Source organism: Mycobacterium gallinarum (genome assembly GCF_010726765.1).
Classification (GTDB): Bacteria; Actinomycetota; Actinomycetes; order Mycobacteriales; family Mycobacteriaceae; genus Mycobacterium; species Mycobacterium gallinarum.
In genome coordinates this window covers 3,138,844-3,195,697 of sequence record NZ_AP022601.1, presented here as the reverse complement: position 1 = coordinate 3,195,697, position 56,854 = coordinate 3,138,844, and the positions used below count along the sequence as shown (strand labels likewise).

The 56,854-nt window shown below is 65.0% G+C and carries 59 protein-coding genes (2 of these 59 running past the window's edge); 40 read left to right on the top strand and 19 right to left on the bottom strand.

Going from position 1 to position 56,854, the window contains the following annotated elements; genetic code table 11:
* Positions 1–36: the beginning of a lipid droplet-associated protein gene (locus G6N42_RS15505; RefSeq protein ID WP_163730378.1), read on the bottom strand. 528 nt of this gene lie to the left of the window's left edge; the window shows 36 of its 564 coding nt (coding positions 1–36); the start codon lies at positions 34–36; the stop codon falls past the left edge of the window.
* A 54-nt stretch (positions 37–90) separates the two neighbouring features.
* Between G6N42_RS15505 and G6N42_RS15500 the strand changes: the two genes are divergently transcribed.
* Positions 91–1,092 (top strand): 4-hydroxy-3-methylbut-2-enyl diphosphate reductase, encoded by a 1,002-nt coding sequence (locus tag G6N42_RS15500; RefSeq protein WP_163730377.1) that lies wholly within the window; start codon positions 91–93, stop codon positions 1,090–1,092.
* A gap of 3 nt (positions 1,093–1,095) precedes the next feature.
* Here G6N42_RS15500 and G6N42_RS15495 read toward each other — a convergent pair whose 3' ends face one another.
* Positions 1,096–2,118, bottom strand: coding sequence for a DUF6542 domain-containing protein (locus tag G6N42_RS15495; RefSeq protein ID WP_163730376.1), 1,023 nt, complete (start codon positions 2,116–2,118; stop codon positions 1,096–1,098).
* 84 nt (positions 2,119–2,202) lie between these two features.
* Here G6N42_RS15495 and ychF point away from each other — a divergent pair, with 84 nt between their 5' ends.
* Complete coding sequence (ychF, locus tag G6N42_RS15490) at positions 2,203–3,276, top strand: redox-regulated ATPase YchF (RefSeq protein ID WP_163730375.1); 1,074 nt, start codon at positions 2,203–2,205, stop codon at positions 3,274–3,276.
* Between the two features lie 311 nt (positions 3,277–3,587).
* The gene (locus G6N42_RS15485; RefSeq protein WP_232076154.1) at positions 3,588–4,337 is read left to right on the top strand and encodes a bestrophin-like domain; all 750 of its coding nucleotides are present in this window, start codon (positions 3,588–3,590) and stop codon (positions 4,335–4,337) included.
* Positions 4,338–4,433: 96 nt separating this feature from the next.
* Here the strand turns inward: G6N42_RS15485 and arr are convergent, their stop codons facing one another.
* The gene (gene arr, locus G6N42_RS15480; protein WP_163730373.1) at positions 4,434–4,862 is read right to left on the bottom strand and encodes an NAD(+)--rifampin ADP-ribosyltransferase; all 429 of its coding nucleotides are present in this window, start codon (positions 4,860–4,862) and stop codon (positions 4,434–4,436) included.
* Between the two features lie 191 nt (positions 4,863–5,053).
* Between arr and G6N42_RS15475 the strand changes: the two genes are divergently transcribed.
* Both G6N42_RS15475 and G6N42_RS15470 read left to right on the top strand, forming a co-directional pair.
* Positions 5,054–5,593, top strand: coding sequence for a putative immunity protein (locus G6N42_RS15475; RefSeq protein WP_163730372.1), 540 nt, complete (start codon positions 5,054–5,056; stop codon positions 5,591–5,593).
* Complete coding sequence (locus tag G6N42_RS15470) at positions 5,590–6,336, top strand: alpha/beta fold hydrolase (protein WP_163730371.1); 747 nt, start codon at positions 5,590–5,592, stop codon at positions 6,334–6,336. The genes G6N42_RS15475 and G6N42_RS15470 overlap by 4 nt, the downstream gene beginning before the upstream one ends.
* On the opposite strand, the gene G6N42_RS15465 is transcribed toward G6N42_RS15470, so the two are convergent.
* Together G6N42_RS15465 and G6N42_RS15460 are read right to left on the bottom strand one after the other, a co-directional pair.
* Positions 6,337–6,630 carry a hypothetical protein gene (locus G6N42_RS15465; protein ID WP_174262090.1) on the bottom strand — a complete coding sequence of 98 codons (294 nt, stop codon included), beginning with the start codon at positions 6,628–6,630 and terminating at the stop codon, positions 6,337–6,339.
* 31 nt (positions 6,631–6,661) lie between these two features.
* The gene (locus tag G6N42_RS15460; RefSeq protein ID WP_163730370.1) at positions 6,662–7,837 is read right to left on the bottom strand and encodes an acyltransferase family protein; all 1,176 of its coding nucleotides are present in this window, start codon (positions 7,835–7,837) and stop codon (positions 6,662–6,664) included.
* A gap of 88 nt (positions 7,838–7,925) precedes the next feature.
* Here G6N42_RS15460 and G6N42_RS15455 point away from each other — a divergent pair, with 88 nt between their 5' ends.
* Together G6N42_RS15455 and G6N42_RS15450 are read left to right on the top strand one after the other, a co-directional pair.
* On the top strand, positions 7,926–9,239 hold the full coding sequence (locus G6N42_RS15455) for a S1C family serine protease (RefSeq protein ID WP_163730369.1): 1,314 nt from the start codon (positions 7,926–7,928) through the stop codon (positions 9,237–9,239).
* A 51-nt stretch (positions 9,240–9,290) separates the two neighbouring features.
* The gene (locus G6N42_RS15450) at positions 9,291–10,286 is read left to right on the top strand and encodes an LmeA family phospholipid-binding protein (RefSeq protein WP_232076153.1); all 996 of its coding nucleotides are present in this window, start codon (positions 9,291–9,293) and stop codon (positions 10,284–10,286) included.
* Here the strand turns inward: G6N42_RS15450 and G6N42_RS15445 are convergent.
* Positions 10,283–10,975 (bottom strand): guanylate cyclase, encoded by a 693-nt coding sequence (locus tag G6N42_RS15445; RefSeq protein ID WP_163737625.1) that lies wholly within the window; start codon positions 10,973–10,975, stop codon positions 10,283–10,285. The two genes, G6N42_RS15450 and G6N42_RS15445, sit on opposite strands and share 4 nt — an antisense overlap.
* Positions 10,976–11,016: 41 nt before the next feature.
* Here G6N42_RS15445 and G6N42_RS30960 point away from each other — a divergent pair, with 41 nt between their 5' ends.
* Entirely contained in the window at positions 11,017–11,181 is a 165-nt protein-coding gene (locus tag G6N42_RS30960; protein ID WP_174262089.1) for a hypothetical protein, read from the top strand.
* On the opposite strand, the gene G6N42_RS15440 is transcribed toward G6N42_RS30960, so the two are convergent.
* Positions 11,178–11,954, bottom strand: a complete 777-nt coding sequence (locus G6N42_RS15440) for an adenylate/guanylate cyclase domain-containing protein (protein ID WP_163737623.1) — start codon at positions 11,952–11,954, stop codon at positions 11,178–11,180. The two genes, G6N42_RS30960 and G6N42_RS15440, sit on opposite strands and share 4 nt — an antisense overlap.
* Positions 11,955–11,985: 31 nt before the next feature.
* Here G6N42_RS15440 and G6N42_RS15435 point away from each other — a divergent pair, with 31 nt between their 5' ends.
* Positions 11,986–12,984 (top strand): hypothetical protein, encoded by a 999-nt coding sequence (locus G6N42_RS15435; protein ID WP_163730368.1) that lies wholly within the window; start codon positions 11,986–11,988, stop codon positions 12,982–12,984.
* A 118-nt stretch (positions 12,985–13,102) separates the two neighbouring features.
* Positions 13,103–13,960 (top strand): type IV toxin-antitoxin system AbiEi family antitoxin, encoded by an 858-nt coding sequence (locus G6N42_RS15430; RefSeq protein WP_163730367.1) that lies wholly within the window; start codon positions 13,103–13,105, stop codon positions 13,958–13,960.
* On the opposite strand, the gene G6N42_RS15425 is transcribed toward G6N42_RS15430, so the two are convergent.
* Together G6N42_RS15425 and G6N42_RS15420 are read right to left on the bottom strand one after the other, a co-directional pair.
* Positions 13,957–16,866 carry an aminotransferase gene (locus tag G6N42_RS15425; RefSeq protein WP_163730366.1) on the bottom strand — a complete coding sequence of 970 codons (2,910 nt, stop codon included), beginning with the start codon at positions 16,864–16,866 and terminating at the stop codon, positions 13,957–13,959. The genes G6N42_RS15430 and G6N42_RS15425 overlap by 4 nt on opposite strands.
* On the bottom strand, positions 16,863–17,735 hold the full coding sequence (locus G6N42_RS15420; protein WP_163730365.1) for an alpha/beta fold hydrolase: 873 nt from the start codon (positions 17,733–17,735) through the stop codon (positions 16,863–16,865). The genes G6N42_RS15425 and G6N42_RS15420 overlap by 4 nt, the downstream gene beginning before the upstream one ends.
* Before the next feature lie 99 nt (positions 17,736–17,834).
* Between G6N42_RS15420 and G6N42_RS15415 the strand changes: the two genes are divergently transcribed.
* The 10 genes from G6N42_RS15415 to G6N42_RS15370 all read left to right on the top strand — a co-directional run bounded on the left by G6N42_RS15415 (position 17,835) and on the right by G6N42_RS15370 (position 28,567).
* Positions 17,835–18,437: a TetR/AcrR family transcriptional regulator gene (locus tag G6N42_RS15415; RefSeq protein WP_232076152.1), complete on the top strand. Its 603-nt coding sequence runs from the start codon at positions 17,835–17,837 to the stop codon at positions 18,435–18,437.
* A 30-nt stretch (positions 18,438–18,467) separates the two neighbouring features.
* Positions 18,468–18,938, top strand: a complete 471-nt coding sequence (locus G6N42_RS15410) for a VOC family protein (RefSeq protein WP_163730363.1) — start codon at positions 18,468–18,470, stop codon at positions 18,936–18,938.
* A gap of 192 nt (positions 18,939–19,130) precedes the next feature.
* Positions 19,131–19,898 carry an MlaE family ABC transporter permease gene (locus G6N42_RS15405; RefSeq protein WP_163730362.1) on the top strand — a complete coding sequence of 256 codons (768 nt, stop codon included), beginning with the start codon at positions 19,131–19,133 and terminating at the stop codon, positions 19,896–19,898.
* A 101-nt stretch (positions 19,899–19,999) separates the two neighbouring features.
* Positions 20,000–20,770: an ABC transporter permease gene (locus G6N42_RS15400; protein WP_410506664.1), complete on the top strand. Its 771-nt coding sequence runs from the start codon at positions 20,000–20,002 to the stop codon at positions 20,768–20,770.
* Between the two features lie 4 nt (positions 20,771–20,774).
* The gene (locus G6N42_RS15395) at positions 20,775–22,232 is read left to right on the top strand and encodes an MCE family protein (protein ID WP_163730361.1); all 1,458 of its coding nucleotides are present in this window, start codon (positions 20,775–20,777) and stop codon (positions 22,230–22,232) included.
* Between the two features lie 34 nt (positions 22,233–22,266).
* Positions 22,267–23,298 (top strand): virulence factor Mce family protein, encoded by a 1,032-nt coding sequence (locus tag G6N42_RS15390; protein ID WP_163730360.1) that lies wholly within the window; start codon positions 22,267–22,269, stop codon positions 23,296–23,298.
* Positions 23,295–24,647: an MCE family protein gene (locus G6N42_RS15385; protein ID WP_163730359.1), complete on the top strand. Its 1,353-nt coding sequence runs from the start codon at positions 23,295–23,297 to the stop codon at positions 24,645–24,647. The genes G6N42_RS15390 and G6N42_RS15385 overlap by 4 nt, the downstream gene beginning before the upstream one ends.
* Positions 24,644–25,969 (top strand): virulence factor Mce family protein, encoded by a 1,326-nt coding sequence (locus G6N42_RS15380; protein WP_163730358.1) that lies wholly within the window; start codon positions 24,644–24,646, stop codon positions 25,967–25,969. The genes G6N42_RS15385 and G6N42_RS15380 overlap by 4 nt, the downstream gene beginning before the upstream one ends.
* Positions 25,966–27,123 carry a virulence factor Mce family protein gene (locus G6N42_RS15375; protein ID WP_163730357.1) on the top strand — a complete coding sequence of 386 codons (1,158 nt, stop codon included), beginning with the start codon at positions 25,966–25,968 and terminating at the stop codon, positions 27,121–27,123. The genes G6N42_RS15380 and G6N42_RS15375 overlap by 4 nt, the downstream gene beginning before the upstream one ends.
* Position 27,124: 1 nt before the next feature.
* Positions 27,125–28,567, top strand: a complete 1,443-nt coding sequence (locus tag G6N42_RS15370; protein ID WP_163730356.1) for an MCE family protein — start codon at positions 27,125–27,127, stop codon at positions 28,565–28,567.
* 13 nt (positions 28,568–28,580) lie between these two features.
* On the opposite strand, the gene G6N42_RS15365 is transcribed toward G6N42_RS15370, so the two are convergent.
* Both G6N42_RS15365 and G6N42_RS15360 read right to left on the bottom strand, forming a co-directional pair.
* A complete protein-coding gene (locus G6N42_RS15365; protein WP_163724409.1) occupies positions 28,581–28,763 on the bottom strand; it encodes a DUF7156 family protein in 183 nt (60 codons plus the stop codon).
* A 21-nt stretch (positions 28,764–28,784) separates the two neighbouring features.
* Positions 28,785–29,705 (bottom strand): spirocyclase AveC family protein, encoded by a 921-nt coding sequence (locus G6N42_RS15360; RefSeq protein WP_163730355.1) that lies wholly within the window; start codon positions 29,703–29,705, stop codon positions 28,785–28,787.
* 56 nt (positions 29,706–29,761) lie between these two features.
* On the opposite strand from G6N42_RS15360, the gene G6N42_RS15355 reads away from it, so the two are divergent.
* The 8 genes from G6N42_RS15355 to G6N42_RS15320 all read left to right on the top strand — a co-directional run bounded on the left by G6N42_RS15355 (position 29,762) and on the right by G6N42_RS15320 (position 36,345).
* A complete protein-coding gene (locus tag G6N42_RS15355; RefSeq protein WP_232076151.1) occupies positions 29,762–30,232 on the top strand; it encodes a MarR family winged helix-turn-helix transcriptional regulator in 471 nt (156 codons plus the stop codon).
* Positions 30,233–30,297: 65 nt separating this feature from the next.
* Positions 30,298–30,897 carry a TetR/AcrR family transcriptional regulator gene (locus tag G6N42_RS15350; protein WP_163730354.1) on the top strand — a complete coding sequence of 200 codons (600 nt, stop codon included), beginning with the start codon at positions 30,298–30,300 and terminating at the stop codon, positions 30,895–30,897.
* A 120-nt stretch (positions 30,898–31,017) separates the two neighbouring features.
* Positions 31,018–31,266, top strand: coding sequence for a hypothetical protein (locus tag G6N42_RS15345; protein ID WP_163730353.1), 249 nt, complete (start codon positions 31,018–31,020; stop codon positions 31,264–31,266).
* The gene (locus G6N42_RS15340; protein ID WP_163730352.1) at positions 31,257–31,937 is read left to right on the top strand and encodes a hypothetical protein; all 681 of its coding nucleotides are present in this window, start codon (positions 31,257–31,259) and stop codon (positions 31,935–31,937) included. Before G6N42_RS15345 ends, G6N42_RS15340 begins: the two co-directional genes overlap by 10 nt.
* Positions 31,928–32,962, top strand: coding sequence for a Rieske 2Fe-2S domain-containing protein (locus G6N42_RS15335; protein ID WP_232076150.1), 1,035 nt, complete (start codon positions 31,928–31,930; stop codon positions 32,960–32,962). The genes G6N42_RS15340 and G6N42_RS15335 overlap by 10 nt, the downstream gene beginning before the upstream one ends.
* Positions 32,959–33,936: an LLM class flavin-dependent oxidoreductase gene (locus G6N42_RS15330; protein WP_163730351.1), complete on the top strand. Its 978-nt coding sequence runs from the start codon at positions 32,959–32,961 to the stop codon at positions 33,934–33,936. Before G6N42_RS15335 ends, G6N42_RS15330 begins: the two co-directional genes overlap by 4 nt.
* Entirely contained in the window at positions 33,933–34,775 is an 843-nt protein-coding gene (locus G6N42_RS15325) for a hypothetical protein (RefSeq protein ID WP_163730350.1), read from the top strand. The genes G6N42_RS15330 and G6N42_RS15325 overlap by 4 nt, the downstream gene beginning before the upstream one ends.
* Positions 34,776–35,148: 373 nt before the next feature.
* Positions 35,149–36,345: a cytochrome P450 gene (locus G6N42_RS15320; RefSeq protein WP_163730349.1), complete on the top strand. Its 1,197-nt coding sequence runs from the start codon at positions 35,149–35,151 to the stop codon at positions 36,343–36,345.
* A 451-nt stretch (positions 36,346–36,796) separates the two neighbouring features.
* Here the strand turns inward: G6N42_RS15320 and G6N42_RS31215 are convergent, their stop codons facing one another.
* Positions 36,797–37,387, bottom strand: a complete 591-nt coding sequence (locus G6N42_RS31215) for a TetR/AcrR family transcriptional regulator C-terminal domain-containing protein (RefSeq protein ID WP_286201664.1) — start codon at positions 37,385–37,387, stop codon at positions 36,797–36,799.
* A gap of 151 nt (positions 37,388–37,538) precedes the next feature.
* Complete coding sequence (locus tag G6N42_RS31210; protein ID WP_163730348.1) at positions 37,539–38,843, bottom strand: acyl-CoA dehydrogenase family protein; 1,305 nt, start codon at positions 38,841–38,843, stop codon at positions 37,539–37,541.
* Positions 38,844–38,951: 108 nt separating this feature from the next.
* Between G6N42_RS31210 and G6N42_RS15305 the strand changes: the two genes are divergently transcribed.
* Genes G6N42_RS15305 through G6N42_RS15290 form a run of 4 tightly spaced genes read left to right on the top strand, consistent with a single transcriptional unit; the run spans position 38,952 to position 43,785 of the window.
* Positions 38,952–40,070 carry an amidohydrolase family protein gene (locus G6N42_RS15305; protein WP_163730347.1) on the top strand — a complete coding sequence of 373 codons (1,119 nt, stop codon included), beginning with the start codon at positions 38,952–38,954 and terminating at the stop codon, positions 40,068–40,070.
* Positions 40,067–40,909, top strand: coding sequence for a hypothetical protein (locus tag G6N42_RS15300; protein ID WP_163730346.1), 843 nt, complete (start codon positions 40,067–40,069; stop codon positions 40,907–40,909). The genes G6N42_RS15305 and G6N42_RS15300 overlap by 4 nt, the downstream gene beginning before the upstream one ends.
* A gap of 13 nt (positions 40,910–40,922) precedes the next feature.
* Positions 40,923–43,295: a CaiB/BaiF CoA transferase family protein gene (locus G6N42_RS15295; protein ID WP_163730345.1), complete on the top strand. Its 2,373-nt coding sequence runs from the start codon at positions 40,923–40,925 to the stop codon at positions 43,293–43,295.
* 10 nt (positions 43,296–43,305) lie between these two features.
* Positions 43,306–43,785 carry a nuclear transport factor 2 family protein gene (locus tag G6N42_RS15290; RefSeq protein ID WP_163730344.1) on the top strand — a complete coding sequence of 160 codons (480 nt, stop codon included), beginning with the start codon at positions 43,306–43,308 and terminating at the stop codon, positions 43,783–43,785.
* A 71-nt stretch (positions 43,786–43,856) separates the two neighbouring features.
* On the opposite strand, the gene G6N42_RS15285 is transcribed toward G6N42_RS15290, so the two are convergent.
* The 3 genes from G6N42_RS15285 to G6N42_RS15275 are packed head-to-tail and all read right to left on the bottom strand — an operon-like array spanning position 43,857 to position 47,390.
* Positions 43,857–45,461, bottom strand: a complete 1,605-nt coding sequence (locus tag G6N42_RS15285; protein WP_163730343.1) for a GMC family oxidoreductase — start codon at positions 45,459–45,461, stop codon at positions 43,857–43,859.
* A gap of 5 nt (positions 45,462–45,466) precedes the next feature.
* Complete coding sequence (locus G6N42_RS15280) at positions 45,467–45,907, bottom strand: acyl-CoA thioesterase (RefSeq protein ID WP_174262088.1); 441 nt, start codon at positions 45,905–45,907, stop codon at positions 45,467–45,469.
* Between the two features lie 10 nt (positions 45,908–45,917).
* Positions 45,918–47,390: an aldehyde dehydrogenase family protein gene (locus G6N42_RS15275; RefSeq protein WP_163730342.1), complete on the bottom strand. Its 1,473-nt coding sequence runs from the start codon at positions 47,388–47,390 to the stop codon at positions 45,918–45,920.
* Between the two features lie 105 nt (positions 47,391–47,495).
* On the opposite strand from G6N42_RS15275, the gene G6N42_RS15270 reads away from it, so the two are divergent.
* From G6N42_RS15270 to G6N42_RS15255, 4 genes are read left to right on the top strand one after another with little or no spacing between them, the layout of a single operon-like run.
* Positions 47,496–48,032, top strand: coding sequence for a PaaI family thioesterase (locus G6N42_RS15270; RefSeq protein ID WP_163730341.1), 537 nt, complete (start codon positions 47,496–47,498; stop codon positions 48,030–48,032).
* Positions 48,029–48,847 carry a mycofactocin-coupled SDR family oxidoreductase gene (locus G6N42_RS15265; protein WP_163730340.1) on the top strand — a complete coding sequence of 273 codons (819 nt, stop codon included), beginning with the start codon at positions 48,029–48,031 and terminating at the stop codon, positions 48,845–48,847. The genes G6N42_RS15270 and G6N42_RS15265 overlap by 4 nt, the downstream gene beginning before the upstream one ends.
* A gap of 23 nt (positions 48,848–48,870) precedes the next feature.
* Positions 48,871–49,599 carry a FadR/GntR family transcriptional regulator gene (locus G6N42_RS15260; protein ID WP_163730339.1) on the top strand — a complete coding sequence of 243 codons (729 nt, stop codon included), beginning with the start codon at positions 48,871–48,873 and terminating at the stop codon, positions 49,597–49,599.
* 26 nt (positions 49,600–49,625) lie between these two features.
* A complete protein-coding gene (locus G6N42_RS15255; protein ID WP_174262087.1) occupies positions 49,626–50,375 on the top strand; it encodes a FadR/GntR family transcriptional regulator in 750 nt (249 codons plus the stop codon).
* On the opposite strand, the gene G6N42_RS15250 is transcribed toward G6N42_RS15255, so the two are convergent.
* From G6N42_RS15250 to G6N42_RS15240, 3 genes are read right to left on the bottom strand one after another with little or no spacing between them, the layout of a single operon-like run.
* The gene (locus tag G6N42_RS15250; RefSeq protein ID WP_232076148.1) at positions 50,372–51,412 is read right to left on the bottom strand and encodes a hypothetical protein; all 1,041 of its coding nucleotides are present in this window, start codon (positions 51,410–51,412) and stop codon (positions 50,372–50,374) included. The two genes, G6N42_RS15255 and G6N42_RS15250, sit on opposite strands and share 4 nt — an antisense overlap.
* A 26-nt stretch (positions 51,413–51,438) precedes the next feature.
* Positions 51,439–52,644 carry a CaiB/BaiF CoA transferase family protein gene (locus G6N42_RS15245; protein ID WP_163730337.1) on the bottom strand — a complete coding sequence of 402 codons (1,206 nt, stop codon included), beginning with the start codon at positions 52,642–52,644 and terminating at the stop codon, positions 51,439–51,441.
* Positions 52,641–53,864 (bottom strand): acyl-CoA dehydrogenase family protein, encoded by a 1,224-nt coding sequence (locus tag G6N42_RS15240; protein ID WP_163730336.1) that lies wholly within the window; start codon positions 53,862–53,864, stop codon positions 52,641–52,643. The genes G6N42_RS15245 and G6N42_RS15240 overlap by 4 nt, the downstream gene beginning before the upstream one ends.
* A gap of 45 nt (positions 53,865–53,909) precedes the next feature.
* Between G6N42_RS15240 and G6N42_RS15235 the strand changes: the two genes are divergently transcribed.
* The 4 genes in view from G6N42_RS15235 to G6N42_RS15220 are tightly spaced (at most 20 nt apart) and all read left to right on the top strand, a layout consistent with a single transcriptional unit that may run on beyond the window.
* On the top strand, positions 53,910–54,701 hold the full coding sequence (locus G6N42_RS15235) for an enoyl-CoA hydratase/isomerase family protein (RefSeq protein WP_174262086.1): 792 nt from the start codon (positions 53,910–53,912) through the stop codon (positions 54,699–54,701).
* An 8-nt stretch (positions 54,702–54,709) separates the two neighbouring features.
* Positions 54,710–55,582 carry an amidohydrolase family protein gene (locus G6N42_RS15230; protein WP_163730335.1) on the top strand — a complete coding sequence of 291 codons (873 nt, stop codon included), beginning with the start codon at positions 54,710–54,712 and terminating at the stop codon, positions 55,580–55,582.
* A 20-nt stretch (positions 55,583–55,602) separates the two neighbouring features.
* A complete protein-coding gene (locus G6N42_RS15225) occupies positions 55,603–56,496 on the top strand; it encodes an SDR family oxidoreductase (protein ID WP_163730334.1) in 894 nt (297 codons plus the stop codon).
* Positions 56,489–56,854 carry the 5' portion of an enoyl-CoA hydratase-related protein gene (locus G6N42_RS15220; protein ID WP_163730333.1) on the top strand. 471 nt of this gene lie beyond the right edge of the window, so 366 of the gene's 837 nt are visible here — the first part of the coding sequence; the start codon lies at positions 56,489–56,491; the stop codon falls past the right edge of the window. Before G6N42_RS15225 ends, G6N42_RS15220 begins: the two co-directional genes overlap by 8 nt.

Sequence of the window (56,854 nt, the reverse complement as noted above, 5' to 3'; positions counted from 1 at the left end):
GACCAGCAGACGGACCCCATACGGTGCGGTTGCCATGTGCTCCACCCTACGGTTGGCCAGTTGAGCCCGCGGGTCAGTACCCTTGGAAACATGCCACCGACTATCAATATGGGGATCCCGGGCGCTTCGAGCTCGGTCACCGGTGGCGTCGCGGGCAAACGGGTGCTGCTGGCCGAGCCGCGCGGCTACTGCGCTGGGGTCGACCGCGCCGTCGAGACCGTGGAGCGCGCACTGGAGAAGCACGGCGCGCCGGTGTACGTGCGCCACGAGATCGTCCACAACGTGCACGTCGTGGAGACGCTGGCCAAGGCGGGCGCGATCTTCGTCGACGAGACCGACGAGGTGCCCGAGGGGGCCATCGTGGTGTTCTCTGCCCACGGCGTGGCCCCGACGGTGCATCAGAACGCCGCCGAGCGCAATCTGAAGGTCATCGACGCCACCTGCCCGCTGGTGACCAAGGTGCACAACGAGGCCAAGCGTTTCGCCCGGGACGATTACGACATTCTGCTGATCGGCCACGAGGGCCACGAGGAGGTGGTCGGCACCGCCGGTGAGGCGCCCGACCACGTGCAGCTGGTCGACGGTCCCGATTCCGTGGACAACGTCACGATCCGCGACGAGAACAAGATCATCTGGCTGTCGCAGACCACGCTGAGCGTGGACGAGACGATGGAGACCGTGCGCCGGCTGCGCGAACGCTTCCCGACGCTGCAGGATCCGCCCAGCGACGACATCTGCTACGCCACCCAGAACCGCCAGGTCGCGGTCAAGGCCATGGCGCCGGAATGCCAGCTGGTGATCGTTGTGGGGTCACGCAACTCGTCGAACTCCGTGCGGTTGGTGGAGGTCGCGCTCAACGCGGGTTCCGATGCCGCCTATCTGGTCGACTACGCCGAGGACATCGACCCGGCGTGGCTCGAAGGGGTGACGACCGTCGGCGTCACATCGGGTGCGTCGGTGCCGGAATTGCTGGTGCGCGGTGTGCTCGAGCGTCTCGCCGAGTACGGCTACGACACGGTGCAGCCGGTCACCACAGCCAACGAGACGCTGGTCTTCGCCCTGCCCAGAGAGATCCGGCCGGCCCGCGTCTAGCGGTCAGATGTCGTACTCCCAGCTTTCGACGGCGCGGTCGCGCGCTGACCGCGGCGGCCGCCGATACTGCGCGTAGTCTCCGGCATCTCCGCCGTCTTCCGATCCTCGGTAGCGCACCCGCGAGACCGGGTGATGCGTGCCGCTGACGTTGCTGCCGTGCAGGGGCGGGTCGTCGTCGTAGCGGCGTCGACGCTCGGGACGCTCGTATCCGCTGCGTCGTTCCGGCGGCGGCGTGGCCCTGCGCTGGCTCGACCCCGGCCGGGGCTTGCGGCGCGGCGGCTCCATGGGCGGCTCGGCCTGTCGGCTGGGGCGCGGCCGCCGTGGCCGGTCGCCGGGTTCGTAGTCCGATTCGGGGGGGCGGGCGTGCCGGGAACGCGGTGGGGCGGTGCGGCTTGCGGGTCTGCCGGAGCGACCCGACGCTCGGCTGGGGCGCTCCGCGCTGGTGCGGCGGCGCGGCTTTTCGTCGGCATCCTCGACTTTGGTCTTGGAACCAAGGCCGGCCAGCAGCGCGGACACCTTGGCGGTCACCGCGGCTACCAGAGAACCCTCGCTGGTCTCGTCCTTGTCCGTCGCGGCGGGCGTGACGCGGCGTGCGGACATTCCGGAATACCAACGCGCCATGCCTATGAGCAACACCACAGCAGATGTGAAGAACATCAGCGGGAAGCGTTCGATCAGCGGGTAGGCGCAGTTGATCAGTGTGTCTTTGAAATTCGAGAGCGTGCTGTCGGTGAATACGAAGTACGCGCTGGGGACGGCGCCGAACAGCAGCAGCGGCGGCTGTATGACGGCGGTGAAGACGCCGGACTGTCGCACCGCGAGCACCGCGAAGATACAGCCGACCACATAGGTGCCGGCAAACACGGACGTCAGTTCTTTGGCCCCCGAACCGGCGTCGTAGGCGAACCCGACCGCCATCAATGTCGCGGCGATGAGCACCGCACCCCACCAGGGGACACCCGGGATGTTGGGGTGCACGGAACGATGGTCGGCCGCGACGGCCGACCTCGCGCGCTGTGCTGACACACGTAGACCGTACCGGCTATTGCTCAGCGAGGCTGTGAGCGCGCTGCTGGCGAGCGCGTCACAGTCTCCTAGACTGTCGTTCCTGTGAGCCTGAATCTCGGAATCGTAGGACTGCCGAACGTCGGTAAGTCGACGCTGTTCAACGCGTTGACGCGAAACGACGTGCTGGCCGCGAACTACCCGTTCGCGACGATCGAGCCGAACGAGGGTGTCGTCCCGTTGCCCGATCCGAGGCTCACGGAGCTCGCGAAGATGTTCGGCTCGGAAAAGATCGTCCATGCGCCGGTCACGTTCGTCGACATCGCCGGAATAGTCAAAGGCGCGTCCGAGGGCGCGGGTCTGGGAAACAAGTTCCTGGCCAACATTCGCGAGAGCGACGCGATCTGCCAGGTCGTCCGAGTCTTCACCGACGACGATGTGGCGCACGTCGACGGCCGCATCGACCCGAAGTCCGACATCGAGGTGATCGAGACCGAGCTGATCCTCGCCGATATGCAGACGCTGGAGCGCGCGCTGCCGCGCCTGGAGAAGGAAGCGCGGACCCACAAGGACCGCCGTCCGGTGTACGACGCCGCGGTGGCGGCCCAGGAGATTCTCAACGGCGGCACAACGTTGTTCGGCGCAAGTTTTGATTCAGCGCTGTTGCGCGAACTCAACCTCTTGACGACGAAGCCGTTTCTCTACGTGTTCAACGCCGACGAGGGTGTGCTCACCGACGAAGCGCGGGTTGCGGAGTTGCGGGAGATGGTGGCGCCCGCGGATGCGGTGTTCCTCGACGCCAAGATCGAAGCGGAACTGCAGGAGCTCGACGAGGAGTCGGCCGCCGAGTTGTTGGAGTCGATCGGCCAGACCGAACGCGGTCTGGATGCGTTGGCGCGGGCGGGTTTTCACACACTCAAGCTGCAGACATATCTGACGGCAGGCCCGAAAGAGGCGCGCGCGTGGACGATTCACCAGGGTGACACGGCGCCGAAGGCGGCCGGGGTCATTCACACCGATTTCGAGAAGGGCTTCATCAAGGCCGAGATCGTCTCGTATGACGACCTGATCGAAGCCGGATCGATGGCCGCCGCGAAGGCTGCCGGCAAGGTCCGGATGGAGGGCAAGGACTACGTGATGGCCGACGGCGACGTGGTCGAGTTCCGTTTCAACGTGTGACTGTATTCCGATTAAACGATCAGCCTCAGCCGACTGAGCGTGTTGCCGATCGCAATGTCAGGCTGAAAGGTTCACGACGCATATATATCTTTCGCTGGGCTGTCAGATGCACACTGCGTATGGCAATACATGGCAGACGTGCAGGCCGTCGCCAATCCCGCCGGTTCCCGGTGAGGGCTGACCGTCCAGACGATGGAAGGCAACCTTTTCGATCATCCATATGCTCCGGACGCCACGCAGTACGTTGAATGCGGCCGCAAACGATCTTCGAGTTCTCGCGGTGGGGAGCGGGGGGCTAAGTGAAGGACATCTTGATCGGCATCGTTGTCTTCGCGATCATCTTCGGCGGCTCATTGTTGGGGATGTTCCTCGGAAAGATCCTTCCCGACCCGCATATGAGCAGCGAGTCACGAGACACCATCAGGACCATAATGGCCACGCTCGGGACGCTATCGGCGGTGGTGCTCGGGCTCCTCACCGGCTCATCCATCAGCTCGCTCGCCGAGAAAGAGAGTGAATTACGAAGTGCCGGAGTGCAATTCATCATGCTTGATCGGACCCTGGCCGAGTACGGGCCAGAGACCGCCCCAATCCGAGCGTTGGCCAAGGATCTGCTTGCACAACGCATAAGTCAGATTTGGCCGGAGGAAGGCGGTGCGGTGTCGCTCACGCCGCTCGGCAGTGGGCCCGGCATCATTGTGGTTCAGCGGGACCTCTTTGAACTCTCACCGCAGACGGAACGACAGAAGTGGCTGCGCTCCAACGCGCTCGAGAGCACCAACACGATTGCGCAGTCGCGGTGGACGACCTTCGAACAAATCGGAAGCCGATTCCCATGGGCGTTCTTCGTTGTTGTCGTAGGTTGGCTCACGGTGATCTTTGCCAGTTTCGGGCTGTTCGCACCGCGGAATGCAAGCGTAATCGCGGCATTGCTGGTCGCCGCAATTGCACTCGCCGGGCCGATCTTCATGATGCTCGAAATGGATCAGCCTTACGGCGGGCTGGTCAAGATCCCCAGTACTTCCCTGCGCGTCGCCTTGGACGAAATGGGTCGATCGTAAACGCGTGAACGTTGCGCATCCACGAGGGCGGAGGAACCGACTAGTGCCCGCGAGTGGCCGATGGTGACGTCGTCGAGTGCCGGTCTATCTGGAGGATCAGTCGTAGATCACGTCCAGTCCGCGCCGCGCGAGGTCGGCCAATGCGTCACGCATGGCTTGAATCTGTTCCGGGGAGTGACCAACCCAGTCCGCGATCTCGCCGACGATTCTGACGGGCTCCCTGGTGCGATACGAGTGAGTCGGGTTTCCCGGTAGTCGTTTGTCCGTCACATTCGGATCGTCCTCCACGGGACCCGTCGGTTCCACGAGGTATATGCGGCCCCGGCCCTCGCCGACCGCCAGCTCGGCTCCCCAGGTAGCGGCGTCGAGTGTCCGGGTCACATAGACGTGGTTGGCGCTGCGTCCCGCGTCGTAGTTCATCCGATACCCGGGCACCAGCAGATCGCCGACCGCAAGGTCGGCCTTGGTGCCGTGCAGGAACGCGCCCGACTCATGTGGCTCAAAAGGTTTCGGGCTGTTTGTCACGAAGTTCTCCGTCCGTCGGATGGTCTGGTCGGACGAGTGTGAACCACCGAGGGGGTCTTGCCGCAAGCCCCGGGGTCTGTCATATTTTGAAGTGGGAGCCACCGGGTGCCCTTCTCCCGCGGGGGCCGAACGTGGCCACCTGGTACACCGAGGCGCCGAGCGCAATCAGACCGCGGTGCTACCGTCGTTGTGTGGCAGGCGATTTCGAGCTGACCGCCGACGAGTTGCGTGAGGTTGCCCGCTACGTCGCAGAGTCGGCAGAAGACGTGCTGTGCCATTTCGAGCGTGTGATGCCCGACGATGATCGTGCGCGTGCGGCCATCGAGGCGGCTTGGGAGTTCATCAACGGGGCGCCGAGAAGTCGGCTGCAGCGCGTGACCGCCATGAATGCCCACCGCGCCGCACGTGCCGCTCCCACAGAGAGTGCGCGCTTGGCGGCGCAGGCCGCCGGTGACGCGGCCGCCGCCGCCTATCTGCATCCGATTGCGCAGGACCACCAGGTCGGACACATCCTTCGCGCCGCGGCGAACGCTGCCCGCATTGCCGAGATCGAGGCCGGCGACGATCCTGATGTTGGCGCCAGATTCATCGACCAGGCCGGCGACGGGGCGACGCCGACGCTGATCGCCGTTCTGCGCAGGTATCCCGTGGCGCGTACCGGCAAGAGTCGCTCGGCACAGCTCATGTCGGCGTTGGACGCCTCGCTGCGCGTGCGAGGATGCCGCCCATGACGATCGTTCTGGTGCACGGCAATCCTGAGACCGAAGCGCTTTGGGGCCCGCTCGTCTCAGCCCTGGGTCGCGAAGACGTGGTGCGGTTGTCACCGCCGGGGTTCGGCGTCCCGCTGCCCGAGGGATTCTCGGCGACCTACCTCGCGTACCGCGACTGGCTCGAGGAGCAGCTCGAAGGCATCAACGGGCCGATCGACCTCGTCGGCCACGACTTCGGCGGTATCCACGTGGTCAACGCGATGATCCATCGGCCCGAGCTCGTCCGCAGCTGGGTCAGCGACGTCGTCGGGATGTTCGACCCCGACTACGTGTGGCACGACCTGGCACAGGTGTGGCAGACGCCCGGCGAGGGCGAGGAGATGGTCGAGGCCTTCCTCGGCGGCACTGCTGAGGATCGGGCAGCCGCCTACGCCCTGGGCGGTATGCCGATCGAGGTGGGGACTGAGATCGCTGCGGGCCAGGATCCGGACCTGGGCCGGGCCATCCTGCTGGTATACCGCTCGGCGGCGCAGCCGGCATTGGCGCAAGCCGGTCGCGAGCTGGAGAACGCGGCGGCCCGACCGGGCCTATCCATTCTGGCCACCGAGGACACCTACGTCGGCTCCGCCGAAATCCGCCGTCGCGCAGCCGACCGAGCCGGCGCGCGCACCGAGGTCCTCGACGGATTGGGGCACTGGTGGATGGTGGAGGATCCCGCCCACAGCGCGGCGGTACTCAACGAGTTCTGGGGTGGCCTCGACTAGTCAGAACTCGCGCGGTTCCATGAGGGAGATCCCGAGGATCGCGGCGAGCAACCCGAAAATGGTGATCGCGGACAGTAGATCGCCCCACTGGAACGGATAGAGCTCACCGTCGATCGACAGCACCAAGACCGTCTCGATGACGCCGAACAACACGAAGAATGCCACCAGGGTGGTACGGGAAACCTTGCGATGCAACGCCGTACGCCGCAATTCGATGATCAACGTCAGCAGCAGCAACGGCAGGATCTGCGCCAGCGCGGATGCCGTCGGGCCATCCATCACCACGATCGTCACGCGTTCGCCCTGCCCATCGCTTCGGACGCTATCAAGGGACGGCAGCTACACGTGCGATCGACTGCGGTGTGTTCGCGGGAGGGCCAGAGGTAGCCCAGGCGGCCCGCGTCCAGCGATGGAGTAGCCAGGCCGACGGAACCGTCATCGCCACGGTGAGCACCACGACGACGGCCCACGATCCTGTGAAGACCGGCCAGTTCAGTACCGACGCCATCACGATCTCCATCGTGATCACGTGCAGCAGGAAGACCTCGTAGGAGATCTCGCCGAGCCAGACCACGGGAGATGCATTCAGAAGTCGTTCGAACCCGTGGCTCTCCCTGAGCACCAACGCCGAAACCGCGGCGCACGCGATGGCCGCGTACAGCGCGACTTTCACCAGGGTCTGCCACAGCGAGGTCTCCCCGGCGATGACGTCCCCGGCGATCGGCGTGGACACGATCAGATAACCGAGTACCGCGACCGCACCCGCAATGAGCAGCGATACGCGCGCTCCGATGACCTGCAGCACCGCCAGTGCCATTCCGCCCACGAAGTAGAGCAGATGCGCGGGCAGCCACATGCCTGCCGAGGTGGGCAGCCAGTCGGTCCCGTATTGGAGCGACAGCCACGCCGGTGTGATCGCGGCCAGACAACCCAGTCCTGCGAGTATTGGCCGCGGCCGCCAAGCCCCCTTGCAGAGCACCCTCAGCAGCAGCCCCGCCAGCAGCGGCAGCACCGCATAGAAGGCGAATTCGACTGCCAGACTCCAGGTCTGAGTCAAACCCTGATGCATGACGTAGAAGTAGACCGGTTCATAGATCTGGGTCAGGGTGAGGTGCTCCAGTAGACCCTTCCAGGTGTGCCCGGGATTGGGCCCGGCGTCCCGGAAGTGGTACAGCGCATACGCGATGAGGACCACGACGAAATAGGGCGGCACAATGCGACGAATGCGCCGAGATACGTAGCGGCGCAACGACGGTGTCGGTGCTCCGTCGGCAGTCGCCCGCACCCACGGTCGGAACAGCAGGAAGCCCGAAAGCACGAAGAAGATGGGGACGCCGACTTCCAAACGCGCATAAAGTGTCCCGAGATAACTATTCGATAACTGCCCGGTGCCATACGCCGCGTGGGTGCCCACGATGAGCAGCGCCGCGACCGCGCGCAGACCGGTGAGCGACGCCACTCGATCCTCGCTGCGGGACAGGAAAAGTCGTCGACTCTCCATAGGTAACTCTCAGTTCACTCTCAGATGGCGGCGGCATGCTGGTCTAATCAACTGTGCAATACCAAGATTCAGGAGCGACCAAGACGTCATGACCAACACCCCGCCGCGCGCCCCGCGACGTCCCTCCCGTCCGCCGTATGCGGATCATGCTAGGGGACAAGGGCACCCGACTGACGTCACGACAGGATCGAATCGCTCTCCCTATGACTGGCGCTACGCTGGTCAAGCGGTTATCACGCAGCCCTATGATTCGTATCACAGTGCGCGTGAGGAGATTACGGGCCCCATCGCTGTCCAGCGCAAGAGCCGCTCGCATGGTCGGGTCAAGATGATCGGTGGGGCCGTCGCTGTGGCCGTGGTGAGCGGCGGGATCGGTGCGGCGGTAGTAGCGGGTCAGTCGGACCCCGCGCCCGTCGCACAGTCCGCGGTGACTCAAGAGCCGTCCACCAGGCCCGCGGCGAGCGCGCCCGCAGGCTCGGTCGAAGAGGTCGCCGCCAAGGTGATGCCGAGTGTCGTCAAGTTGCAGATCGACACGGGTAACTCGAGTGGTGAAGGTTCGGGCATCGTCCTCACCTCGGACGGGCTGATTCTGACCAACAATCACGTGGTCTCCGAGGCTGCGTCGCGGAACGGCCGCGGCACCCGTGCCACCGTCTCCTTCTCCAACGGTCAGACGGTGCCCTTTGAGGTCGTCGGGACAGATCCGGCAGGCGACATCGCCGTGGTTCGCGCCCAAGGGGTTTCAGGACTCACGCCGATCACGATCGGATCGTCCGCCGATGTCCAGGTCGGCCAGAATGTCGTCGCCATCGGCTCGCCGCTGGGTCTGCAGGGAACAGTGACGACGGGCATCGTGAGCGCGCTGCACCGGCCGGTCTCCGCGGGCGGCGGTGGAGGCGAACAGCCGACGGTGCTCGACGCGATCCAGACCGACGCGGCCATCAACCCGGGCAACTCAGGTGGCGCACTGGTCAACATGCAGGGTGAACTGATCGGGGTCAACTCCGCGATCGCGACGCTCGGCGGCGGCCTGGAGGGGTCCGGCCCGCCGAACGGGTCGATCGGCCTCGGCTTCGCGATCCCCTCGGATCAGGCCAAGCGCATCGCCGAAGAACTGATATCGAACGGTACGGCCAGCCATGGCTCGCTGGGGGTGCAGCTCAGCAGCGACGCCGACGGTCCCGGCGCGGCCATCGCACGGGTCGTCGACGGGGGACCCGCCGCAGAGGCTGGATTGCCCGACGGCGTGGTGGTGACCAAGCTCGACGATCGGGTGATCGACGGCCCAGAGGCCCTGATCGCGGCGGTGCGGGCGAAGGCACCCGGAGACACTGTCACCCTCAGCTACGTCGACAGGTCCGGCGCGGACGGGACCGCCGAGGTCACACTCGGTCAGGCGTAGGTCGCGCGGACACTTCCTCCGAGCCGGCCCGGTTAAGGCACAATCGCGCAAGTGACACCGCCGCAACGTCCCGGTCAGCCCGATTGGCGTGACAGGCGTACGCCGCCGCCTGATCCGGCGACGCGGCGGCTCCCGCGTGCGGAGCCGCCGACCGAAAAGCTGCCGCGTGTGGAGCCGCCGACCGAAAAGCTCCCGAAAGCACGCCGATCCCCGCGCACCGCTCGAATCCGGCGGGCACCGTCGCCTGCCGACGCGAGGCCGACGCAGGTGATTCCACCGGTGGCGGCGTCACCGGCACCGTCTTCCACCGACCGCCCCCGGGGTCCGCGCCGCCGCAACCCTCAGACGGTGATCCTGACCTCCGTCATCGTGCTTGCTCTGATTGCCGGCGGACTCGCGGGTGCGGAGCTCTACGCCCGGCACCGCGCGGACACGATCCTGGTCGAGGTCGCCGAATGCGTCGTCGAGGACGGCGCCAGCGTTTCGTTCGGCGTGAACCCGCCTTTCCTGTGGCAGCACATCACCGGCGACTACACCAACATCTCGGTCACCACCGACGGCAACCGCGTGCAGAGCGCCAAGGGGATGACGGCCGAAGTCACCCTCGCTGACGTGCGGTTGCATGACTCGGGAGATTCCAAGGGAACGATCGGATCGCTCAACGCGACGCTCAGCTGGAGGTCGGCCGGTATCAAAGACACCGTGGCCGAAAACCTGCCTGGCGTAGGCAATCTCGTCACAGGCGTGCGCACCGACGCCGCGGCGGGAACAGTGATCCTGGACGCCGGCGACAACCGCGTCACCGCCAAGCCCGTCGTCACCGACGGTGACTTGAATTTGGAAGTTCTCGAGGTGACAGGCCCGCTGCCGAAGGATGGTGTGCAGGGCGCACTGGACGGATTGACGAAGAAGTTGAACGACAACTACCCGCTGGGAATCCACGCCGACAGCGTCGACGTGACCGACACCGGAGTCGTCGGAAAGTTCTCCAGCCGCAACGCGTCGATCCCCAACGAGGACGCCAACCCCTGCTTCGCGCGCCTCTAGCCCTCGCGCGGAGGATCGACGATGACCGAGATTTCCTTGCCCAGTTGGTAACCCGGCATCAGCGGTAGCTCGTCTCCGCTCCAGAACACCCCGGGGTCGAACCAGTTGTAGCTCTTCTCCGTCGACATCAATCCCATCTCCTCATAGGTGATCGCGACGGTCTCGGCGCAGTATGCAGTCTCCAGACCACCTTGCAGCTTCGCCTGCTTCTTCTTCTGGGTGGCCTCACTGACTTTACGGTGCAGGAACGGAATTCCGCGCGTGAAGTCGGCGGTGTTCACCCGGCCACGAAACCACCGGCCGGTGAGCCTCGCCGTGCTGGGAAAGGGTGTGCCGTCCATGCGGGCAACCACTTTCAGCGCGCGGTCCTCCTGCTCGCGGGTGGCTTCCGGCGTGAGCTGACGAAACCAGCAGCGCTGGTGATAGTTGTGCACCCAACGTTCGACGACCTGGCGTGCATCGTTGAGCTGAACTCCGCGGTGGTTGCCGCCGGACCACATGTCGGTGAGCTTGTCGCCGAGTTCGGCGTGCCAGATCAGCGGTGGCAAATCCTCGATGGCGATCGTCATTCCGACGTGGTTGACCGGGCTGTTGCTCATCGCCTGAATGGCGCGATCGGGTCCCGACGTGCCCCGGAACAGCCAGAGATCGCCGGTCCGGGTCTCTTCGAGCGCCTTGGCCAGCGACACGGAGCTTGGATTCACGAGAGCAGCTTAGGCAGACTCTCGGTATGCGTGGCATTTGGAAGTGGGTCGGACTGGCCGGGGTCGCCGGTGTCGTGGCGGGCGGGGCGCTGGTGGCGCGCGATCAGCGGCGGCGCAATGCGTACACACCCGAGGACATTCGCGATCGATTGCACCAGCGCGTGGCCGAAGCCGAGAGGACCGGAAGCTAGGCCGCCACGGCGTAGAGGCGGAACGTCCCGCTGAACCCCTTGAGGTTCGCGTCGCGGCCACCGTCGAACGCGAACTCGTCGTTGAGCGAGTCGCGTACCTCCTTGCTGACCAGCACCTCACCGCCTTCGGCCTCGCCGGCCACGCGGGCGGCCATCGCGACGTTGCGCCCGAACAGGTCGTCGCCGCGCCGCACGGACTTGCCCACATGAATTCCGATTCGCACCCGAATGTTCTCGGACTCTCTGCGAAGCGAGCGCTGGATATCGAGGCTGCATCGCACCGCCTGATCCGGCTGGGCGAACGCGACCATGAAACCGTCGCCCTGGCTCTTCACCACGTGGCCCGAATGCTTCGTGACGTGCCTGCGCACCATTTTGTCGTGTCTGCCGATCAACCTGACCCACGCGCGATCCCCGATGCGTTCGTTGAGTGCCGTCGACTCTTCGATGTCGGAGAACAGGATCGCGACGCGACCGCTGGGCGCCAGTCGAGCCAGGTCTGGACGTTCGACCTCGGCCCAGTCGGCGAGGTCTTCGATCGAGGACCGCACCGCGGCGCCGAATCCGTCCTTACGCAGGATGTTGGCCGTCTGCCACACCGTCTTGACGGCCTCGCGACCACCGGTGAGCAGCATGTTCCTGGTGTCGACGCGGCTGCGCAGCGCTTCGAGTTCCTCGCGGTCGCGGTTGCGCTGTACGTAGAGCACGACGAGCGCGACGGCCTCTGCCATGGCGATCGCACCGAGCACGTAGGCCGCGATCTGTGCACCCATCACAGCTCAAGTATTGGATGCTGAAGCCGTGATGTCTGGGAAGTCTGGGATGTCGGCGCAAGCCCCCTATTACGAGAGTCGCTATATCCGCGCGAACCACCCTGACCGGCCGCAGGCGCTGTGGTTGCGCGAGACGCTACTGATGCCGACGGCGGGTGATCCCGTCGCGGACGTCTGGGTGATGGTGTTCGACCCCGGCGGGTCGGGTAACCGCGCGCTCAAGGAGCCCTACGCCATCGACGCGGCCTCCTACGAGTACGACGATTGGACCGCGCGGATCGGCGCCGCGACCCTCGATGATCGGTCCGCGCAGGGCGTCGTGACCGGCGGCCCAAGTCTGATTGCCGGCTCAGCCGGCGGTCGATCGGCGCGCTGGGATCTCCGGATCACCCCCGGACTGGACGCACCGGTCAAGCTCCTCACCGAGCGTGCGTACCGGGCGCGGATCCCGACGGCGAAGACCACGGTGCGACATCCGCTTGCGCGGTTCAACGGAGCACTCGAGCTCGACGACGCCCGCGTCGTCGTCGACGACTGGACTGGAAGCGTGAACCACAATTGGGGGACCAAACACACGCCGGCGTATGCCTTCGGCCAGGTGTGCGGGTTCGACAATGCGCCGGACTCAACCCTGGAGATCGTGACGGCGCGAGCGGCGATCGGCCGGTTCCTGACGCCGGCCGCCACGCTGTTCGTATTCCGGCACGAGGGTGAGGAGTTCGCGGTCCGATCGATCCTGAGCAGTTTGCAGACGCACGCGCGTTATCGACCGTTCGCGTGGACCTTCGGTGGCCGGATCGGGGATCACATGATCGAGGGGGAGATCGTCGCCGAGCCCGAAGACGTCATCGGGCTGACGTACACCGACACCGACGGCGGGCAGAAGTACTGCTACAACTCGGCCATCGCGACGTGTCGAATCCAGGTGGCGGGCAGGGCATTTTCACGTGCGGAACTCGTCGCCTCCCAGCGTGCCATGTTCGAGATCCTCACCGACACCCGTCATGACGCGGTGCCATTGCTGGCTTAGGTGAATGCCTTCGTCACCGTCATCCCGCGGATGTGAAGCCACTGCGATTCTTCGGCCGATTTCTCGCAGTGGTTTCACACGCGCGGGGCTTGTCGGGGTGAGTCGGCACACTCACGCCATGGGGGAGTGGCCATTCATCGGCAGCGAGGCGATCGCAGGAGGACGGTTGACGCCTTACGCCCTACGAAGCCGGTTCGCTGCGATGCATCCCGACGTCTACATCGCGAAGGGTGCAGAAGTCACGGCCGTCACCCGCGCCAAAGCGGCGTGGCTGTGGTCTCGGCGTAAGGCAGTGATCGCGGGACAGTCAGCAGCTGCGCTGCACGGGGCGAAGTGGATCGACTGTCGCGGTCCTGCTCAGTTGATTTACGACAATCGACGCCCTCCACGCGGTATCCGCACTTGGGCCGACCGCTTCGACGATGACGAGATCCAACTGCTGAACGGCATGATGGTGACGACGCCTGCACGCACCGCGTTGGACATTGCCTGCCGCTACGACGTGGAGTCCGCGGTCGCCAAGATCGATGCGCTTGCCCGCGCGACGAAACTGAAGGTAGCCGACGTCGAACTGCTCATCGATCGGTATCGCGGTCGGCACGGGATCAAGAATGCGCGTGTCGCATTGGATCTCGTTGACGCGGGAGCCGAATCGCCACGCGAAACGTGGCTGAGATTGCTGCTCATCCGGGCGGGGTTTCCCAGACCCCAGACCCAGGTACCGGTGTACAACGAGTACGGCGTGCTGGTGGCGATTTTGGACTTGGGCTGGGAGGACATCAGGGTAGGTGCCGACTACGAAGGTAAGCACCACTGGAATAGCCGCAGTCAGATCGACCACGACATCAGGCGTTTCGAAGACATCGGCGAATCGGGCTGGATCGACATCCGAGTGACGGCACGGGACACCGAGGCTGGTGTCATCCGTCGTATCGCTGCCGCTCGAGCGCGCGGAGAGTGCAGAACTACCGGCTAGAAGCCTTCGGTCAGCACCCGGTCCAGTGTGTCGACGTAGAAGTCGGCGCCCTCGATGTCAATGCACAACGGCGGCTTGGTCTTCAGGATGTTCAGATGATCGCCCGTCGGCTGGATGATCACGCCGAGTTCGAGCATGCGGTCGCAGATCGCGGCGGTCTCTTCGGTCGCGGGCTCGAGGGTATGCGCATCGCGGACCATCTCGACGCCGAGGTACAGCCCGATCCCGTGCACGGTGCCGATGATGGGATGCCGCTGCTGCAGCGCCTGCAGCCCGGCCTTGAGATGCGCGCCGACGTGAGAGGCGTTCTGCTGCAGCGCCTCTTCCTCCAGTACGTCGAGCACCGTGATGCCAATCGCGCACGACAGGGGGCTACCGCCGGTCGACGAGAAGAAGTAGCCCTGCGACGCGAACCTGTCCGCGACTTCGCGACTGGTGATCACCGCCCCGAGCGGGTAGCCGTTGCCCGTCGACTTGGCGATCGACACGATGTCGGGCACGGCCCCCTGCTGCTGAAAACCCCAAAACCATTCGCCGAGACGGCCATATCCGACCTGCACCTCGTCGGAGATCGCGAGCCCACCGCCCGCCCGCACGGCCGCATACACCTGTTGCAGATAGCCGTCAGGCAGCGCCATTCCGCCCGCATTGCCGTACACGCTTTCGCAGATGAACCCTGCGGGCGCGCGGCCGGCGGCGATCAGTTCGTTGATCTGTCGCACCGCCTCATCGGTGTACCGCACCGCGTCGGCCCCGCGATACTTGCCACGGAAGCTGTTGGGCGATTCGACCGTGTGCACCCACTCCGGCCGGGTCGCGAGCGCGTTCGGGTTGTCGGCGATCGAGGTCGACACCGCGTCGGTGCCGTACGTCCAGCCGTGGTAGGCCTCCCTGACCGCGACCACATCGCGGCGGCCGGTCGCCGCCGTCGCCAGCCTGATCGCCAGATCACTTGCTTCCGAACCGGAGTTGACCAGGAAGACCGTGTCCAGCGGGTCGGGCAGAGTCGCGGCCAGCCGCTCACTGAACTCGACCACCGCCTCGTAGTTGAACCGTGAGTTCGTGTTCAGCTTCCGCAGCTGACGGGCGGCGGTGGCGGCGACGCGGGGGTGTGCGTGGCCGAGCACGGTCACGTTGTTGACCATGTCGAGATAGCAGCGGCCCCGGGTCGACAGCAGGTAGTTGCGCCATCCGCGCTCGATCTGCGGGGGCGTGCGGTAGTAGTGCTCCTGCACCTGCGCGAAACTGGCCTCCCGACGCGTCAGCAGATCCGGCGCCGCCGCCACCTCCGTCGGGCCCAGCCCGAGCAGGGGACGTGGATCCCGGGTCAGCGCAAGCCATCCCGGCGCCAGCTCTGCGGTCGTGAACTGCGGCGCCGCAGGTGCACCTGTCGGCCGCACCGATACCTGCACCCAGCGTTGCGCCGACGCCTCCGCCAGGGTTTCGCCGGCGCGCAGGCTGCCCGACCCCACCGGACGCACCCCGGCGAGCATCAGCTCGTAACCGGAGCCCTGAAAGGTGATGCCATCGGCGGACGCGTCGGCGACGACACCATCCCACGGGGCGCGCAGCGCGATGTCCGATGCCGGCCACATACTGACGCCGGTTGGTACGACGGCCGGGCTGTCCTGGCTCAACTTCGGCGCCCGGTTCAGCCTTGGCTGACCATAAACGGTCACCACCAGGTCGGCGCCGTCCCGAACGGCGGCGCGCGCCTGCGAATCCTCGAGATCTGCTGTGAGCCAGCCGCCGTCGTCGTAGCTGTCAGCCGTCGTGGACAGGTCGAGTGTCACCGCCGCGGCGTCGACGAGCGGCGTCGTCACCTCGATCGCCACAGGTGTCCGGCTCAACCCGAGGTCGGCTTTGACGATCTCGGTCATGACGTCCATCGGCACCGAGACGGCCTGCTCGAACATGCGCCATTCGCCGTCGGACTGCTCGGTCACGTAGTCGTTGTCGGGGTCGAGCGCCGCCTGCTGTGCACCGCTGACGATCAACACAGCGGTGCGCAACACCAACAAGGGCCACAGCGCGTCCGCTTCGATTGCGGTGAGTGGGCGAATGTCGTTGAACGCGCGGATCGCCGGCAGCACCGACGTCGGATCGCTGCCCGCATGCCCCAGCACACACGACGCCGTTATCGCGAGCTCGGCGACCGCCCAGCTGTCGGTCAGGTCGCCGAAGTCGATGACTCCGTCGGCGTGGGCGCCCGACACCACCATGTTGGCATCGGTGAGATCCAGATGGACCGCCTGCCGCGGCAGGTCATCGGCCAGTGGCGCGATGCGCGACCACGCCTGCCGCGCCGCCGTCTCGAGTGCGGTCCGGTGTCCGGTGTCCGATACGTGCGAAATCAGTTCGGCGACAACGTCGGCGCCGTGCCGTAGATCCCATTGCAGGATTCGGTCCAGGCCGGGATGGGTGAAACCGGCGAGCGCACGGCTCACCCGGCCCGCCACCTCGCCGAGGCCGGCGACCGCTGTCGGCGACAGGTAGCCCGACTGCAGCAGGGTGCCGCCGGGAAGGTACTGCAGCAGCCGGACGTAGGCAGGTCCGTCGACCAAACCCATGATGGTCGTACACTTCTCGCCGGCGATGTTCGGCAGTGGGACCGCGACGCGTAAACCGGGTTCGCTCGAGGCGATCAGATCGGCCGCGAGGTCCTGAGCCTGCAGCTCGGTGGCGTTGAAGGCGGGGTTGGCGACCTTCAGCACACCGGCGATCGTCCCGTCTTCAGAAATGACGGTGAAGTTCCGGTCTTGCTGGCTGCCAAGGGATTCGGCGCTGGCCGACAGTCCGTAGTGCTCACGCAGGATCTGCTCGGCCTGCTCCTCGCTCACCTGCGGCGCGGGCAACCCCGGCTCTTCGAGGAAATTGAAGCCGACGGTGCGGCGATCTCCGGTCACTTGCAGACGAACTGAACAACGACTTCGGAGAAGGCATCGTTGTCGTCTCCGGCTGCGGTGTGCCCGGCGTCCGACAATTCGACGAACTCGGCGCGGGGTACCTTCTCCAGAAAGTCTTTGACACCTTCGGAACTGACCACGTCGGAAAGCTTGCCCCGGATGAGCAGGATCGGGATCGTCGACTCCACAACCGCGCGCTCGAGCTTCTCCACCCGGACGAACGGGTCGTCCATCGGTGCGGTGAGGAACGCCGGATCCCAGTGCCAGTACCACCGCCCGTCACGCAAACGCAGATTCTTCTTCAAACCCTCGGGGCTGCGCGGCTTCGTCCGGTAGGGGAGATATGCGGCGACCGCGTCGGCCGCCGCGTCGAGCGACTCGAAGCCCTCGATGCCGCTCGACATGAACTCGCGAATGCGCGCGCTGCCGTCCTTCTCGTAGCGCGGCACCACGTCGACGAGTACGAGTTTGGTCACCCGCTGCGGTCCGGCGGCGTGTGCGACCAGCATTCCGGTCATTCCGCCCATGCTTGCGCCGATCAGGATGACCGGACGGCCGATCTGGTCGATGACGGCCAGGGTGTCGTTACACAGCGCATCGATCGTGTAATTGGCATCAGGTGCGCGGTCGCTATCGCCGTGTCCACGACTGTCCAGAGCGACGACGTGCAGCCCGTGGTCGGCCAGGATCTGCCCGGTGCCCTTCCACGAGAAGCGGTTCTGGCCGCCGCCGTGGAGCAACAGCACCGTCGGCCGATCCTGCGCGGACGGTGCCCCGCGGTTCCACTCGTCGGCGACCAGGGTGATGTCGGCGTCGACGCCGGCTACCCGGAACTTCACCGTTTGCGGCTCACTGCGTGTGGCATCCAACCGACTTCCTCTCCGCCGATCCGGAGCCTCACGTTACCGAGGCAGAATTTGCGTGTAACTTCGGCCCGGCTGGCGAACGGCCTTCCTATGATTTGCGACGTGCAGCCAGAAACCGCCGAGGGTGATGACCGTGGTTGCATCATCGATGCTGCATATACCTGCCTGTCAGAGCCCCATTCCGGCGCGATCCCGATCGCGGCGATCCTGCAGCGCGCGGGTGTGTCGACGCGGGCGTTCTACCGCCACTTCGAATCCAAGGACGAATTGTTCCTGGCGATGCTGCGCCAGGAGACCGACTTGTTGGCTGAGCGCCTGGACCGCATCTGTGCCGAAGTCCCCGGCGGCCCGGCGGATCAGGTCAGGGCCTGGATATCCGGCATGTTCGGATTGATTCACGACGACCAGACCCGAATGCACTTCTCGGTAATCGATTCCGACGAAGTGCGCGCCGCGAAGGGATACCGCGAGACGCGCGAGCAAGCCCACGCTGACCGCGAGCGCTCGCTGGTCGGGATCCTGCGCCGCGGCCGCGACGACGGGACCTTCCCGCTCACGAATCCCGAGCAGGACGCGATCGCCATCAGCGCAGTGGTCAGCAGGGTGATGCTCAGCCAGCACTACGAGGACAGGGAAGGTGTGCAGCGGGCGCAGAACCGGGTCCTGGACTTCGCGTTACGTGCCCTGGGCGCCACCCCGCGATGAGTTTTGATTGCGCCGGAAGTCGGTTCTGACATGCCTTCCATTACGCCAAGCCTGTGGTTCGACAACAATCTCGAGGAAGCCGCGGCGTTCTATACCGCAATCTTCCCCAACTCCTCGATCGAGGGGTTCGAGCACTACACCGACGCCGGCCCGGGTACGCCCGGTGAGGTCGCGTGGGGCACATTCTCGCTGGACGGGCAACGTTTCATCGGCATCAATGGCGGTCCGCAGTTCCCGTTTTCCGAGGCGGTGTCCTTCGAAATCCGCTGCAAGGACCAGGCGGAGGTCGACTATTACTGGGAGCGGTTGCTCGACGGGGGCGAGGAGTCGCAGTGCGGCTGGCTCAAGGATCGATTCGGCCTGAGCTGGCAGGTTGTGCCCGACCGGCTCTATGAGCTGCTTGCCGACCCGGACCCCGCACGCGCCGCTGCGGCAAACAAAGCGATGCTCGGAATGCGCAAGATCGTCATCGCCGAATTGGAGGAAGCAGTCCGTATTTGACGGTTACTGCATCTAAATAGCATCTCGGAAGTAGCCTTTCGTATGGCTTTCGGCGGGGTGCGACGTCAGTGTCACGGTCCAGATGGCGTGATTCAAATCCGTGATGCTACGGTCACCCGCGTCCCATCGCGCTGCCCAGATTCACAGCACTTGTGGGGGCAGGGGATCGGTTCAGGCGGAAGGAAGTAGCACGTGGTCGCTTCCGACGTCCTCGTCAAGCCGGTCCGCGCAGTCGGCGGTTTCTACGGGATGGCGCTCGACACGTTCGTCGCGATGGTCAGGCCGCCGTTCGCATGGCGCGAATTCATCACCCAAGCCTGGTTCGTCGCGCGGGTGTCGATCGTGCCGACCTTGATGTTGACGATCCCCTACACCGTGCTGCTGACGTTCACCTTCAACATTCTGCTCAGGGAGTTCGGTGCGGCCGACTTCTCGGGAACCGGTGCCGCGCTCGGCACGGTGCGGCAGATCGGTCCGATCGTGACGGTGCTGGTTGTCGCGGGCGCGGGCGCCACGGCCATGTGCGCCGACCTCGGTGCCAGGACCATTCGTGAGGAACTCGACGCGCTGCGGGTGATGGGCGTCGATCCGATCCAGGCGCTCGTGGTACCGCGCGTGCTGGCCGCGACCCTGGTGTCGCTGGCACTGTCCGCGACGGTGATCCTCGTCGGCCTCGCGGGCGCCTACTTCTTCTGCATCTACATCCAGAACGTGTCACCCGGTGCGTTCGCTGCGGGCCTGACGCTGATCATCGGCGCGCTCGACGTCACCATCGCGCTGATCAAGGCGGCCTTGTTCGGGCTCTCGGCCGGTCTGATCGCCTGCTACAAAGGCATATCCGTGGGCGGCGGCCCGGCGGGCGTCGGCAACGCGGTCAACGAGACCGTTGTCTTCACTTTCATGGCGCTGTTCGCGATCAACGTCGTCGCGACCGCGGTGGCAGTGCGGGTGACGATGTGAGCAGCGCACCTGTGGAACGGACCCGCCGGCCGATCGACCGGCGGTTCCCTCGCTTGGCGAAGCGGCTCGACGGTTATGCCGGAGCGTGGAATCACGTCGGCATGCAGACGAAGTTCTACGGCAAGACGCTGCGCAGCATCCCGTACGTGTTCACCAACTACCGGATCGAGCTGATGCGCATCATCGCTCAGATGGGCCTGGGCACAGGCGCTCTGGTGGTGATCGGCGGAACGGTCGCGATCGTCGGCTTTCTCACGGTGACCACCGGCGCCCTGGTGGCGGTGCAGGGCTATACCGACTTCTCCGAGATCGGCGTCGAGGCGTTGACGGGGTTCGCGTCGGCGTTCTTCAATGTCCGCCTCATCGCACCGGCGACCACGGCGATCGCACTGGCGGCCACCATCGGCGCCGGCGCCACGGCGCAACTGGGCGCCATGCGGATCAACGAGGAGATCGACGCGCTCGAGGTGATGGGAATCCGCAGCATCGCGTACCTCGCGTCCACCCGCGTTATTGCGGGCCTCGTGGTCGTGATCCCGCTGTACTGCGTCGGCGTGCTCGCCTCGTTCTGGGCCGCACGATTCGGCACCACCGTGATCTACGGCCAGTCGACCGGTGTGTACGACCACTACTTCCGCACATTCCTGAATCCGACGGACCTGGTGTGGTCGTTCGTTCAGAGCATCGCGATGGCCGTGGTGATCATGTTGATTCATACCTATTACGGCTTCTCGGCAAGCGGCGGACCGGCGGGCGTGGGGGAGGCTGTGGGACGTGCGGTGCGCACCTCGCTGATCGTCGCGGCTTTCGTGGTGATGATGATCTCGCTCGCGGTGTACGGGCAAACCGGCAACTTCAATCTGGCTGGATGACGCGATGGCTGACGCGAGGGACGACGAGGGGTTGCACCCGGCTTGGTGGACGCTGTTCTTGGTGCTGCTGGTGATTGGCGCCATCTGGTTGACGGCGGCGTTGTTCACGGGTTCGCTGGAGAAGTTCGTGCCGGTCACGCTGACGTCCGAGCGGTCCGGTCTGGTGATGGAAACCGACGCCAAGGTCAAGCTGCGCGGTGTTCAGGTCGGGCGGGTCGCCGCAATCGAGGGCGGCAGCGAACCGGTCAAGCTCAAGCTCGAGATCTACCCGGATCAACTCCAGTACATTCCGGCCAACGTCGAGGCGCAGATCCGCGCCACCACGGTGTTCGGCGCCAAGTTCGTGGATCTCGTCTATCCGAGCGATCCCAGCTCGGAACGGCTGAGGGCCGGCCAGGTGCTGGTGTCGCGCAACGTCAGCGTCGAGGTCAACACGGTGTTCGAGAACGTCGTCGGCGTGCTCGACCAGATCGACCCGGCCAAGCTCAACAGCGTGCTGTCGGCGCTCGCCGAAGGTGTCCGCGGCAAGGGCGAGCGGATCGGGGAGGCGACCACCGACGCCAATCAGGTCCTTCTCGCACTGAACCCGCGCAGCGAGACCATCCGCGCCGACTGGCAGTCGATCAAGAACTTCAGCGACACCTATAGCGTTGCGGCACAAGACATTCTCGCGACGCTCAACGCAGCCAGCACCACCAGCGAGACCGTCACCAGGAATGCGGACGCCTTGGATGCATTGCTGCTCAGCACAATCGGGCTCTCCAACAGCGGTATCGCGCTGCTCGCGCCGAGTCAGGCGAATCTGATCAAGGCCATCAACGTGCTCGAGCCGACGACCAACCTGCTGTACAAGTACAACCCCTCCTACACCTGCTTGCTGTTGGGTGCCAAGCATCTACTGGACCACGGCGGGTACGAAGCGCCGGGCGGCAATGGGCGATCGATCGTCCTCGACGCCGGTCTGGCCCTCGGGGATGACCCGTACAGCTTCCCGCGGCACCTGCCGATCGTCGGCGCCAAGGGCGGTCCCGGGGGCAAGCCGGGTTGCGGGTCGCTGCCCGACGTCAAGGAGAACTGGCCCGTCCGCCAGCTCGTGACGAACACCGGCTTCGGAACCGGAGTCGACTGGCGACCCAACCCCGGCATCGGCTTCCCCGGCTACGTCAACTACCTGCCGACCACTCGTGCGGTGCCCGAGCCGCCGAGCATCCGAAACCTGTTCGGCGGCCCCGCGATCGGTCCGGTCCCGTATCCGGGCGCCCCCGCGTACGGTGCGCCGCTGTACGCGCCGGACGGAACGCCGCTGTGGCCGGGCCTGCCGCCGGCCCCGCCACCGGGAGCGCCGAAGGATCCGGGTCCGCGGCCGGGGTCTGAGCCCTTCGTGGTGCAGGCGCCCGCCTTCCAACAACCGACACCGTTGCCACCGGTTCCGCTGCCGCACTTCGCGGCACCAGGACCGTGACCGCCCGACACTTCGACCGGAAAGGAATGCCGCAATGACCGCCAACTGGAAAAGCGCAGCCGTGCGTCTCGGCGTCTTCCTTGCGGTGTGTCTGCTCGGCGTGTTCGCGCTGTACGCGGTATTCGGGCAGATGCGCTTCGGAGAAAAGGCCAACACATACAAGGCCGAGTTCCTGAACGTGACCGGCCTGGAGAAGAACGACTTCGTCCGCATCGCGGGCGTGGAGGTCGGCAAGGTCGAGAACATCTCCATCCAAGGGGATACGACCGCACTCGTCGAGTTCACCGCCGACGACTCGGTCGTGCTCACTGACGGCAACCGGGCGGTGATCCGGTACGACGACCTGATCGGCGGCCGTTACCTGTCGCTGGTGGAGGGTGCGGGTGGCACCACGAAAGTCAGGCCGGGGGAAACGATTCCGCTGGCCCGGACATCGCCCGCACTGGATCTCGATGCGCTGATCGGTGGCTTCCGGCCGCTGTTCTCGGCGTTGGACCCCGACCAGGTGAACGCCTTGTCCGGACAGCTGATTCAGGCGTTCGAGGGCCAGGGCGCGACAATCGGCTCATTCCTGTCGCAAACCGCGGCGCTGACCAACACACTGGCCGACCGCGATCAGTTGATCGGTGAGGTCATCGTCAACCTGAACACCGTGCTCGGATCGCTCGGCGGCCAAAGTGACCAGTTCGCAAAGGCGGTCGACTCGCTGTCGGAGCTGGTGCAGGGACTCGCGGAGCGCAGGACCGATATCGCCAACGGTGTCGCGTACGCGAATGCCGCAGCAGGCAGTGTCGCGGATCTGCTGTCGCAGGCGCGTCCGCCGTTCGCGAAGACCATCCAGGAAACCGACCGGGCGGCAGGCATTGTGGTGGCCGATATCGACTACTTCGACAACCTGATCAACACCCTCCCCGACGCCTATCAGGCGTTGAGCCGGCAGGGCATCTACGGTGACTTCTTCTCGTTCTACCTGTGCGACATCATCCTCAAGCTCAACGGCAAGGGTGGCCAGCCGGTCTACGTGAAGATCGCCGGACAGCCGACGGGGAGGTGCGCGCCGCGATGAAGCCGTTCTCCGAACGTAGTCCGCTCGTCATGGGTGCCATCGGCCTCGGCCTGACCGCCGGGATCGTGCTCGTCGCGCTCCAATACGACAAGATCCCGTTCATCAACCAGACCAAGGAGTACTCGGCATACTTCGACGAGGCCGGCGGCCTGACAACCGGTGCGGGCGTCCAGGTTTCGGGCTTCCAGGTGGGCCAGGTCCGGTCGATCGATCTGGACGGGCCGCAGGTGCTGGTCAAGTTCACCATCGACGACGACATCGCGCTCGGGGACCGCACCGAGGCCGCGATCAAGACCAAGGGCCTGCTGGGCGCGAAAATCCTCGAGGTCACGTCGCGCGGCGACGGCCGCCAGGAGGGCACGATTCCGCGTGACCGCACGACATCGCCGTACCAGCTGCCCGACGCGCTGGGTGAGCTCGCGACGACCATCAGCGGTCTGGACACCACGCAGCTTTCCGATTCCCTGCGGGTGGTTGCGGATACGTTCTCCGAGACCCCGCCCGAGCTCCGGGTCGCCGTCGAGGGCGTTGCCCGATTCTCCGAGACCCTCAACCAGCGCGACGCCGAGTTGCGGGAACTGCTCACCAATGCCAACAAGTCGACGGCGGTGCTGGCCGAGCGCAGCGACCAGGTTGTCAGCCTGATCGCCGACACCAACGCGCTGCTGGCGGAGCTGCAGAACCAGAGCGCCGCCATCGACCAGATCTCGGGCAGCATCTCGGCGCTGAGCCAGCAGTTGGAGGGTTTCATCTCCGAGAACCGCGACACGATGAGGCCCGCGATCGACAAGCTCAACGGCGTGCTGACGGTCCTCGACAACCGCAAGGAGCGGCTGCAGAAGGGGCTGAAACTGCTGACCGGCTATGCGATGTCGCTGGGGGAGTCGGTCTCGTCGGGGCCGTTCTTCAAGAACTACATCGCCAACCTGCTTCCCGGCCAGTTCCTGCAGCCTTTCATCGACGTGGCGTTCTCCGACCTCGGTCTGGATCCCAACGTGCTGTTGCCATCCGAGCGCACCGACCCGCAGATCGGCACACCCGCAGTCCCGGCGATGCCGGTGCCGTACCCACGTACCGGCCAGGGCGGCGAGCCGAATCTTCAGCTGCCCGATGCCATCACGGGCAATCCGGGGGATCAAGGGTGTGGTCCGCCCGGTATACCGCTGCCCGGCCCGACCGGCTGCTACCCGTACCGCGAGCCGCTGCCGCCTGGACCGCCCGGCGGCCCGCCGCCCGGACCGCCCGCGGCTGCGCCGCCGGGACTGGGGTCCATCCCCGTCCCGACGCCAAGCCCGGTGATGGTTCCCGCGCCGGGTGAGGTCTACTCGGATCCGGTGGCCGGCCGATGAATCGCATTCGCAAGAGCTGGGTGGCCGTGGGGCTGGTCGTGCTGCTGGTCGCCGGTGTGGTCGTCCTGCTGCGCACCAGCGACACCATCAACCGCACGAACGTAGTTGCCTACTTCGACAACAGCAACGGCATCTACGTGGGTGACGACGTGCGGATACTCGGTGTGAACGTCGGCTCGATCAGCAAGATCGAGCCGGAGCCCGACCGCGTCAAGATCTCGTTCTGGTACGACAGCAAGTACAAGGTGCCCGCGGACGCCAACGCCGCGGTCCTGTCGCCGACGCTGGTGACCTCGCGTGCGATCCAGCTGACGCCGGTGTACACGGGCGGTGCCACGATGGCCGACAACACGGTGATTCCGCGTGAGCGCACGGTGGTGCCGGTCGAATGGGACACGCTGCGTTCTCAGCTCGAACGACTGGCCCAGGAGTTGCAGCCCACCGAGCCCGGTGGGGTGAGCCCGCTCGGCGCGGTGATCAACACCGCCGCCGACAACCTGCGTGGCCAGGGTGCGAACATCCGCGACACGGTGATCAAGCTGTCGCAAGCCTTTTCGGCTCTCGGCGACAAGAGCACCGACATATTCTCGACCATCAAGAACCTGTCGATCCTGGTGTCGGCTCTGCAGGACAGTACGAACCTGATGCGTCAACTGAACCAAAACCTGGCGTCGGTCACCGGCCTGCTTGCCGACAATCCCAATGAGGTCGCCGACGCGGTGCGGGATTTCAACGCCGTCATCGGTGACGTCCAGACGTTCGTCGCGGACAACCGCGAATCCCTGGGCACCACATCGGACAAGCTCGCCGGTGTGACACAGGCGCTGAACGACAGCCTCGACGACGTCAAACAGTTCCTGCATGTGGCGCCCAACTCATTCCAGAACTACGTCAACGTCTATCAACCGGCGCAAGGTGGCGCCAGCGCGATCCTGGCGGTCAACAACTTCGCCAACCCGATCAGCTTCCTGTGCGGTGCGGTGCAGGCGGCGTCGCGGCTGAATGCCGAGCAGTCGGCGAAGCTGTGCGTGCAGTACCTGGCGCCGATCATCAAGAACCGTCAGTACAACTTCCCGCCGATCGGCCAGAACCTCTTCGTCGGTGCGCAGGCGCGGCCGAACGAGATCACCTACAGCGAGGAGTGGATGCGGCCCAATTACATTCCGCCGCAGCCGCCGGTCGCTGCGCCATCGCCGGCGCCGGACGGCTCTGCGCCGCCCCCACCGCCGGGACCCCCGCTTCCTGCCGAGGCCGTCGTGGCCACGAACCCAACCGACGGTCTGCAGGGAATGATGGTGCCGCATGGAACGGGGCCGCGATGACGACGCGACGAATTCGATTGCGCACCAGCGCAGCACTGCTGGCAGTCGCCGCGGTTGTTTCCGGCTGCGGTGACTGGCAGGGACTGAACTCGATTCCGCTGCCGGGGGTGCAGGGCCGCGGGCCCGGCGCGTTCACCATTCAGGCGCAGATGCCCGACGTCGACAACATCGAGCCGAATTCCCGGGTCCGCGTTGCAGACGTGACGGTCGGCAACGTGACCAAGATCGAGCGGCAGGGTTGGAACGCCCTGGTCACGATGGAGCTCAACGAGAATGTCCAGCTGCCCGCCAACGCCACGGCCAAGCTGGGGCAGACCAGCCTGTTGGGTTCGCTGCACATCGAACTCGCGCCCCCGACCGATGTGGCGCCGGAGGGCAGGCTGCACGAAGGTTCGCTGATTCCGCTGAAGTCGGCGAGCAATTACCCGAGCACCGAGCAGACGCTGGCGTCGGTTTCCCTGCTGCTCAATGGTGGTGGGATCGGGCATGTTCAGGACATCACCGAGGCGTTCAGCACCGCGTGGACGGGCCGCGAAGCCGACCTGCGCAGTCTCATCGAGCAGCTCGACATCTTCATCGGATACGTGAACGACCAAAAGGGCGACATCATCGCCGCCAACGAGAGCATCAACAATCTGGTCGGCCAGTTCGCCGAGCAGAAGCCGGTGGTGGACAGGGCATTACGCACGATCCCCGATGCGCTCGAGGTGTTGAAGGATCAGCGGAACAATCTTTCCGAGGCGCTCGTGCAGCTGGGCAGGTTCAGCGCGTTGGCCGCCGATTCGGTCGACCAGACCAAGGAAGCGCTCGTCCAGGAGCTGAGGGACCTCGGGCCGACGCTCGAACAGCTTGCCAATGCGGGCCCGGCTCTGACGCGGGCACTGAGCTTCCTGCCGACGTTCCCGTTCCCGAAAGAGACGTTGACCAACTGGATCCGAGGCGACTACGCGAACCTGTCATTGATCGTGGACATGACGCTCAGCCGCATCGACCAAGGTCTCTTCACCGGAACACGATTCGAATGCAACCTGACGTGGTTGGAGTTGTTCTGGGGCCGCACCGTCGGCCAGATGCCCAGCCCGTGCAACCACCACGTTCCGCCCCCTGGCGGCAACCCGTTGCTCGAGGCGTATCGCTGGGATCAGGGGCCGTGACATGCGACTGACTCGACAGATCGTCATCCAGCTGATGATCTTCAGCGTGCTGGCCGTGGTGGCGCTGGGCATCATGGTGATCTCGTACATGCGCCTGCCCGCGCTCATGGGCATCGGGGAGTATCGCGTCACCCTGGAGCTGCCGGAAGCCGGTGGGCTGTATCCGCGCGGGAACGTCACCTACCGCGGAACTCAGGTCGGCATCGTGAAGAGTGTCAAACTCACCGACAACGGTGTCGCGGCGGATCTTTCGCTTGATTCCGACGTGCCGATCCCCGCCGACCTCGAGGCCGAGGTACACAGCGTGTCCGCGGTGGGTGAGTTGTACGTTCAGTTGATTCCGCGCAGCGGCGACGGCCCGATACTCCGGGACGGCGATGTCATCCCGCAGGATCGCGCGCGGGTCCCCATCGACGTGAACACGGTCCTGGATGCCACCAACCGCGGTCTTGCCGCGATTCCGCGCGACAACCTGCGCACGGCAGTCGATGAGGCGTACACCGCGTTAGGCGGCCTCGGACCCGAGCTGTCCCGATTGGTCGACGGCGGCACCAACCTGGCCATCGACGCTCGCGAGAACCTCGACCCGTTGACGACCCTGATCGATCAGTCGCAACCGATCCTCGATTCCCAGACCGACACCGGTGGCGAGATTCAGGCGTGGGCGGCCAATCTCGCGTCGGTCACCGACCAGTTGCAGTCACAGGACGCCGCCGTGGCGGGCATTCTCGAAAAGGGGCCCGGCGCAGCCGAAGAGGTGCGGGCGCTATTCGACAGATTGCAGCCGACGCTGCCGATCGTGTTGGCCAACCTGGTGAACATCGGCGAGGTCGCCGTCGCCTATCAGCCCAGCCTCGAACAGCTGTTGGTGTTGTTCCCGCAGGGCACCGCGACGACGCAGGCGATCGGTGTGGCCAAGGCGAACACCAAACAGGACTACATGGGCGACTACTTGACGCTGAACCTCAACCTGAACCTGCCGCCACCGTGCACGACCGGATTCCTGCCGACCCAGCAGCAGCGGGTCCCCGCCCTGCAGGACTATCCGGACCGGCCCGCCGGCGACGTGTACTGCCGCATCCCGCAGGACGCGCCGTTCAACGTGCGCGGTGCGCGCAATCTCCCGTGTGTGACGGTGCCGGGCAAACGCGCACCCACGGTGAAGATGTGCGAAAGCGGAGAGACGTACGTGCCGCTCAACGACGGCTACAACTGGAAGGGCGACCCCAACGCCACCCTGTCCGGTCAGCCGATTCCCCAGCTGCCTCCCGGAGAAGTAGCTCCTCCGCCGGCTCCGGCGCCGCCGCCGATCGCAGCGGCCGAATACGACCCTGCGACAGGCACATACGTCGGACCGGACGGGAAGATCTACGAGCAGTCCAACCTTGCCGACGGCGCCGCCGAGCAGACGTGGCAGTCCATGCTGGTGCCGCCGGGGAACTGACGACGCCGCTTCGTCACAGCCGGACGACGATGCCCTGCGTCAGTGCGACGATGACGCCAAGGGCGACGATGAACGCGACGCTGCCGCCGACCAGCATTGCCGTCTCCCGCCATAGTCCGGCGTTGGTCGGCGGGGGCAGAAAGAACTCCGCGGGAAGGTCTTTCATGTTGACGCGTTGTCGGGGATGCGCGCTCACTTGGATCACTTTCTGTATAGCTCACGGAACGTACGGACTGTCGGCGCCGGTCACCGCACGCAATACCACGAGCGGCAGCACCAGCAGGAAGAAGAAGCTCACCTGGAAACCGATGAACCAGGCACCCAGGCGCATCAGCTCGAACCGCCACCGCGGGATGGTGACGCCGTAGTCGAGATGGGCGTCGAACTCCTGCTGCTTGGTGAAGATCACCGGTTTGGTGGCCACGGCGAGGTGACCTGAACCCGCGGTTGCGGTGGTTGCGCCCTGCGAACCGGGCTTCTTCGGCACCGTGAAGCGGTCCAGCCTGCAGAACCGTTCGAGGTGGTTGAGACCGCGGATGGGTGGCTTGCCCGCCCAATAGGCAATCAGGTTCGGCCAGATGCACATGATGCCGATGGTCCACAGCAGGGTGATCCGACCGCCGCTGCCCCACTCGAGCACCGGTCCGATTCCCGGGTCATAGGTCCACCACCCCATCGCGGTCGCGGTGCCCTCGACCACGAAATCCCAAATGTAATTGACCGGGATCGCAAGCACGAGAAGCGACTTGAGCATGCTCCACCCTGTGCGCGATGACACCCATTGGCTGAGCCACAACACCAGCAACGCGTGCACCCCCCAGTACACCGCGTACGCGAACGGCATGAAGAGCGGATCATTGGGTGTCTTCAGCGGCAACCAGTCCAACAGATGGTGTTCGGCGAATGCGGGACTGTAGAAAAGCATCTGGCCCCAGTCGCCGATTGTCTCCATCCAGTACACGGCGATGCTGTTGAACAAGAACAGAAAGCCCCAGGTGAGTCGACGGCGACGGACGACGTCGGCGATGGCCAGCACGATGAAGATGCTCCCTGCGATCGGGACGACCCAGTTGAAGACCCACACGCCTGCCGGGGCGGCGGTGACGGGCGGTATGAGTCCCTCCGCTGCTAAAACCATGGGTGCCTCTTCGTTGGCAGGATATAGTGAAGTCAGCTTCACTAAAAGGAGGCGGATTGTCAACCGTCGACGGTCGTCGCATACGCGAATTCCAGGCCGAGTCGTTGCAACGACACGCCATCGAGTTCGGTGAGTGGATGGTGCGCGCCAGCAACAATCGAGCACACGCACTGGGTCACAAGGAGTTACGCCCGGCGCATGCACGTTTAATGGTGTTCCTCGACTGGGAGGGCAGCCGAATCTCGGACATCGCGAAGGCCCAGGACGTCAGCAAGAACGCGGTAGGCCAGCTGGTCACCGAACTCGAGGACCTCGGCTATGTCGAGCGGGTGCCGGACCCGGCCGACGGGAGAGCCAAGATCGTCCGCTACACCGACCAGGGCAGGGCACTGCTGGCCGACGCGTCGGCGATCGCCGAACAGCTGGATGCCGAGATCGAGGCGATTGTCGGAGCCAAACGTCTCGCGGCGCTGCGCTCGACGCTCGCCGATATCTGTCACCACCTCGAACTCGGGCCAGCGTCGTGATCCGGGCTATCGGTAGCTTGTAGGGCTCTTGCCAGCCATGGCGAACGGTGTTTACTATACACCGTATGGCTGGCAGACCCAAGGTGCGCAAAGACCCCCTTGACGAAGACGCGATCGTCGCTGCCGCCTTGAAGCTTGCGCGAAAACGCATATCTGATCTGACGATGCGTTCTGTCAGTGACGAGCTGCAGGTCTCCGTCGGAGCGCTGTACAAGCACGTCGCCGGCCGGGACGAGTTGGTGGCGCTCGTCGTCGAGAAGATCCTGGGGCAGGCGCCACCGATGGTGCCCGACGCCGGCGACGGATGGCTGGCGTTACGCGCGCAGGTGCTCGGAATCCAGGCGCTGATGGATCGGTACCCGGGACTGGATCAAGTGGTCATTGCGCACTCGCCGGCCTCGCCGATCGCCAACGAACTTCGCAGGCAAGGTATGGCCGCGCTTCAGAAGGAGGGGCTGACGCTAGACGAGGCCCACCGCGTCTATCGCGCGGTCACGTGGCTGTGGTTGGGATCGCGGGTGGCGATGCAGGGCCCCACCCGTAAGCAGGCCGATATCGACACCTTCGCCGAGTCGCTGGACATTCTGCTGGCGGGGCTCAAACGCCATATGTCACACGATGTTTTACCGGAAGTCGAGCAAGAAGCAAGTGGAGGCGGTTCATGAACAAGTTTCTGAAATCCAAAGGGGCAGCCGTTGCGCTGTTCTTCATCCTGGCGGCCGCCTGGATCATCACGATCGTGACTGTCCAAGCCTTACAACTAGCGCACTACGGATAGGAAAGCCATGTTGCAAGATGCCCTGATACTGGCCGGCATGGTGGCGGCCGACCTCCTGATCATCGCAGTGTGGTGGTTCCTCGGGAGCAGGTTGGTGCCCGCCGAATCAAGTCCCCCCGCCGCGGAGTCGACACTGACGAAAACCCCTCGGCTGCATAAGATCCTGACAGTCATCTGCTTCATGCTCCTCGTCGGTCTCCTCGTCGAATGCATGGCGATGTTCCCTGCGATTCTGGTGAGGTTCGGATGGTCCTGAAAGAATACCCAACCGATACCGAGGGTGGCGCCAAGCCCGCGCGCTGGATCGAGCCTGCCGATAGCTGGTTGCTCGCCGGCTGCATCTTGTCAGGCACCATGATTCTGGGGCCCATCGGGCCGATCGTGTTGGGCATCGCACTGTGGAAGCTGTACAAGTCGGTCAAGGCCGGCACCAACGTGCGACCCTGGGCAGCGACGGTCATCGCGACTTTCTGCATGGTCGACGGGCTGATCAACTTCTCCCCGTGGTCATTTGACACCTTCGCCCACAACACGGTGCTCGGCGAAACGTTCATCACGGGGTACGGTCGCTTCTTCGACGGGGCCTTCTATCTCGACTACAACAGCGGCGCGCTCGGTGGAATCCCCAATACCGCGGAGAAGATGTGGCAGTACCTCGCCGTCTTCATTCTGATGCCGATGCGAGTCGTCAGCGCCTGGGCATTCATGCAGATGCGAACCTGGGGACTGCATTTCATGAAAATCTCGGCATGGTTGTACCTGTTCCTCTGGGTCGGTTACACGATGGCGATGAGCATGGATTTTGAAGAGCGCATAGCCACATCCGAATTCGGTCTGGGCTGGTGGCTGTTCAATCTCTTCTATCTGTCGCCGGTCTTCGTGCTGCCATACCTTTACACCGTGGACAAGAGCCGTTGGTGTCGTTGACGCCGCACTGGCTGCCCACCGGTTGGTTCCAGGTCGCGTGGTCCGATGACGTGACGGTGGGCACGGTGCGGCCGCTTCGATATTTCGGTCAGGAACTGGTCGCCTATCGGGATGACGACGGGGCGCTGCACATCCTCGACGCTCACTGCAGGCATCTCGGCGGCCACCTCGGCTACGGCGGCAGTGTGCAAGGCGACTGTGTAGTGTGCCCGTTTCACGGATGGCACTGGAACCAGCACGGCCGCAATACCTTTATCCCGTATCAGCCAGACCGTCCCAACGGCTCCCGACGGATCCGGGTGTGGCCCGTGCGTGAGCAATTCGGTGTGGTTTATCTCTGGCACGACCATGACGGTCGTGAGCCGAGCTGGGAGCCGCCGAACATCTTCACCGACACCGCGGCCCACACCGCTGTGCTGGACTACCACCCGGCCGCGCCCAGCGGGCTTGTCCGATACGGCGCTCTTCCGCTGCATCCGCAGGTGGTGCTCGAAAACGCCGCCGATCCTATCCATTTTCGCTACGTGCACGGCACCAAGCATCATCCGGTCTTTCTGCGACGGTGGGAGGACGACTCGCGATGGTTCAGCCAGATCGGGTTCGGGTCGCGGTGGCGGGAGATGGACCCCGACAGTCACAACGGCGACACCCTGTCCATTCTCGCCGCGGGTGTCGGCCTGAGCTACACGTCGCTGTCGGGGTCATCGAACACGCTGATTCTGTTGTCCACCACACCGGTTGACGTCGGCAGCAGTGAGATGTTCCAGACGGTGTGGTTGGAGAGGCTGCCCGGCGATGACGCTCCCGGCGCGCTGACGTCACGGATCGATGCCGCCACCGCACAACTGCCTAACGACATCTTGATTTGGAGTCATCAGCGCTTCGAGGATCCACCCGCCCTGGCTACCGCCGAGGGGCGCGCCTTCACCGACCTGAGACTCTGGGCCCGACGCTTCTACCCCGGTTTACCGGGTGCCCTTGGCCTGCAATCGGCAACAGCCAGCCGCATGGAGAGGCGACCGTGAAGGTCGGCGTCTATTTCGATCTGCGAAACCCGCCGCAATGGCGGCAGAATCCATCGCGCCTTTACGGGTTCACACTCGAAGCCTGTGAGGAAGCCGAACGTCTGGGCGCGAGCTCGGCATGGTTCTCCGAACACCATCTATTCGAAGACGACTATCTCTGCACACCATTGACATTCGCGGCCGCCGTCGCCGCGCGCACGCAGCGCATTCGGCTCGGAACGGCGATTGTCATCGCACCGCTGCACCATCCGGCGGAGATCGCCGAGCAGAGCGCAGCAGTCGACCTGATCTCCGACGGTCGCCTCGACCTGGGGCTCGGCACCGGATACCGGGTCCCGGAATTCGAGCTGTTTGACGCATCGATGAACGCGCTGTATGCAAAGACCGATGGCACTGTGCGGCGGCTTCGCCAGCTGTGGGGCAATGACGGCATCCGGCCCGGCACGGTGCAGGAGTGCCTACCAATCTGGATGGGCTATCAGGGTCCGCAGGGCGCCCGACGCGCCGGACTCCTGGGTGAGCGACTCTTGTCGGCGGATGCCGGCCTGTGGGCCCCATACAGTGACGGACTCGCCGAGGCGGGCCGCCCGCGTGAGATGGGTGTGATGGCAGGCGGGGTCCAGGCGTGGGCCACCGACGATCCCGAACGCGACTGGCCGACGGTATCGGAACACCTTGCCCATCAACTGAACTCCTATCGTCGCCACATGGTCGAGGGCACCGGCCGTCCGCCGCCCATCCCCGTCGACCTCGACCGCGTGGTCAACGCCGACAGCAATGGCCCGCTCGGGTCGTTCACCTACGGCACGCCGGAGTATGTGGCCGAGCACATTCGCGCGAGCACTGCAGGCGCTCCGGTGGACACCGTGTTCCTGTGGGCATCCGTCGGAGGAATGAGCGAAGACATGGTGACGCGCAACATCGAGACGATCTGTACGCGGCTGGCGCCACTGCTCGCCGAGGAGGACCGATGACCGAACTCAGCACCACTCGCCGCGAGGCGGCCGATCCATTCGGCGAATGGGCAAGCAGCAAAGACGTTTTGATGAGTTATCGGTACCTCGCGTCAGCGCCGTACCCGACTGACCGCACGCATGCCGAGAACCTGCTGCACATCCGGCGCGACCTTCGCACGCCCGCCGATGCGATGCTGACGGCACCGTTGGCGATAGCGATGCTCGATGCTGCGGGCGTCAACGTCGATCCGGTCAACATCCTCGCGCTCACCCAGGTCAACATCACCGTCATCGACCACGGCAGGGGCGTTGACGATGTGCTCGTGGCGGGGCGCGTCGCCACCGAGGCCCGGTCGCAGATCTTCACCGAAGCGTCGTTCTTTGACGCGGCAGACCCGGCGAAGCTCGTCGGTCTGGGCTCGGCGAACTGGTCGGTCATCTGCCCGACGCCGGACGGCTTCGCCTATCCCAAACCGGGGGACGGCGTCGACGAATCATCCGACATCCCGCCGCTGTGGCAAGCCTACAGCGGGAACCGGCGTGCCGACGGTCTGCTCGAGATCTCGGGCCTTAAACCAGAAATCGGGGCTGATCGCCTTCATCACGGACCGATGCTGGTCGTCACCGAGGCGGCGGCGCTGGAAGCGGGTGCCGAGGCACTTGGTACCGACGCGCTCTGTGTCGACCAGATCGCCACGACGATCATGGCCCCGGGTCGGGTAGGCCCGTTTGTCGCGGTGCCGGTGTCGGTCGGTGTCAGTGGAGACGCGGCCGGCTGCCGCGTGGAGCTCCGTGACCACGGCCGTGACGACCGGACGGTCGCCGCCACAACGTTGAGGATTAGCCGGGTCAACTGACCGGGATTCTCGTGGTCGACCGGTGGCCGACGATCTGGTGGATCGAGCGGTAGATAAGCGCAACATCGGAGTGATGTTGTCGTGCAGCGTATCTCGTCCAATAGCGTCCCGACCCGCTCTGACCTCGGGCACGAACAGGTCTACCCAGGCGCCGACGTCGCGCTCATCGACGGCCAGGGCGCCGTTATCGGCCAGTGCCCTTGCGAAACCCTTGCCGATTCCTGACCACCACCGGTGACCAGGGCGACCTTTCCGTGCAGCCTGCTCGTTGCCACTGGAACCCCCGGCCCTTCACGTGTGCTTCAGGTCACGTTACAGTGTAAGGTCAGAGGTGCAGACCCCGCTTCACAACGGCCCAAGAGAACGAGGACTGATGACCCAAGCTACGAAGTTCGATCCGCGGCTCGCGCCGCTGACCCAGCAGGTCAAGTCGATGGCGAGCCCGCAGGCGCTTTACAGCGAGAAGGCAGGCAAGGTCCGCGCCGAGAAGTCGAACGGGGTTTGGAATCTCTACCGCCACGACGACATCATCAAGATCAACCGTCACCCCGCCATACTCGGTAATGGCGGTCAGGGCGGCAGCTTCGGAAACGACAACCCCCTGATCCCGCTCGAGATAGACGGCGACGACCACAAGAAATGGCGCAAGCTACTCGACCCGATCTTCGGCCCCAAGCAGATGTTCCCTCTGGAAGCGCAGATCCGGCAGCTCGCGGGAGAGCTCATCGACCAATTCGCATCGCGCGGCGAAGCGGAACTGCACGACGAATTCTGTGTTCCCTTGCCGTCACTCACGTTCCTGCGTCTCGTCGGGGCGCCGATCGAGGACCTCGACTTCTTCATCGCTTTCAAGGATGGCGTGATCCACCCCCAAGGTGACACGGTCGAAGAAATCGAAGCCAATATGGCAGAGGCGGGCGGCAAGCTACTTGCGTACTTCGTCGATTTTCTGGCCAAGCGCCGCGAGGAGACCGACCAGAAGGAAGACGTGATCGCCGTGCTCTTGCGGTCGGAGGTTGACGGCAAGCCCATCGCCGAGTTGGACCTGTTGAACATCATGTTCCTGCTGATGTTCGCCGGTCTTGACACGGTGACGTCGTCGTTGTCGTGCATCTTCGCATGGCTGGGCCAACACCCCGAGGCGCGGGACCGCCTGATCGCGGATCGATCGCTTCTCCCCGCAGCCATCGAGGAGATAATGCGCTACGAATCTCCGGTGCCGTCGGGGCAGCGGCACCCCACCGAAGACATCGATTTGGGCGACGGCCTGGTTATCAAAGCCGGAGAGCCCATTCATGCCTTCTGGGCAGCAGCGAACGTCGACCCGACCCACTACGACGACCCCCTGACAGTGAACTTCGACCGCGGCCGCCAGAGCCATATCGTGTTCGCCAGCGGAACGCATCGCTGCCTCGGGTCTCACCTTGCACGCATGGAGCTGAGGATCGCCTTGGACGAGATTCTCACTCGTATACCGGATTACACCATCCCAGCGGTGGAGGACTTGGTCTACGACAACGTCTCGGTCCGAATGGCCACCAGCCTGCCGATTAAGTTCACGCCCAGCTAGCCGATGACCTGGCGATTCAAAAGGTAGACATCGTCGCGGCCGACACATCAGGCGGATATCCGTTGCGTGACAACGCTTCTGCCTTCGGCAGCAAGACGATTCCGCCGTGCGTGGTGGCGATGCTGTCGCCTGGTTACATCAGCGCAGAGGCCGCCGCGCTGAGCATTCCGGTGTTCATCGGTGTGGGTGAACGCGATGTCGCCCCCAAAACACTACCGGCTCGTGTTGCTGCAGAAGACGCAGAAGGAGCCGCACAAGCCTGTTCTTCTGATCAATCCGGATGGACATCTTCAAAATCCGTTGTATCACGACGTCGCAATCGCGTCGGGCAGCAAGCAAGTCCACATCGCGGGTCAGGTGGCGTGGGACGCTGACGGCCACCTGGTGGCGGAGGACCTCGCGGGTATGAGCCCGGCATTCTCATCGAGGCCGAGGTCTCCGCAGTGGTCGACTAGCGCGACTTCTTCGACTTCTTAGCGGCGAGCTGTGCTCGCAGCCCCTCGATGATCGTATCGACGCCGTAGTTGAAGAAGTCCCGCCCGCGCAGGCCGGTCAGGTGGGGCACCAGCTTGGCCAGGGTGTCCTCCAGCTCGCCGGGGTCCACCTCGGAGGGATCGGGGGTGTCCAATTCCACCACCTGATAGCGGCCGAACAGATAGGTGTGGATCATCGCGTAGGACAGAAACACGGTCGGCCCTTCGAATCCAGCGCTCTGCAAAATCTCCAGGATCCCATTCATCAGGCGCTGGTCTGTGCTGCGCATACGCTCGAGCATGACCGTGGCGATCCCCGGGTGATCATGCAGCCGCGCATCGATGCCGTACAAGACGTCGCGCAGTCGATCCTCCCACGGCCCCGAATCCGGTTCGGGTAGCACAACTTCCGAAAGTAACTTGCGCGCCACGAGGTCGAGTAGTTCCCGTTTGTCGCTGACGTACCAGTACGGCGCCATCGCGGATCTGCCGAGTTCGCGGGACAGCCTGCGCATGGACAACGCGTCGAGGCCTTCGGCGCGGATGATGTCCAGCGCCGCATCGACGATCTGCTCTTCGGTCAGCGTCGGTGGTTTGCCTCGCTTCGCGGTACCCGACGCCGTATCCGCGGCAGCCTCTTTGGCAGGGATCAGCGCGCTCCGTTCACTTGCCCGTGATGACCCATTGATGCTAGTTGACGGGCCAGCGGATGGGGCGGCGTCATATTCCGAGACGGTCGAGTAGTCGCTCGTAGAACACGGCGGGCCCGCCGAGTAGCAGGTTCGACGACAGCGCGCGCCGCTGGATCGCGGTGGCCTCCTCGGAACCGCCGGCGACCTCGGCGGCCAAGCTTGCCACCCGCAGTGATGCGGTGGAACAACCGATGTGGGCCGCCGCCGCTGACCCCACGGCCGCCTCGTTGTCCAGGGCCTGCCGCCAAAGCGAGATCGCAGCGGCATGGTCCAGGGTCGCCTGGACCAACTCCTGCTCGAGCGAACCGTCATGCGCATGTCGCGACAGCACATCGACGGCTCGCTCGATGATACCGACCTGTTCGCCGGCCAATGCCGTCATCAGCAGGTCGATGGATTGGCGCATCAACGCCCCGCCACGCCCTTCCTCGCCGAGCAGTTCGGCCGGGGTGTCATCAAACTCGATGCTGAACAGTGGCCGGGTCGCGTCGATCCCGGCGAGCTCGGTCATCGTTACGCCCGGCGCCTTCGCGTCGACGGCGAACAGTGACGGGCCCGCTATCGAGCGCGCAATGGTGAGGACGAGATCCGCACCGGCCGCGTCGGGAACGAAATGTTTCGCCCCGGTCAGCGTCCAACCCTCCAAAACGGGATTTGCCTTCGTGCGGACGAGGGCGGGGTCCCACGACCCGGACCGCTCGGCGGCCGCCAGCGTTGCACTGATCTCGCCTTGCGCGATCCGCGCCGCGTACTCGGATCCGTCGGCTCCAAGCGCTCGAAGCGTCTGCCAGGCCAATGCGACGTTTCCGAGAAGCGGTGACGTTGCGAGGGCGTACCCGTATTCGCGCATCGCCTCGCCAAGTCCGCGGACTCCATTCGCGGTGGCCATTGTCAGCCACGACGACTCGTCGGGGTTGTTGACAGTCTGTGCGTGCGCGCGCAAGTACTGTCGGGCACGCGCCCGAACCTCGGAGCGAGTGCTGCTGGCGGCCCGGTCGAATATTGCCGGATCTACTGCAGCCGAGAATAATTGGCTATGAATAGTGCCGCCGACGTCCGCGGCCAGACGGGGCCCCAGCACGTTGGCCACGAAGCGCGCCGCCGTAGCGAGTGCCCGCGCGCGCAGTGCTGTACCAATGGACGCGTCGGCGACGTCGCCGCGCGCCGCGGCGACCTCCACCAGCAGTGCGCTGAGATCGCGTCGCAGCGCGCGGTCGTCCCATGTCCACGTCGAGCGCATCAGCGCCGCGAGCGTGTCCGGCGTCAGTGCATCCTCAAAGTCTGGGTGAGTTGAGACGATCGAACCTGCCTGTGCTGCTTTGCCAGTTCCCACGTGCGGCCTCCCTGTTTTCGTTTACCGAAGGCGTTGGCCAACCTTAACGTTACAGTGTAAGGTCAGATGCGTGCACGTGGTGACGCTCAACCAAAGGAGCCCTCGACCATGACGCAGGTAACCGAGATGTCGGCTGACGTCCACGAGCGGGAGAAGATCTGGGCCCATTCGGGTGATTCGCATGCAATGGAGCCCGACGACCTGTGGACCTCGCGGCTGCCCAAACGACTGGCGGACCGCGCCCCGCGAACCGAGCGCGGCGAGAAGTACGAGATCGTCTACGTCGACGGTCAGCAATTGAGCCGTCAGCTCAACGACTTCATGGACGCTATGCGTCCACCGGGCGCGTCAGACATCGCGATCCGGCTGCAGGACTTGGACCGGGAAGGCGTCCAGTGCCAGCTGGCCTTCCCGTCCGCCGGTTTCTGGACAGTCAACATCAAGGATGCCGAACTGTCCCGTGCGGCCGCCCGGGCGTGGAACGAGTGGTCCCGAGACGAGGTCATGTCCTGGCAGAAGCGCATCTTCACGCCGGCAATCGTGCCGCTTGTCGAGCCCGCCGACGCCGCCGCCGAAGTGGAATGGGCTGCCGAACAAGGCTTTCAGTCCATTTTCCTGCCGTGCACGATGCCCGCCGACCAGGAGTGGGGTCTGGATCTCTGGGAGCCGTTGTGGTCGGCGGCCGACGCCAACAACATGGTGCTGGCCTACCACATCGGAACCGGCGGCGAGAACGTTGTCTACCGCGGTCCCGGCGGTGCGGTCGTCAACTACATGGAGACGACGTATCCCGGGATGCGGGTGGTGTCGCATCTGGTCGCCGGCGGCGCGCTCGACCGCCACCCCGACCTGAAGGTGCTGATCGCCGAGGGTGGTGCCGGCTGGGTCCCCGCGATCGGTGACCGGATGGACGAGGCGTACCGCCAACACGGAATGTTTGTGCGGCCCAGGCTGAATCGGCTGCCCAGCGAAATCGTCCGCCAACAGGTCTACGCATCCTTCCAGCACGACATCAGTGCGGTGCAGATCATCGAGGACACGCAGTACAACAATGTGATGTGGGGCGATGACTACCCACACCTGGAAGGCACCTACGGCCACACCCAGGAGACGCTGCACCAGTTGTTCGACTCGGTCGATCCGCGCATCAAGGAACGGGTACTGCGAGGCACGTTCGAGGAACTGTTCACCGTGCCGGATCTGGACGACGACGCCGCCTCCCGGTGACCGACACAGCTGCGGCACGCCGCCCGGCGCCCGACCCGCAAGGGGATTGGGCCGCCACCCGGGGAGTGCTGATGAGCTACGCCTACCTGGGGTCGCGGCCGCAGGCGATCGACTCGACCAGCGCTGAAAATCTGCTCGACTTGCGACCCGACCTGCGGACCGCTGCCGGTGCGGTGCTTGCGGCTCCGTTGGGCATCGCGATGCTCGACGCCGCCACGGTCAACGTCGAGGGGATGAGGGTCCTCGCGGTGACTCAGGTCGACATCGACATCGTCGACTGCGCGCTCGATATCCGTCAGGCGCATCTCGCCGGGCGCATCACAACGGAAATGCGATCGCAGCTGTTCACCGAGGCTCGAATCAACGACGCCGATGACGCCGGGCGCCACATCGGTTTCGGCACCGCGAACTGGGCGGTGCTCAACTGGTCGCCGCACCGCTTCTGCTTTCCGCAGCCTGGGCCGCCGGAGCCGGACTGGGCCGGATTGCCGCCGCTGTGGCACGCGTACTCGGGCCGCCGACGGACTGACGGCGCGATGGAGATACCCCGCCTGCCTCTCGAGGTCGGCGAAGAACGGCTGCACCATGGACCGATGCTCGTCGTGACCGAGGCGGTCGCGCTGGAAAGCGCCGCCGAGGCGCTCGGCACCGACGAACTCGTTGTCGAGCACCTGGCGATGACCGTGGTGGCGCCGGGCCGGGTGGGGCCGTTCATCGCCACAGCGGTATTCACTGCGATCGAGGGCGACTCCGTGGGGTGCCGGGTCGAACTGCGCGACGCCGGGCGTGGAGACCGCCTCATCGCTGCGACTTTCGTGCGGATGCGGATGTATGACTGATAAAGGAGCTGGTATGGAGTCGATCTGCGCCGGACTGAATGTGCTCGAACTGGGCTCGGGCAGTGTCGCCGCGTCGATCGCCGGTGTGGTGCTCGCCGATGCGGGCGCCAGGGTCATCAAGATCGAGCCGCCGGACGGCGATCGGCTCCGCACTCACAACCCCAGTGGGTTTCTGGTCTGGAATCGAGGCAAGGAGAGCCTGGTCGCCGACCTGCGTACGGCCGAAGGCCAGCAGGTCGTTCGCGACTTGGCCGTGCACGCCGACGTGGTCATCGAGGGTTTCGCGCCCGGCACGACATCGGGGTGGGGGATCGGCGCCGATGACCTCCGCGCCGCAAACCCGTCGCTGATTCACTGCGCGATAACGGGATTCGGTACGACAGGGCCGTACTCGCGACTGAAGGCGTACGACTCGCTGATTGCCGCGAAGGCGGGGGTGTGGGCGCGTGGCGCGTTCGGGCATCGCGACGGTCCGATCATGTTCCCTGTGCCCTGGGCGAGTTTTGGCGCCGGTATGCAGTCGGCCGCAGGCATTCTGGGTGCGTTGCTTGTTCGCGAGACGACCGGTCGGGGCCAGGCGCTGCAGTCAACCTTGTTCGCCGGTCTGGATCCGATCGACTACTTCGTTGCCACAGTGGTGCAGGTCATGGCCAAACGCGGCGAGAAGCCGAGCGGCGACGCCCGTGCAGCGACGTCGGCAAGCCGATTCGGTGTGCTGCTCGTGACCCGCGACGGCCGGTTCATCCAGACGTCTACAATGCTTCCGCACCAAGGCAAGGCGCTGTGCGAGGTGGCCGGTATCGGCCATGTGCTCGATGATCCGCGGTTCAAAGGTCTACCCACGTTCGCCAATGCCGACGACGCCCAGGAATGGGAAACCCTGATGCAGGAGGCATTTCGGACGCAGGATCTCGATCATTGGCTACCGCTCCTGGAGGCCAGTCCCGATGTCGCCTTCGAGGTTGCGGTCACCAGCGAAGAAGGCCTGAACCATCCGCAGGTCGTGCACAACGCCGATGTGGTGACCGTCGACGATCCCGTGTGGGGGCCGATCCGTCAGGTCGGCCCCGTGGGCCACTTCGAAAAGACGCCGATCGGACCGTCGCGATCCGCGCCGGCTCTTGGCGAGAATGCAGGACCACTTGCGGTTCAACAGTTTCCTCACGGCGGGGGAGATGCCCCGGAACACCCGTTCGCCGGCGTCACTGTGGTGGAGTTTGGCTGCTTCTACGCGATGCCGTACGGGACCGCGATGCTCGCGGCGCTCGGAGCGCGAGTGATCAAGATTGAGGACGGCAAGGGCGATCCGCACCGTAATTCGTTCGGACCGGAGGTGGCCACCAACAAGACAACGGCCGCGAAGCAGAGCCTTTCGGTGGACCTGCGCACCCCGGAGGGTCGTGTGATCGCACAGCAGGTGGTCGCCAATGCCGATGTGTTCGTCGACGGTTTCCGGTCCGGTGTGGCCGAGAAGCTGGGTCTGGGTTACCAGGAACTCTCCGAACTCAACCCCCGGCTGCTCTACGTTCATGCTGCCGGCTACGGATCCGACGGCCCCTATGCCCATCGCGCCCTGTACGCGCAGGCAGCCCAGACCGTTGCGGGGAGCTTCGGTAGACAGGTCGGTTACTGGATGGATCCCGCTCAGAGTGACGGGTTCTCGGTGATGGAGTTGCAGGCGGTGGTGTTGCCCCGGCTGAGCATGCTCGTCGATGGCGACAGCAATGCCGCGCTCGCGCTGGTGGCTGCGCTGTCGCTAGGGCTCTACCACCAGCGCCGGACAGGCACCGGCCAATTCCTGCGGACGTCGATGATCGGCGGCAACGCGTGGGCCTATTCCGACGACTTCTGCACGTACGAAGGCAAGCCACCGATTCCATTGTGCGACAGTGAGTATTACGGCACCAGTGCGCTCGACCGGGTATATCCCGCTGCAGGCGACGGGTGGGTATGCCTAGCTGTGCGTTCGGACGCCGAGTTCATCGCGCTACTCGAAACACTGGGGTTGTCCGACCTAGCCGCCGACGATGATGAGCTGGCGGCGCTGCTGGCAGCGAAGTTCCTCGAACGACCGGCGGCAGAATGGGAATCGGAGCTGACTGCTGCACGAGTCGGATGTGTCGAAGCCAACGTGCTCGGTCAGCCGATCTTCACTGTGTTCGATCCCGTCCTTCAGGAAACGGGCCTGACTGTGGCGGTCGACCATCCGATATTCGGGGAAATGGTTCGCGCTGCACCGCCGGTGTCGTTCTCCGAAACGCCTGGCCGGGTTGCGCCGCCCTGTTTGCGCGGTGAACACAATCGACTGATTCTCACCGAGCTGGGCTATAGCGACGGCGACATCACTAAGCTCGAAGAGCTCAACGTCGTCATCCCGCCGGCGTGAGAGCCCCGCGATGATCCCTCGGCAACCACGCGACGCCGGCGAGGCATGTGACGTGCTGGCAATCCACCACCTGGCCGCCGCGTACGCCGACGCAGTGTCGCGTGGTGATGTCGCCGAAGCATGTCAGACATACGTGGTAAACGGCGAACTGCACTCGCCGACAACAGAACCAGCGATCGGACGAGATGCGGTCATCAAGACCATCACGGCGACGACAGCCGGACTGGAGTTCGTCTTCCAGACCGTTCATCAAGGGCTGGTGCAGGTCGGCGGTGACACAGCGCGGGCCCGCTTCCCGATAACCGAATGGGCGAGGCGCGCATCCGATGGTCGGCCCATCCAGTTCCTGGGTGTCTACGAGGACGAGTGCCTGCGGACGCCGGAAGGGTGGCGCTTCGCGCGCCGCATGCTGGTGCCCAGGACGATGGGCCGTCCTGAGGGCCTGAGCGGCAGAGTCGTGCCGCTCGAGGCGTTAACGATGTGGAGCTGAGGACCTCGACACTGTAGTTATGCATTAGGTGTCACGCATGTGGCTGCGTAACTACAGTCTCGTTGAGGGTTTCAGTAGCCGGACAGGATCAGATCTGCGGCCCGCCAAGCCATCGCCATGACGGGACCATTCAGATTGCCTGACACCATCCTCGGCATGACCGAACAGTCCATGACCCGCAGCTTGTCCACACCGCGGACCCGCAACGTCGGGTCCACCACGTCGTCGTCGGCTGGTCCCATCGCGCACGTTCCGACAGCGTGATATCCGCAATACCCCTCGTTCAACCCGGCATCGATGATGTCATCGTCGCTAGTGACGTCGGGTCCAGGCACGAGTTCACGAACGAGATACTGCGAGATGGGTTCTTGAGCGAACAACTCGCGCATTGCCCTGAACAAGGCGACGCCGGTATCTCGATCATGTTGAGTGGTAAAGAAATTAGGTTCGATGTCAAGGGGCGCTGCCGGATCGGCCGATGTGATTGCGAGGTAGCCTTCGCTGTCGGGCCGCAATACGTATCCGATCGCCTGTATGCCTGGCTCCCGCTCCAGACCGAGTTCCTTGCCCGCTTCGTACGGTGCGGCAGAAAATGGTGCCATCAGGATCTGGGCGTTTGGGCGAGTTTGATCGCGCGAGGTCTTGAAGAAGCCGATCACATCGTAGGCCCCTGTCGCCATCGGGCCCTTATGTGTCATCAAGTATTTGCCGCTGGTGATCGCCTGTTGCACAGGGGTGCTCAGGTAGCGATTCATGCCGATGTTGCGATTGAGTCGGAATTGGATCGCGAAGCAGTGGTGCTCGCGCATGCGGCAGCCGACGTTAGGGCTGTCCACGATCGTATCTATACCCAGACCGCGAAGAAGTGATCGCTCACCAATTCCCGAGAGCTGCAACAGCTTCGGAGTCGCCAGGCTGCCTAGAGAAAGAATGGTCTCTCGTCGGGCGGTGAAGGTGACGCGGCTGTTCTTGGGCGTCGTCGCTTCTACCCCGACGGCTTTGTCGCCTTCGAACAACACGCGGTTCACCGTGGTATTGACAGCGATCGTCAGGTTGGGTCGCCCCCGAATGGGCCGGAGGAACGCCCACGCGGCGCTCACTCGCCGACCGTCTTTGATGGTCCTTGCCGCCGGGCCTATTCGCTCGCCGTCGTCGCTGTTTGCGTCGTCGGTGACCGACCAGCCAAGTTTGGACCCCGACTGTAGGAGATCCCCGCAGGGCTCCATCAACTCGGTGCCAATGGAGATGTCGAGTGGCCCACCGGCACCGCGCATCTCGTTCGCGCCGAGTTGGTGGTTCTCGATTTTTCGGAATATCGGCAGGATCTTGTCCCATCCCCACCCCGGATTACCGAGCTCGACAAGCGCGTCGTAATCCGCTGCGCTGCCTCGGTTGTAGACCATTCCGTTAATGGAACTGGACCCACCGAGCATGCGGCCCCGTGCCCATTGCTCCACACGCCCGGAGGATCCGATCGGCCTCACGGGATACTGCCAGGCCAGCTTGGGATTGGACAGCATCTTTCCGAACCCCTTTGGTACCCGGACTAAAGGACTGCGTCCACTGCCTCCGGCCTCGATCAGCAGCACACGATTGCGTGGATCCTTCGAAAGTCGATTGGCTAATACGCATCCCGCCGAACCTGCGCCGACGACGATGTAGTCGAAATCTGACATGGCGGTTAGACCCGTTCCTCTTGTGATTCGGACGCGGCCTCCAGAGCTGCCCGCTCGGAAGCGGTCCACGGGCGGGTGCCTGAGCCGGCTTCGCGCAGTACTACCTGGACGGTTCGCACCGTCGCGCACGGGCCCTTGGCGGTGATCATGACGTTGACAGTGGTGAGGGACGAAGTGCCGACGTCGTCGACGACCGACGACACCTCCACGACATCCGTTTCATGGACTGGTGCGTGATAGTCAACGGCGTTGTGTACCACCACGACCGAACTCCACGCTTCAGGCAGGACCGCGCGAAGATAACGGGCCCGCGCCTCCTCGGCGTACACCAGGAACACGCTGTTGGTCACGTGTCCCAACGGGTCCAGATCCGTCCACCGCGGCTCGATCCGCAATACCGCGCCGACCGCTGAGCCGTTGCCGCCATTCGCGTTGTGTGTGTTCACCGTCGGCCGGTCAAGCCTTCGTTGGGCTGGCGACGGTCTTGATGCGCAGGTAATCACGGAATCCTGCGAGGCCGTGCTCGCTACCTACGCCGCTGATGCCCCAGCCGCTGAACGGTGCGTCGGGCGACAGGTAGAACGAGTTGTTGATATTCACGGTGCCAGCCCTCAACCGATTCGCCACCCGCCACGCGCGCTCCTCGTCGCGGGATTGGACGTACGCCGACAACCCGTAGCGGGTGTTGTTTGCGACACGGACGGCCTCATTGTCGTCGCCGTCGTAGCGGATGACGCTGAGGACCGGGCCGAAGACCTCTGACTGTGCGATTTCGGCGTTCTCGTCTACGTCGGCGAGAACGGTTGGCTCATACCAGAAGCCCTTGTCACGGTCAGCTCGTTTGCCGCCGCAGAGAACTCGGGCGCCGGCGTCTTGTGCGCGGTCCACCAGTCCGACGATGCGTTCCAACTGCTCGGCGCGGATGATCGGTCCGACCACATTGGTCGGATCGGTGGGATCCCCCCACGGTAGGTAGCTCACCATCGACTCGAGCCGCTGGAGCACCGCGTCGTAGATGTCGGCGTGCACGATCATGCGGGTCGGCAGCGCGCAGCCCTGGCCACTGCTCGACATGCACATCCCGACCCCGAGCGCGGACGCCATGTCCAGGTCGGCATCCGGGAGTAGCACGTTCGCCGATTTTCCACCGAGTTCGAGCACGACGTGGCGGATTCCATTTGCGGCGCGCTCCATTATGCGCTGGCCCACGCCCGGTGAACCGGTGAAGTGGAACATGTCAACTCGCGGATCACCGGTGAGTGCGTCGCCGGCGATCGCCTTGTCCTGCGAGCTGATCATGTTCACGACACCCGCCGGGATGTCGGTCGATTCGCTGATTACCTGCGCCATCTTGGCCGCCGTCAGCGGAGTGTCCGGAGCGCTCTTCAGCACCACGGTATTACCCGTCGCCATCGCGTGGCTGACCTTCCAGATCGCGGTCATGAAGGGGGCATTCCACGGGGTGACCGCACCGACCACGCCGTACGGCTCGTACCGAATCCGCCGATCGCTCTGCATCCCCAGGAGCTCGTAGGGCCCCAGATCTTCCTCCCACATGAATGACGTCGTCAGGTCGTTCCAGAAGTCCATTCCGTCGATCATCCTGTCGACGTGTGTGACGATGACCGAGCTGGCGACACCCGCCTCTGCGGTGACGAGTTTCTGGAATTCCTCGACATCGTTGCGCAGCGCCGCCTGAAGCTGCTCGAGGCAGTGCCGCCGGAACTTGTGGTCGGTGCCCCACGTCGTCTCGTCGGCAGCTCGGCGGGCGGCCGTCACCGCGTCGTAAACGTCCTCAGCGCCGGCGTCGGCGGCGCTGGCGACCGCCGTCTCGTCGGCGGGGTTGATGACGTCATACCGTCGACCGGATCGTGCTTCCCGGAAAGCGCCGTCGATGAAGAGCCGGCCCTCGTATTCGATCCGCGTCATGGGTGACCTTCCTTAACTGGGAGCTTCCTTTACACTGTAACGTGACGCCCCGACACAGCACAACAGTCGGCCGCCGCGGCGCAGGGAAATCGGAAGTTGGGTGACATGGGTGACGGGACATCGGCCGAACCTCTGGGCCGGATCCACAGCGATGGACCGGACGATGGCTTGCGCGCGGTGCGGTCATCCACCGGCGTCGTACTCTGCGGCTCCTGCCAACGCCTCTCCCGATGTCGTCTTGGTCTGCATCGCGAAACGCTCCAGTCGGACGGCCTCGTCGTCATCAGTGAGGTCGAATGCCCACGCGACAACGAGGGCGGACCCAACGTCGCACATGGCGGATGGACCGCAGGGATTCTCGACGAGATGGTCGGCCATGCACTGCTTCTGCGTGGCGAGTTCGTCGTGACCGGCACCCTGAAGGTGAAATTCGTCAAACCCGCGCCCGTCGAGCGGCCATTGATCGGCCGCGCCCGTGAAGTGGGTCGCGGGGGCCGGCGGGTGTACGTCGAGGCCGACATTGTGTTGGCGGGCACCGACTTCCTCGTCGCCTCCGCCGAAGCGACGATGGTGCGCCGCCCTGCGGATCACTTCGCCCGCCACGAGGAATGGTTGAAGAGCGTGAACGGGGAAGCCCGATGACGTCACTGCTGGCCGGCCGGGTCGCATTCGTGACTGGCGCCGCGCGCGGGCAGGGCCGTAGTCACGCCATTCGGCTGGCGCGCGAGGGTGCGTCGATCATCGCGATCGACATCGGTGGCCCGGCCGCCACGGCCAATACGTATCCGGCAGCCACCGCCGCCGAGTTGGACGAGACGGCGCGGCTCGTCGAGGCTGAGGGAGCGCGCATCCTGGCCAACATCGCCGATGTTCGGGACGAAGACGCACTGCAGTACGTGCTGTCCGAAGGGGTCGCCGAGTTCGGCGGCCGGCTGGACGTCGTGGTGGCCAACGCAGGCATCTGCAACTGGGGACGGTTCTGGGAGATGCCCGACGATCAATGGCAAACGCTGATCGACATCAACTTGACCGGCGTCTGGCGGACCATGAAAGCCGCTGTGCCGCACATGCTGTCGGCAGGCAATGGCGGATCGATCATCAATATCAGCTCGGTCGCGGGCATCAAGTCGCTGCCCGGTCAGGCGCACTACAGCGCGGCCAAACATGGCGTGGTCGGCCTGACGAAGAGCGCGGCGCTCGAACTCGGGGAGTACGGGATCCGGGTCAACTCCATACATCCTTGGGGTGTCTTGACGCCGATGGCCGAGGATCCGATGACGGCCACCATGCTCACCGAGCACCCGTCCTACGTCATGTCCTTCGGCAGCGCATTGCCCGCAGTGCCTCTCGCCGAGCCCGACGACATCTCCGACGCGGTTGTGTGGCTGGCCTCCGACCTGTCGCGCACCGTCACCGGGACACAACTGACACTGGACATGGGTGCCACCAAGGTCTGACTTTCTCTGGTTACTGTGTAGCAATGAGCGCGAAGGCGGCCGATGTGGTTGCCGCCACGCTGCGCAGGCGGATCATTCTCGGCGAACTCCAGGAGGGCGACACACTGCCGCCGGAAGGCGAGCTGCTCGTTGACCTGGGCGTGTCGAAACCCACGCTGCGTCAGGCGATCAGGATCCTGGAGTCCGAGTCGTTGGTATCGGTGCGCCGGGGGCCCAGGGGCGGTATCCACGTCAGCGTGCCCCGCATCGAGACGGCCGCCGGTTACGCCGCCACGGTGCTCGAATACCGGCGGACGACGACCGCCGACCTGTTCGAGGCTGCGGCAGCCCTGGAGGGGCCCTGCGTGGCGATGCTGGCCAGGTCGCACACCGCTGATCAGATCCGACAGCTCCGGGCGGCGGTCGCGAATGAGGCGGCGGCCGTCGATGATTCCCAACGACTCGTACTGCTGGAGAGCGACTTTCACCGGCTGCTGATCGAATGCGCGGGCAATGCCACACTCCGAGTGCTCTGCGAGATGGTGCGGGTGGTCATCGACGCCGCGACAAGGCGGTATATGTCCGTCACGCGACCGGCTGTGCACGGACCGGCGGTTGCGGCGGGCGCCCGCACCCACCGACGCGTCGTCGACCTCATCGAGCGCGGCGACGCCGACGGTGCGGAGGCACTCTGGCGAAAGCACATCCGGGCGACAGCCGCTCAGGTCCGCGGCAGCGGGGACGCGGAGATGGTGCTCGACGTCCTCGGCTGATCTAACGCGGTATATCGTCTACCGATATGGCGAGTCGCTCGTCCGTGGTGACGGTCCCCAAGGCCAGCGCGCTCATCGCCGCCGACCTGCGCCAGCAAGTCGTCACAGGCGTATTGGCCCCGGGCCGGATGCTGCCAAGCGAGACCACCTTGATGACGGAGTTCGGCGTGTCGCGGCCGACGCTGCGCGAGGCGTTCCGGATCCTCGAGGCCGAGTCGATCATCACCATCGTCCGCGGACCCCGCGGTGGGGCGAGGGTGCTGGAACCCGATGGATCGATGGCGGCCAGATACACCGGAACGCTGCTGCAGTACCAGGGCACACCGCTGAGCGACGTGTACCGCGCCAGGACCGAACTCGAGGTCTCTGCGGTGGGACTGATCGCGGGTGCCCGTGCCAAGGCGCGGGTCCGTGCGCTCGAGGATATCGTTCGTCAGGGCGACAGAATCGTCGACGACGAACGGGCGTTCGCCGACTACAGCCTGCGCTTTCACGTCGGCGTCGTGGAGGGCGGGGGCAGCACCACGCTCGCGATGTTGGGCCGCATGTTGTTCGACATTCTCGACACCCACAATGCGCAATTCATCGCGTCCCATCCACCGGGGTTCGAGCGGGCCGCGAACAAGAGGGCCCAAGCCGCGTACCGGAAACTCGTCAAGTTGTTGCGGAACGGCGAAGGCGCCGCTGCCCAACGGCATTGGCGGCGTCATCTCGAGGCTGTCGAGAGATTCATGGTGGGCAAATCGGACGCCACGCTCGTCGAGGTACTGAGCTAGCGCCTGCGGTCCCCGGCGGCGGGCACGGTCTCGCCCCACGCCATCCATACATCGGGAATTCGAGTGTCGTCGACGCGGTGCATGCGACCCTCCTGCTGCGGGTTGGGCATCTTGCCCAGGCCCTGCATTCGGCCCTGCGGGTCGGGTTCACACACCCAGTCGACGCCGTCGATCGTGTAGTCGATGCCGTCGTGCCAATAGCCGTCGTCGGCGCGGGTGACCACCGCGTCCATCGTGTGGGCCGAGGTGATGTTGCCGCTGCTGTCCGCGAAGACGCCGACGTGAAAGTCCCTCTGGCCGAACAGGAAATGGCCGACCTCGCATTGTCCGTCACCGAACAGATTCGCCCAGGAGTACCAGGTCAGGTACTCCGCGTCGTGCAGCGGATCCTTGGATACGTAGAGCTGACCCCCCGGCGGCATCCACGCCTCCTCCCAGAACAGGAATCCGCGGGCCTGCTTGCCCAGCAGTAGCCCGTCCACCAGCCAGGTGTGGCTGATGTACAGCAGCGAGGACTCCGGTCCGGGCAGATACCACTGCAGCGGCGGTACGACCATGCGGCCTGCCACATCGATGACGTCGGCCTCGAAGTAGGAGAACTCGCCGTCGGACAGCACCATCTCCATCGTTCGTCCCGGTGCATCGGGACGGGACGCGAAGCGCACGGCGTTGTCGTTGTGGGGGTGCCGCTCGATGTCGGTGCTGTCAGCGGCGCCGCGCGGTTCGCGCCGCAGCTGGAGCTGACCCTTCTCGGTACCTGTGGAAACGATGATGAGCTTGGAGGGCAGCGAGAGGCCCGTGCCCTGGGCTGCCCCCGGCGGTGCGATGCGCCGCATCACCGAATACAGTTCGCCGTCCTCGTCGCGGAGCGTTCCCCACATGTAACCGGCCTCGCGCTGCAAGCCGAGCATCGGCTCATCCGACAACAGTTCGACCGCCTCGAATCGGCGTCCCGAAGCCAGCGCACCGCAGTTGAAGCTGCCGGTGGGCGGTAGTTGGGCCGCGTTCGAAAACGCTGGTCCCCCTTGCGTTGTCACCACTGCGTTTCTCCTGTTCGGGTCGGTCAAATCGCACCGCCATCGCGGAGCGCGGCTATCTCGTCGGGTGTCTTGCCGAGCAACTGGGTGAGGATCTCGTCGGTGTGTGCACCGAGCAGCGGGGGTGCCGTGTAGGTGGCCGTCGGGTTGATCGGGTTCGCGATGAGGTCGACCGAACCGGCAGTGGGGTGCTCGACGGCAACCCGCATACCCCGGTGTCGTATCTGCGGATTGTCGAACACCGCGTCCATCGAATTCACAGGGCTGACCGGGACATCGGCGGCTTCGAGTGCGGCGATCCAGTGTGCGGCCGACCGCTGGGCGAAGATCGACTGGAGCGTCTCCAGGACGAGGTCGCGGTTCGCGATGCGGGCGGACACGGTGGCGAACCGGGGGTCGTCGGCGAGTTCCGGCCGCCCGAGTGCCGCGGCCAACGCCGACCACTGCCCCGCGGTGCTGGCGACGACGAAGATGTCTGCGTCCGCGCAGCGAAAGGCCTGCGACGGGATTCCGCCGAATCCGCCGTTGCCTCTCCGCGGTGCAGGCTGACCCGAGACGAGGTAGTTCTGCGCATAGTGTGACAGCGCCGCGACCCCGCAGTCGAGCAGCGACAGGTCGATGAATTGCCCGATCCCCGAGATCATGTCGCGTTCGCGCAGCGCGGCCAGGATGGCGGATGAGGCGTACAGGCCCGCCAGGATGTCCACCATCGAGACGCCGACCTTCATCGGTCCAGCACCCGGCTGGCCGTCGGGAACGCCCGACACGCTCATCAGGCCGCTCATCGCCTGGAACACGCCGTCGTAACCTGCGCGCGCGGCGTACGGACCGTCCTGACCGAAGCCGGTGACCGAGCAATACACCAGCCGAGGATTCAGCGCATGCAGCGCCTGAAAGCCCAGCCCGTACTTGTCGAGTACGCCCGCGCGGTAATTCTCCACCAGGATGTCGGACTCCGCGGCGAGTCCTCGTACGAGATCGGCTCCGGCAGGTGACGAATGATCGATCGTGATCGATCGCTTGTTGCGGTTCGCGCTCAGGTAGAAACCTGACTCGCTACCACCGGGCTCGTCGAGGAACGGCGGTCCGTACTGGCGTGCGTCGTCGCCGACTCGCGGCCGCTCCACTTTGATGACGTCGGCACCTAGGTCGCCGAGGAGTTGAGTTGCGAACGGCGCAGCCAGAATTCGACTGAGATCCAGGACGCGCACCCCCTCCAATGGCCGCGTCACGTGGCCGGCTTCGGTTCACGCGGCATGCCCAGCACCCGCTCGCTGATGATGTTCTTCTGAATCTCGCTGGTGCCGGCGTAGATGGTCTCGGCACGCGCCCTGATGAACGCGCGACGAATACCCTCCGACGCGGCATCGGGTCCGTCGTCCCACGCTGTGCCCAGGAGCGCATCCGGTCCGAGGACATCCATGGCCAGCTCGGTGAAGGACTGATGCCAGTGCGACCAGTAGTACTTGCCGATCGACGCCTCCGGTCCGAATTCGCCATCGACCAGCACACGGGCAAGCGAGCGCATGTTGTTGTGGCCCATGATCTCCAGGCCGATGTAGGTGTCGATCAGGCGATCCCGCAGCATCACGTCGTGCACCGCGCCGCGACGGATGGCGAGTTCGCGGAGCTGGGTCATCTCGCGGACGAACGAGAACTGGTAATTGAGGACCGAGGTGGCCCGCTCATGTCCCAATGTCGTCATCGCCGCGGCCCATCCGGCGCCCTCGGCCCCGATCAGGTTGTCGGCCGACGTGCGGGCCTCGTCGAAGTACACGCTGTTGAACCCACTGTCACCGAGCATCGTGCGAATCGGTCGCACCTGCACACCAGGCTGGTCCAGCGGAATCAGCAGATACGACAGCCCTGCGTGGCGCACCGAGCCCGGCTCGGTGCGGACGATCGCGAAGATCCAGTCGGCGTGATGCGCGAACGTCGTCCAGATCTTCTCGCCGGACACCACCCACTCGTCACCATCGCGGCGCGCGCGGCACGCGACGTTCGCCAGGTCCGAACCCGCACCTGGCTCCGAATATCCCTGACACCACACCACTTCGGCACGGGCCATAGGAGGCAGGAGCCGTTCCTTCTGCTCAGTCGTGCCGTGCGACAGGACCGCAGGAGCCATCAGGGTCTCACCGTGAAACGCCGCGCGCGGGGGTGAGCCTGCCCGTGCGTACTCCATCGCGAACACGATCTCCTGGGTGAGCGTCGCCTCGCGGCCGCCGTGATCCCGGGGCCAGCTCATGCCGAGCCAGCCGCCCGCGGCCAGTTCGGCCTCCCACGCCCGCCGTAGCGCCCAGTTGTCGTCGTCGTCCGGACCGCCGCGATGGGCCTGACCGGCGAACTCACCGGTCAGGTGTTCGTCCAACCAGGTTCGAACCTCATCGCGGAACTCCGCGTCGGCCGTCGACAGCGGAATCTCGGAGATGCCGTCCAGTCGCCGCGTCACGTCTGTATCGTACAATGAGTTAACGATATAGATCGAGGGGTCCGGGTGAACGAGCTCGAATGGTCAGTGCGCGACGGGGTGGGCACGATCGTCCTCAGTCGGCCGGAGAGCCGGAACGCGTTCACGTTCGCGATGATTCGTGAGTGGGCGCGGCTGCTTCGCTCGGCCAAGAACGACGACGACGTTCGGGTGCTCGTGCTGACCGGCGCAGGGGAGAAGGCGTTCTGCTCGGGGGTCGATCTGTCATCGATCTCGAATGCCAACCCGAACCTGACGCCCCTGCAGCGCAAAGCCCAACTGCACGACGACATACACCGGGTCGCGCTGGCGCTAGAGGATCTCGACAAGCCGATCATCGCGTCCATCAACGGGGTCGCGGTGGGCGCTGGGCTCGACATGGCGCTCATGTGCGACATGCGAATCATGTCGACGTCGGCGCGGGTGTCCGAGGGTTACGTGAAGGTCGGACTGACACCAGGCGACGGCGGTGCCTACTACCTGCCCCGCATCGTGGGCACGTCGAAGGCGCTGGAACTACTGCTCACCGGCGACTTCATCGACGCCGAGGAGGCGTTGCGGATCGGGCTCGTCAACCGCATCGCGGCGCCCGAGGCACTCGCGGAGGAAACCACCCGATTGGCCAGGCAAATCGCCGACCACGCGCCAATCACCGTACGGATGATAAAGCGGGCCACCTACCAGTCGGCCAACACTGATCTACGCACCGCGCTCGATCTGATCTCGTCGCATTTCGCGGTCGTCGCGGCCACCGAGGACGCCGCGGAGGCACTGCAGGCGATGAAGGACAAGCGAACCCCCCAGTACAAGGGACGGTAGAGGCGGACGTGACCGAACAAGAAGCAGAAGTCTTCGATGCGTGGATCAACCTGCCGTATCTACCGGGTGAGGTGACACCCGACCCGTCGGTGGTCGCGCGGTTCAAGCGCGGCAACAGTGCCTACGAGGGCGGTGAGACCATGGCCGACGTCGTCGCCGAGATGGACAGGCTCGGCATCGGCGGCGGTGTGCTGTCTAAGGCGCCGCGCGACATCACCCCGCCGTTCGTGCATGGCACCAAGACGGGTGAGGCGGTGCTGCGCCAGACGTGTGAACGGCTGGCGGGGTTCGCACGCGACTACCCCGGACGGTTCGTGACCTCGGTGGGCGTCGATCCACGGCTCGGATACGAGGCCGCCAAGCATGTGCGAATCGCCGTGCGCGAGTACGGGATGAAGTGCATTCGCATCATTCCGATGTTCACCGGCATCGCGATCGACGACAGGCTCGCCTATCCGCTGTACACCGCGGCGTGTGACGAGGGTGCCGTCGTGTCGATCAACGTAGGTGTTCCGGGACCGATGAAACCCGCCAAGTTGCAACGCACGATCCTGATCGATGAGGTCGCACTGGCGTTCCCAGAATTGGCCATCGTGATGAGCCACCTCGGCGACCCATGGATCGCCGAGACCATCGCGATGCTGCTCAAGCACCCCAATGTGTACGCGATGACGGCGGGCTGGGCGCCCAAGTACGTGTCGGAGGACGTCCTGCGCTTCGCCGAGCGGCGCAACCCGCGCAAGCTGATGTGGGCTTCCGATTACCCGATCCTGCCGATGGACCGGACGGTGACCGAGGGGCGCGCACTGGCTCTCACCGGGGAGAGCCGGATCGGATACCTCGGCGCCAACGCAATCACGGTCTTTGGCCGCCCGAACTGAGCCGACGGGAAAGGATTCTTATGGGACTGCACGATGACCGCGTCGCGGTGATCACCGGTGCCGCTGGGGGCATCGGTCGCGAACATGCGCTGGAATTCGCGAGGCAGGGCGCGAAGGTCGTCGTCAACGATGTCGGTCCGGCACAGGATGTCGTCGACGAGATCGTCGCCGCCGGTGGTGATGCGGTGGCCAACACGGACGACATCTCGGACTGGGATGGCGCCGGACGTTTGATCGCCACCGCCTTGGATACGTTCGGTGGCCTCCATGTGCTGGTCAACAATGCGGGCATCCTGCGCGACAAGATGTTCGTGAACATGGACATCGACATGTGGGACGCGGTGATCCGGGTGCATTTGCGCGGGACCTTCGCGCCGACCAAGCACGCAGTGGCCTACTGGCGTGAACGGCACAAGGCCGACGACCCGGTGTCGCATCCGCGGGTGATCAACACGTCGTCGCCCTCCGGCTTGTACGGCAACCCGGGCCAATCCAATTACGGCGCAGCCAAGGCCGCCATCGCCGCGTTCACCGTCATCCTCTCCGACGAACTCGCCCGCCTGGGGATCACGGTCAACGCAATTGCGCCGAGCGCACTGACACAGATGACCGAAGGGCTGGAAACCTACGTTGCGCGCATGAACGAAATCAAGGAGCGGACGGGATTCGACGCGGGGTCGCCGGCCAACATCTCCCCGCTGGTGGTGTGGCTGGCCTCCGAAGAGGCTGCCGACGTCACCGGACGCGTCTTCAACGTCAAGGGCGGTGCGATCTCGGTGGCCGAGACGTGGACGACAGGCCCCGGCGTGGAGATCGAAGCACGCTGGGCCCCGGAAGAACTCGGCTCCGTCATCCCGGACCTCCTCGCGAAGGCGCGGCCGAACTCCGACGGGTCCGGTCGACCTCGTGCCTGACGGCATCACCGTCGAACCGTCCGGGTCCACTGCGGTGGTCTGGCTGGACCGACCCGACCGGGGGAACGCGTTCATCACGGCTATGCAGATCGAACTGCACCGCCAGCTCGAACTGCTCGACGCCGCCGAAGCCGTGCGGGCCATCGTCGTCACCGGCCGAGGCCGCCACTTCTCCACCGGCGCCGACATGGAACCGGGCGCCGCGAACTTCGCGTTCGACGACGACCAGCACCGGCGGTCGCGGGCCGAACTCGGTGCACGACCGCGACCGTGGCGCCTGCGCACACCCGTCATCGGCGCGTTGAATGGTTCCGCCGTCGGGATCGGCCTCACGTTCCCCATGCAGTGGGACATTCGA

Coding starts and splice junctions, on each gene's coding strand:
- G6N42_RS15255 (WP_174262087.1), top strand. CDS start 49,626: ATGGCGAGTCGCTCGTCCGTGGTGACGGTCCCCAAGGCCAGCGCGCTC.
- G6N42_RS15500 (WP_163730377.1), top strand. CDS start 91: ATGCCACCGACTATCAATATGGGGATCCCGGGCGCTTCGAGCTCGGTC.
- G6N42_RS15385 (WP_163730359.1), top strand. CDS start 23,295: ATGAAGCCGTTCTCCGAACGTAGTCCGCTCGTCATGGGTGCCATCGGC.
- G6N42_RS15225 (WP_163730334.1), top strand. CDS start 55,603: ATGGGACTGCACGATGACCGCGTCGCGGTGATCACCGGTGCCGCTGGG.
- G6N42_RS15340 (WP_163730352.1), top strand. CDS start 31,257: ATGGTCCTGAAAGAATACCCAACCGATACCGAGGGTGGCGCCAAGCCC.
- G6N42_RS15460 (WP_163730370.1), bottom strand. CDS start 7,837: ATGGAGAGTCGACGACTTTTCCTGTCCCGCAGCGAGGATCGAGTGGCG.
- G6N42_RS15395 (WP_163730361.1), top strand. CDS start 20,775: ATGGCTGACGCGAGGGACGACGAGGGGTTGCACCCGGCTTGGTGGACG.
- G6N42_RS15400 (WP_410506664.1), top strand. CDS start 20,000: ATGCAGACGAAGTTCTACGGCAAGACGCTGCGCAGCATCCCGTACGTG.
- G6N42_RS15350 (WP_163730354.1), top strand. CDS start 30,298: ATGGCTGGCAGACCCAAGGTGCGCAAAGACCCCCTTGACGAAGACGCG.
- G6N42_RS15320 (WP_163730349.1), top strand. CDS start 35,149: ATGACCCAAGCTACGAAGTTCGATCCGCGGCTCGCGCCGCTGACCCAG.
- G6N42_RS15455 (WP_163730369.1), top strand. CDS start 7,926: ATGACCAACACCCCGCCGCGCGCCCCGCGACGTCCCTCCCGTCCGCCG.
- G6N42_RS15470 (WP_163730371.1), top strand. CDS start 5,590: ATGACGATCGTTCTGGTGCACGGCAATCCTGAGACCGAAGCGCTTTGG.
- G6N42_RS30960 (WP_174262089.1), top strand. CDS start 11,017: ATGCGTGGCATTTGGAAGTGGGTCGGACTGGCCGGGGTCGCCGGTGTC.
- G6N42_RS15440 (WP_163737623.1), bottom strand. CDS start 11,954: ATGGGTGCACAGATCGCGGCCTACGTGCTCGGTGCGATCGCCATGGCA.
- G6N42_RS15370 (WP_163730356.1), top strand. CDS start 27,125: ATGCGACTGACTCGACAGATCGTCATCCAGCTGATGATCTTCAGCGTG.
- G6N42_RS15380 (WP_163730358.1), top strand. CDS start 24,644: ATGAATCGCATTCGCAAGAGCTGGGTGGCCGTGGGGCTGGTCGTGCTG.
- G6N42_RS15435 (WP_163730368.1), top strand. CDS start 11,986: ATGTCTGGGAAGTCTGGGATGTCGGCGCAAGCCCCCTATTACGAGAGT.
- G6N42_RS15430 (WP_163730367.1), top strand. CDS start 13,103: ATGGGGGAGTGGCCATTCATCGGCAGCGAGGCGATCGCAGGAGGACGG.
- G6N42_RS15275 (WP_163730342.1), bottom strand. CDS start 47,390: ATGACGCGGATCGAATACGAGGGCCGGCTCTTCATCGACGGCGCTTTC.
- G6N42_RS15290 (WP_163730344.1), top strand. CDS start 43,306: ATGATCCCTCGGCAACCACGCGACGCCGGCGAGGCATGTGACGTGCTG.
- G6N42_RS15325 (WP_163730350.1), top strand. CDS start 33,933: ATGACCGAACTCAGCACCACTCGCCGCGAGGCGGCCGATCCATTCGGC.
- G6N42_RS15260 (WP_163730339.1), top strand. CDS start 48,871: ATGAGCGCGAAGGCGGCCGATGTGGTTGCCGCCACGCTGCGCAGGCGG.
- G6N42_RS15305 (WP_163730347.1), top strand. CDS start 38,952: ATGACGCAGGTAACCGAGATGTCGGCTGACGTCCACGAGCGGGAGAAG.
- G6N42_RS15390 (WP_163730360.1), top strand. CDS start 22,267: ATGACCGCCAACTGGAAAAGCGCAGCCGTGCGTCTCGGCGTCTTCCTT.
- G6N42_RS15265 (WP_163730340.1), top strand. CDS start 48,029: ATGACGTCACTGCTGGCCGGCCGGGTCGCATTCGTGACTGGCGCCGCG.
- G6N42_RS15360 (WP_163730355.1), bottom strand. CDS start 29,705: ATGGTTTTAGCAGCGGAGGGACTCATACCGCCCGTCACCGCCGCCCCG.
- G6N42_RS15410 (WP_163730363.1), top strand. CDS start 18,468: ATGCCTTCCATTACGCCAAGCCTGTGGTTCGACAACAATCTCGAGGAA.
- G6N42_RS15270 (WP_163730341.1), top strand. CDS start 47,496: ATGGGTGACGGGACATCGGCCGAACCTCTGGGCCGGATCCACAGCGAT.
- G6N42_RS15295 (WP_163730345.1), top strand. CDS start 40,923: ATGGAGTCGATCTGCGCCGGACTGAATGTGCTCGAACTGGGCTCGGGC.
- G6N42_RS15285 (WP_163730343.1), bottom strand. CDS start 45,461: ATGTCAGATTTCGACTACATCGTCGTCGGCGCAGGTTCGGCGGGATGC.
- G6N42_RS15375 (WP_163730357.1), top strand. CDS start 25,966: ATGACGACGCGACGAATTCGATTGCGCACCAGCGCAGCACTGCTGGCA.
- G6N42_RS15345 (WP_163730353.1), top strand. CDS start 31,018: ATGTTGCAAGATGCCCTGATACTGGCCGGCATGGTGGCGGCCGACCTC.